Origin of the sequence: Halopseudomonas bauzanensis (assembly GCF_900114735.1) — a bacterium.
Classification (GTDB): Bacteria; Pseudomonadota; Gammaproteobacteria; order Pseudomonadales; family Pseudomonadaceae; genus Halopseudomonas; species Halopseudomonas bauzanensis.
Genome location: NZ_FOUA01000002.1, coordinates 1 through 55,905, shown reverse-complemented (window position 1 = coordinate 55,905; position 55,905 = coordinate 1). Strand labels below are relative to the sequence as shown.

The following is a 55,905-nucleotide window of genomic DNA, read 5'->3' as shown; positions in this document are numbered from 1 at the left end:
TTGCCGGCCTGCACCAGGCTTTCCAGATCCTGATGGGTAGCGGCGATGATCCGCACATCCACCTTGATCGGCGTATGCCCACCGACCCGGTAGAACTCGCCGTCGGCCAGCACCCGCAGCAGGCGGGTCTGGGTTTCGGCGGGCATGTCGCCGATCTCGTCGAGAAACAGGGTGCCGCCATCGGCCTGCTCGAAGCGTCCGCGGCGCTGCATGGCGGCGCCGGTGAAAGCGCCTTTTTCGTGACCGAACAGCTCCGATTCCATCAGATCATGGGGGATCGCCGCCATGTTCAGAGCAATGAAGGGATTGCGTGCCCGCGGACTGTGGCGGTGCAGCGCATGGGCCACCAGCTCCTTGCCGGTACCGGATTCACCATTGATCAGCACGGTGATATTGGAGTGGGACAACCGGCCGATGGCGCGGAACACCTCCTGCATGGCGGGCGCCTCGCCGATGATTTCCGGCGTGTGGCTGATCTGGTCGCCAGCGCTGTGATCATCCTCATGGCTATGAGCCAGGGCGCGTCGCACCAGCGATACCGCCTCATCCACATCGAAGGGCTTGGGCAGATACTCGAAGGCGCCGCCCTGGTAGGACGCCACGGCGCTGTCCAGGTCGGAATGGGCGGTCATGATGATGACCGGCAGTTTCGGATAACGCTCGCGGATGCTCGACAGCAGCTCCAGGCCGCTGGTGCCGGGCATGCGGATATCACTGATCAGCACATCGGGGCGCTGCTGGCGCTGCAGGCGGGCCAAGGCGCTGTCGGCACTGTCGAAGCACACCGGTTGCATCCCGTCCTGTTGCAGAGCCTTTTCCAATACCCAGCGGATGGAGCGGTCATCGTCGACGATCCAGACGTCAGCAGTTCGAGTCATTCTTCCTCTCCCGGAGTGAATTCAAGCGGCAGAAACAGGGTAAAAACGGTGCAACCCGGCACGCTTTCGCATTCGATCAGGCCGTGGTGCCGGGTGACGATATTCTGGGTGATCGACAGGCCAAGGCCGGTGCCGTCGGCGCGCCCGCTGACCATCGGGTAGAAGATGCTGTCGACGATGCCCGGGGCGATGCCGGGGCCGTTATCGAAAATCTCCAGCCGGCATACCAGGCGATGGCGCCGGGGGCCGATGGTGAACTGGCGCAGGGTACGGGTGCGCAGGGTGATTTGACCATGCTGGGTGGCCGGTTCGGCGAGCAGCGCCTGCATGGCGTTGCGCACGATGTTCAGCACCGCCTGGATCAGCTGTTCGCGGTCACCCATCAGGTCCGGGATGCTCGGATCGTAATCACGCAGCAGTTGCAAGTCGCCCTGGGTTTCGGCTTCCACCAGGCTGCAGACCCGCTCGGTGATTTCATGGATGTTGATGCGTGACAGCTGCGGCGGGCGGTAGGGGCCGAGCATGCGATCAACCAGGTTACGCAGGCGATCGGCCTCCTGGATGATCACGTCGGTGTAGTCCTGCAGCTCCGGCTGCGGCAGTTCCCGGGCCAGCAGTTGCGCCGCACCGCGGATGCCACCCAGCGGATTCTTGATCTCATGGGCCAGCCCGCGTACCAGTATCCGGGTCACTTCCTGCTTGGACAGTTGCGCCTCCTCCCGGGTGATGCGCAGTAGCCGGTCACGGGGCAGCAATTCCAGCAATACCCAGTTGCGCTCCTCTGCGCTGACCGGCGTGACCGAATAATCGGCAATCAGCGCCTGGCCATTGCTCAGGTTCAACTGGGCTTCGCGTTTGGTGAAGGGGCTCCCGGTGGCCAGCGTATTGCGCAGGGGCTGGAGGGACTCCACCGAATCGCTGAACAGACTGTCGAGGCGCTGGCCAGTGACTCGCTGACCGCTGACCTCAAGCAGCATTTCCGCTGCGGGGTTCATATAGTTGACCTGCAGGTCGGCATCCAGCAGCAGTACCGCGGTGGTCAGGTTATCCAGAATCTGGCGCAGAAAGAGATTAGGTAGCATGGGGCATTATCCACGACGCTGTGGGCGGCTGTTCCGCCAGCTGTTGCAAGAAGCGAACCAGATCAGCGCGTGCTGCCCGGCGCGTGCGCAGAGCTTGGGCATATACTTGGGCAGCGGTCCGCTGTATGCCGGGCACGGCAGAGAAAGAGCAACTGGAAGCGTGCCAGGGCAGTGTCCGGTCGGCGAATCACTATGGCACGAAAAAGGGGCATGCGCACCATAATGGTGCGCAAAGGTAGCTTAACCGCCGGTACCCGGCTTGGGCACATTGGGCGCTCTGGGTGCAGCGGGCGCCCGGGGTGCCTGATTGGCGCCGCCGCGACCCGGTTGGTTGAGCGAGGTGCGTTGCAGGTGCACGGTGATCGGCGCGCTGCGCTGCAGCTCTTCACCCCGGGCATTGACCACGACCACGGCAACCTGGTGGCTGCCCCGGTCGACATTACGCACCGTCAACTGATGCATCGCCGCACCGTTGCCCGGCACGGCGCTGTCGCTCAGCACCCCGTCCAGGGATACCCGCAGCAGATGGCTGCCACTGAGCGGCGGGTCGGTCTGCACTACCAGGGTGAGATCACCTTCGTTGCTGCGGATATTGCTGTCATGGGCGGGGCTGGTGATGTTCAGCTCCCGATAGAAGCTCGCGTTGCCGCTGTCGGTCGGCGGGTCGCTGGACCTGGGTTGCGCAGCGGCCGGCGCCGGCGCGATGACATTGGTCGGCCCCAGTTCAACGGTGCTGGCACCAGGACGGGGCTGATCGGAGAAGATGCGGTTTCCGTCCGCATCGGTCCAGGAATAGATCTGCGCGCCCGCCGGGCCGGCGAGCAGCAGGGCACACAGGGTGGCGGCCAGGGGTAACCGGAACATACTGTTTCACTCCATTGATGACTGCCTAAGACTTGCACTCAATCGGCGCGCTGGCAAGTGGCGAAGGCAGCAGTGAGACGCCGTTCGGGTATTGCGGATAACCGGTGGTCGGTAGGGTGGACGACAAAAGAAAACGCCCCCGGAATCGGGGGCGTTGCCAGGTGCGCAGGTCAGGCGCCGATCAGCGCGCCTTGGCGACCTGCCGCCAGTGGTGCAGCAACGGCTCGGTATAGCCGCTGGGCTGCTCCAGACCCTTGAACACCAGGTCCAGGGCCGCCTGGTAGGCCGGCGAGTTGGTGAAGTCAGTGGCCATGGGGCTGTACTCCGGGTCACCGGCGTTCTGCTGGTCCACTACCTTGGCCATGCGCTCGAAGGTCTCGATCACCTGCTCCTTGCTGACCACGCCGTGATGCAGCCAGTTAGCCATGTGCTGGCTGGAGATGCGCAGGGTGGCACGGTCTTCCATGAGGCCGATATTGTTGATATCCGGCACCTTGGAGCAACCGACGCCCTGGTTCACCCAGCGCACCACGTAGCCGAGGATACCCTGGGCATTATTGTCCAGCTCCTGCTGCTTCTCTTCATCGCTCCAGTTGGCCTGTTCCGCCAGCGGCGCGGTCAGCAGACCGTTGAGCAGGGCTTCCTGCTCATTCTGCAGGGAGATTTTCTCCAGCTCCTGCTGTACAGCCTGCACATCGACCTGATGATAGTGCAGTGCGTGCAGCACGGCGGCGGTCGGCGAGGGTACCCAGGCGGTATTGGCACCGGCCTTGGGATGGCCGACTTTCTGCTCCAGCATGGCTGCCATCAGGTCCGGCATGGCCCACATGCCCTTGCCGATCTGCGCCTTGCCGCGCAGGCCGCAGGTCAGGCCGACCAGCACGTTGTTGCGCTCGTAAGCCTGGATCCACGCGGTAGGCTTCATGTCACCCTTGCGCAATACCGGGCCGCCCTGCATTACGGTGTGCATCTCGTCGCCGGTGCGGTCGAGGAAGCCGGTGTTGATGAAGGCTACCCGGGCGCTGGCTGCGGCGATGCACGCCTTGAGGTTGACCGAGGTGCGGCGCTCCTCGTCCATGATGCCCATCTTGATGGTGTTCTGCGGCAGGCCGAGCAGTTGCTCGACGCGACCGAACAGTTCATTGGCGAACGCCACTTCATCCGGGCCGTGCATCTTGGGTTTGACGATATAGATGCTGCCGGTGCGCGAGTTGCCCTTGCGCTGCAGATCGTGGATGGCGATCAGGCTGGTGCAGACGGCGTCCATGATGCCCTCGGGGATTTCGCTGCCGTCTTTCAGCAGGATCGCCGGGTTGGTCATCAGGTGACCGACGTTGCGGATGAACAGCAGCGAACGGCCATGCAGGGTCAGCTCGCCACCGTCGGCGGTGGTGTACTGGCGGTCGGGGTTCAGCCGGCGGACCATGGCGCGGCCGCCCTTTTCCATCTGCTCTTCGAGGTCGCCACGCAGCAGACCCAGCCAGTTACCGTAGGCCAGGACCTTGTCTTCAGCATCAACGGCGGCGATGGAGTCTTCGCAATCCATGATGGTGGATACTGCGGCTTCCATCAGTACGTCTTTCACGCCAGCAGCGTCGGTCTTGCCGATGGCGTGCTCGCGGTCGATCTGGATCTCGAAGTGCAGACCGTTGTGGACGAACAGCAGCGCATCCGGGTTGGCCGGGTTGCCCTGGTAGCCGGCGAACAGCGCCGGGTTCTGCAGGCCGGTGGTCTGGCCTGACAGCAAGGTGACCTGCAGCTGGCCGTCCTGCACGCGGTAGGCTTCGGCCTGGGTATGGTCGCCTTGTTGCAGCGGGATGCTCTGGTTGAGGAAGTCACGGGCAAAGGCGATGACCTTGTCGCCGCGCACCGGGTTGTAGCCCGGACCGCGCTCGGCGCCATCGTCTTCGGCGATCGCATCGGTGCCGTACAGGGCGTCGTACAGGCTGCCCCAGCGGGCGTTGGCGGCGTTCAGCGCGTAACGGCCATTCATAACCGGTACTACCAGCTGCGGACCGGCCTGCTGGGTGATCTCGATATCGGTGTTGGCGGTGGTGATGCGGAAGTCCGCCGGTACCGGCTTGAGATAGCCGATGGAGGTCAGGAATTCGCGGTACGCCGCCATGTCCCGGATCGGGCCGGGGTTGGCGCTGTGCCATTGGTCCAGCTCGGTCTGCAGGCGGTCACGTTCGGCCAGCAGGGCGCGATTCTTCGGCGCCAGGTCGTGGACCAGCTCGCTGAAACCGGCCCAGAACGCGGCAGCGTCGACGCCGGTGCCAGGCAATGCCTGTTGCTCGATAAACTGATGCAGGGCCGTGTCGATCTGCAGGCCCTGGATGTCCTTGCGTTGAGTCATGTCAGGATCCTCCTCGGATTACAGTGCGGCGATGCCGGCCTTGGCGACCTGGGCATCCTGATCCGGTTTGACACCGGAAACGCCGATGGCGGCAACAACCTGACCTTCGACCTTCAGCGGCACGCCACCTTCGAGCAGGCCGGACACTTCCGGAGCGGACAGGAAGGCAGTACGGCCGCCATTGATCATGGCTTCGAATTCACTGGTGTCGCGGCGACCCAGAGCAGCGCTGCGGGCTTTCTGCGGTGCGATGTAGGAAGCGATTGGCGCGCAGCCATCCATCCGGCGCATGGCCAGGATATGGCCGCCGTCATCGACCACGGCGACGGTGACCTTCCATTCATTCTGGTCCGCTTCAGCGAAGGCCGCGTCGATCATACGGTTGGCTTCTTCGAGGGTCAGTACGGGTTTGCTCAGCATCTTGTTATCTCCTGGGAGGTCAGTTGATTGCGTCTTCGACGACTTCGATCCAATGGCGCACGGGGGTTCGGTTGGCCGAGCCCAGATGGGTCTGGCAGCCGATATTGGCAGTGACGATAGTATCGGGTTTGCCGGCTTCCAGCGCGTTCAGTTTATTGTCGCGCAGCTGCTTGGCCAGTACCGGCTGGGTAATAGAGTAGCTGCCGGCCGAGCCGCAGCACAGATGCGCATCGGCTACCGGCGTCAGGCTGAAACCCAGCTTGCGCAGGATCGGTTCCACGCGCCCGCCCAATTTCTGGGCATGCTGCAAAGTACAGGGGCAGTGGAAGGCCAGGGTCTGCGTGGCCTTGACCTGCAGCGGTTGCAGATCTTCCTTCTCCAGCACTTCGACCAGATCCAGCGCCAGGGCGCTGATCTTGCGCGCCTTTTCGGCATAGGCCGGATCATCGCGCAGCAGGTGGGCGTATTCCTTGACGAAGGCACCACAGCCGCTGGCGGTCTGGATGATCGCCTCGGCGCCATTCTCGACGGCTGGCCACCACGCGTCGATGTTCCGCCGCGCGCGGTCGAGCCCGGCTTGCTGGGCATCCAGATGGTAGTCCACCGCGCCACAGCAGCCGGCCTCGCTGATCGGCTTGATGGAAATACCCAGCCGGTCCAGCACGCGTGCCGTGGCGGCGTTGGTGTTGGGCGACAGGCCCTGCTGGGCGCAGCCTTCGAGGATCAGCACGTGACGGGCATGGCGCGGGGCCGGGCGCGGCTTGCCTGGAGCCAGTTTGGCCGGAATCTTGTCCTTGACCGCCGCTGGCATGAAGGTGCGGACTGCCTGGCCGGCCTTGAGCAGCGGGTTGAAGATCACCGGGTTGGGCACCACATGGCGCAGCGCCGAGCGCAGCATGCGCTGTTGCAGCGGACGTTCGATCTCGCTGGCCATGGCTTCGCGGCCGATATCCAGCAGGTTGTGATACTTCACCCCCGACGGGCAGGTGGTTTCGCAGTTGCGGCAGCTCAGGCACTGGTCCAGGTGCAGCTGGGTTTCCCGGGTAGTGGCTTCGCCTTCGAGAAATGCCTTGATCAGGTAGATACGCCCGCGGGGACCGTCGCGCTCGTCGCCGAGCAACTGATAGGTCGGGCAGGTCGCATTGCAGAAGCCGCAATGCACGCAGGAGCGCAGAATGCTTTCTGCCTCTTCGGCGCGCGGCAGCTTGCGCGCCTTTTCAGTGAGATTGGTTTGCATGATGTTACCTCTTCAGTCTCAGAGCCCGGGATACATCCGGCCGGGGTTGAACAGGCCCTGAGGATCGAGCTGCTTCTTCAGTTGGCGGTGATAGCGTTGCAGCAGCGGTGTCAGGGGCTGGAACGGGCTATCTGTGACGCCGGCGCGGTAACAGGTGGCATGACCGCCGTGACGGCTGGCCAGTGCCTGGAGTTCCTCGGCAGCGGCGTCGGACTTCAACCAGCGCTGGGCACCGGCCCAGTCGAGCAGGCTGGCGCCGGGCAGCTCCAGTTCCGCCGTCAGCGGTGGCAGCGACAGGCGCCACAGCGGCCGTGGGTCCTGGAAGAAGTCCAGTTGCTGTTCATTGAGCTGGGTCCAGAAACCGGCATCCAGTTCCTCGCCACCGATACGGTCGGCGGCTGAGCGCACCGAACCCACGCCGCCTTCCAGGCGCAGATGCAGATGACCGTCCAGGTAGCTGGCAGCAGTGATCGGAATCGGCTGCTGGCCCCATTCGGCGAGCTTCAGCAGCGCCCTCTCGACGGGCAGCTCCAGACGCAGGTGATGGCTGCTGACCGGCTTGGGTAGCACCTTCATGGACACCTCGGTAATGACCCCGAGCTGACCGAAACTGGCGGCCATCAGGCGGGACAGGTCATAACCCGCCACGTTCTTCATGACTTCACCACCAAAACGCAGCAGCTTGCCATGACCGGTGATGACGCGGGTGCCGAGCACCAGGTCGCGTACTGCGCCAGACCAGGGGCGGCGCGGGCCGGACAGGCCGGCAGCGATCATGCCACCCACCGTCGCCTGGCCGTTGAAGGTCGGCGGCTCGCAGGTCAATGTCTGGCCTTGATCATCCAGCGCGGCAAGCAGCTCGACCAGCGGAGTGCCACTGCGTACGGTCACCACCAATTCGGTGGGATCGTAGTTGACGATGCCGCTGTGGCCCCGGGTATCCAGCACCTGGCCATCGACCGGGCGGCCGAGAAAGGCTTTGCTGTTGGCGCCCTGGATCGCCAGCGGGGTGTTGCTGTGCAGAGCATCGAGCACCTGCTGCTGCAGCTGCTGTTCACTGGCCGACGCGGCGCGTTCGCCAGGGCGATGGGCATGTTCGTGTTGGGCCGACATCAGAAACGCTCCAGTTCAGGGAAGGGCAACTCGCCATTATGGATATGCATGGCACCGAATTCGGCGCAGCGGTTCAGTGTTGGGATGTTCTTGCCCGGGTTGAGCAGGCCATCGGGATCGAACGCGGCCTTCACCGCATGGAAGGTCAGTAGCTCGTCATCGTTGAACTGCGAGCACATCTGGTTGATCTTCTCCCGGCCGACGCCATGCTCCCCGGTGATCGAGCCTCCCACGGCGACGCAGAGTTCGAGGATCTTGCCGCCGACCGCTTCGGCGCGCTCCAGCTCGCCTTCCTGGTTGGCATCGAACAGGATCAGCGGGTGCATGTTGCCGTCACCGGCATGGAACACGTTGGCCACGCGCAGGCCGTACTCGGCGGACAGGTCGGCAATGCCCTGCAGCACCTTGGGCAGTTCGCGGCGCGGAATGGTACCGTCCATGCAGTAGTAGTCCGGCGAAATGCGACCCACCGCCGGGAAGGCATTCTTGCGCCCGGCCCAGAACAGCGCGCGTTCGGCGTCATCCTTGGCCTGGCTGATAGCGGTCGCGCCGCTGTTCTCCAGCACCTGGCGCACCCGCTCGCATTCATCGGCAACATCGGCTTCGACGCCATCAAGCTCGCACAGCAGAATGGCTTCAGCCTCCACCGGATAGCCGGCGTGGATGAAATCCTCGGCCGCGCGGATGGCCAGGTTGTCCATCATCTCCAGCCCGCCGGGGATGATGCCGGCGGAAATGATGTCACCCACAGCCTTGCCGGCCTTGCCCACGTCATCGAAGCTGGCCATCAATACCTTGGCGACCTGGGGCCGCGGCAGCAGCTTGACGGTGACCTCGACGACGATGCCGAGCATGCCTTCGGAGCCGGTAAACAGTGCCATCAGGTCAAAGCCGGGGCTGTCCAGTGCGTCGGAACCGAGCGTCATGCGCTCGCCCTCAACAGTGACAATCTCCACTTTCAGCAGGTTGTGTACGGTCAGCCCGTATTTCAGGCAATGTACACCGCCGGCATTCTCGGCCACATTGCCGCCGATCGAACAAGCAATCTGCGACGACGGATCGGGGGCGTAGTACAGCTGATAGGGCGCGGCGGCTTCGGAGATCGCCAGATTGCGCACGCCGGGCTGAACCCGCGCGAAACGGCCCTCGGGATTGACCTCGAGAATGTTCTTCAGGCGCGCGAGCACCAGCAGCACACCGCCTTCCAGCGGCAGGGCGCCACCTGACAGGCCGGTACCGGCACCACGGGCCACGACCGGGACCTGGCGCTGATGACAGATCTTCATGAAGGTCTCGATCTGCTCAACGGTCTCGGGCATCACCACCAGCAGGGGCATGACGCGGTAGGCCGACAGCCCATCGCATTCGTAGGGCTGCAGGTCTTCACGTTCGTGCAGCAGTTCCAGATCAGGCAGTGTCTGGCGCAGCTCGTTGATCAATCCCGCCTTGTCTACGGGAGGCAGAGGACCGTCGAGCTTTTCATCATAGAGAAGGTTCACGGATATCACCTGTTTGTTATCGATGGTCTTGGGACCCACTTCTGGCTTCGAATACTGCTGCTTTGGGCGGCCGACGTCCAGCCTAAAACCAGCTGGTCGGACCAGTTTGTTGCGTTCATATTGCTGATTTTGTTTGCCATGGCGCGTGAGATACAGGCAATCACAAAAATATAGTGGATTTGTAAACGCGCCATCCTTACTCTGGTATGACCAGTTTTGCCAAGAAGGGTGAGGTCATGGTTGAAAATGCTTCGGAGCGTCGCCAGGTGGGCGATGTGGTTGCTGACCGTATCGAGAAGCTGATCGCGGACGGTGTGCTGAAAATGGGCCAGATGCTGCCATCCGAGCGGCAGCAGTGCGAGAAGCTGGGCATTTCCCGCAGCGCCCTGCGTGAAGGGCTGAAGGTACTGCGCGGCAGGGGGCTGATCAAGACCTCCCAGGGACGCGGCTCTTACGTTGCCAGCCTGATGGGCAATCGGGATGAGACGCCGATGATGCACCTGTTCAACAATCACCCACGGACGCTGTTCGATCTGCTTGAGGTGCGCGCCCTGCTCGAAGGCGAGTCGGCGCGGCTGGCGGCGCTGCGCGGCACCGATGCCGATTTTGTATTGATCCAGCGGCGCTATGATGAAATGGTCGCCGCCCATACCGGCGGCCCGGCGCGGGACCCGGAAACCCTGGCGCACCTGGACCACGCCTTTCACCTGGCGATCTGCGACGCCTCGCATAACCCGGTGCTGGTGCATACCCTGCAGTCGCTGACCAAGTTGTTGCTGGGCTCGGTGTTCGCCTCGGTGCAGAACCTCTACCACCGGCCGACGCACAAGCGGCAGTTGGATCGCCAGCATGCCCGGCTCTACCACGCGGTGATGGAGCGCTTGCCGACCCAGGCCAAGCGCGCGGCGATGGATCATATTCACAGTATTCGAGACAACCTGCGGGATATCGAAAACGAAGGCCAGCGACTGGAGCGGGCAACCTTGCGCCTGGAGGGCTGGCAATAAAAAAGGGCGGTGCACATCAGTGCGCCGCCCTTTTATCCGCACTGGGGAATCAGCTACCTGTGGTGGTGATTCCCGCTGCGTTCAGCGGATCGCTGATACCTAGCACGTAGATCGCCAGCATCATCAGCAGGCCGGCAAAGGTGACGTAATAGATAGTTGGCAGCAAGGTCTTGCGCAGGGTAACGCCCTCACGTCCGAGCAGGCCGACGGTGGCCGATGCCGCTACCACGTTGTGGATGGCAATCATGTTACCCGCAGCCGCACCCACCGATTGCCCCGCAACGATCATGGCGCCGGAGATGCCCAGCAGCTCAGCGGTATTGAACTGGAACTGCGAGAGCATCAGGTTGGAGGCGGTGTTGGAACCGGCGATGAACGCACCCAGCGCACCTACCGTCGGGGCGAACAGCGGGTAGACATCACCCACCGCGTTGGCGACGGCATTGGCCATGGCCACCGGCATGGAGGGCAGGTCGGACAGGTTGACTCCCGAGTTGATCAGGATACGCACCATGGGAATGGTGAAGATCAACACGAAGCCGGCGCCAATGATGGTGTTGGTAGACTCGCCCAGCGAGCGCTTGAACTCGGTGAACGACATCCGATGCACCAGGGCGGTGACCAGCACCACGAACACCAGGATGCCACCAGGCAGATACAGCGGCTCCAGGCTGGCGGACAGACCCGCTTCACCCATGATATCGGTGAACTTGAAGCTCAGGCTGTTGAGCAGGCCCTTGAGGGTGTCGTTGGTGCGCGACAGCACCAGCGTCGCCGCCAGCAGCACATAGGGCAGCCAGGCCATCCAGATGGCGATCGGTCGCTTGCCGGCCACATCATCCAGCTTCATTTCGACACTGCCCATCCAGTCAGCGGGCCAGTCCTTCGGATCGGCGAAGTCCCAGGTTTCCTTGGGCATCAGGAAGCCGGCCTTGGCAGCGGGCACCACAATCGCCAGACCGACGAGGCCGCCGATGATGGAGGGGAACTCCGGTCCGAGAAACACCCCGGCCAGCGCGTAGGGAACGGAGAAAGACACCGCGGCAAAGAGGGCGAAGGGAGCAACCGCCAGACCTTCTTTCCAGGAGCGGTTTGCGCCGAAGAAGCGGGTCAGGATCATGACCATGATCAGCGGCATCAGCAGGCCGAGCAGGGCATGCGTGATGGCGACCTTGGAAACGATCAACTGGAAGAAGGTCGGCCAGTCAGAGCCGACAGTAGCCAGGCTGGCACCGATACCGGCTTGATCCAGGCCCGCGCCGACACCAACAATCATCGGCGTGCCCACCGCACCGAAGGACACCGGCGAGGATTGCACGATCATACCGACTACCACCGCAGCAACGGCCGGGAAGCCCAGCGCCACCATCAGTGGTGCGGCGACCGCAGCCGGAGTACCAAAGCCGGAGGCGCCTTCAATGAAGCAGCCGAACAGCCAGGTGACGATGATCGCCTGCACGCGACGGTCCGGGCTGATGCCCGAGAAGCCCTTGCGGATGGCGAGGATGCCGCCCGAATGCTTCAGTGTGTTGAGCAGTAGAATCGCACCGAAGATGATCCAGAGGATGGAAGCCGTCAGAACCAATCCCTGAAGACTGGAAGCGACGACCCGTACCCACGTCATATCCCAGGCGAGCAGGGCAATGGCGACGGTAACGATGAAGACGACAGGCATTGCATATTTCGCCGGCCAACGGAACCCGACCAGCAGGACCCCCGCGAGAACCAGAGGAAAGAATGCAAGCAGAGACAAAAGAGTTTGGCTCATCTGGAATTTCCTTTGTTTTTTTTATGAGGAATGCGCAGCAACTGCAGCATAGCTCGGTCGGATGGGATATTGCTATCACCGATCGGACAGGTCCAGATGTTATCTCAATGGTCAGACCAGTAATTTATTCCCCAGGAGAGGGCGGGCGGGAGACCCCTTGTGGGCCATGAGTTGACGAGTTGGTCATGCTTTTTCGAGGGTCACAGTCAAACTGGTCCTACCAGATGGCGTGAATGGCCGGGCAGCTGCTGACTGGCTGGTCAGAGCGTCTGGCGCAGCAAAAACGCCGGGCCAGAAAGCAGAAAACCCCGGCAAGCCGGGGTTCGTCACTGCGAGAGCGGATCAGACGCTGTAGTACAGCTCGTATTCCAGCGGGTGAACGAAGGTACGCACCTTGAGCTCTTCGGCTGATTTCAGCTCCAGGAAGGTATCGATGAACTCGTCGGTGAACACGCTGCCCTTGGTCAGGAACTCGCGGTCAGCGTCCAGCGCCTCCAGTGCTTCCTTCAGGCTACCGCACACCTGCGGAATCTGGCTGGCTTCCTCCGGGGGCAGGTCGTACAGGTTCTTGTCCGCAGCATCGCCGGGGTGAATCTTGTTCTGAATGCCATCCAGGCCAGCCATCAGCAGCGCGGCGAAGGCCAGGTAGGGGTTGGCAGCCGGATCCGGGAAGCGGGCTTCGATGCGTCGGGCCTTGGGGCTGGATACATGCGGGATGCGGATCGAGGCGCTGCGGTTACGGGCCGAATAGGCGAGCATGACCGGTGCTTCGAAACCCGGGACCAGACGCTTGTAGGAGTTGGTCGACGGGTTGGTGAAGGCGTTCAGGGCCTTGCCGTGCTTGATGATGCCACCAATGAAGTACAGCGCCGTCTCGGACAGACCGGCATAGCCTTCGCCGGAGAAGGTGTTCTTGCCATCCTTGCTGATCGAGATGTGCACGTGCATACCGGAGCCGTTGTCACCGTACAGCGGCTTGGGCATGAAGGTAGCGGTCTTGCCGTAGGCATCGGCGACATTGTGCACCACGTATTTCAGGTTCTGCACTTCATCGGCCTTGGCCACCAGCGTATTGAACTGCACGCCGATCTCGTTCTGGCCAGCGGTAGCCACTTCGTGGTGGTGAACTTCCACTACCTGGCCCATCTCCTCCAGCGCGTTGCACATGGCGGTACGGATCTCATGGTCATGATCCAACGGCGGCACCGGGAAGTAGCCACCCTTGACGCCGGGGCGGTGACCTTTGTTGCCGGTCTCGAAGGAGGCGTCGGTGTTCCACGAGCCCTGCTCGGAATAGATCTTGAACATGGAACCGGAGATATCGGACTTGTACTTCACCTCGTCAAAGATGAAGAACTCCGGCTCAGGGCCGAAGAAGGCGGTGTCGCCGATGCCGGTGGACTTCAGGTATTCCTCGGCCAGGCGGGCGATACTGCGCGGGTCGCGCTCATAACGCTGCATGGTAGCCGGTTCGATGATGTCGCAGACGATGATCAGCGTCGGCTCTTCGGTGAACGGGTCCAGCACCGCGGTGCTGTCGTCGGGCATCAGAATCATGTCGGACGCTTCAATGCCTTTCCAGCCGGCGATCGAGGAGCCGTCAAACATCTTGCCATCCTCGAAGAAATCTTCGTTGGCGTCGCGGGCCGGCATGGTGACATGCTGCTGTTTGCCCTTGGTATCGGTGAAGCGCAGATCAACCCACTTCACATCAAATTCGTTGATCAGTTGGATCGCTTTCGACATGCTGTTCTCCAGTAGGAATCTCGTTCCAGGTGTCGGCCTGGCCCTTTCATACGTAGTGATGCGGAAATTGAGTTATCCCGCCCGGTTCGTTTGTCCAGGTAATGGCAGCAAAAGCTGTGCCAGCATTGCCAGGCAGCGCAAACCCCGGCTGCAGCGTGATCTGGGGATCAGTGCAGGTCTTGCCGGGCATTATCGCGCACTTGATCGGTGCGGGGAACAGTTGCGATGCACCATATTGGCGCGTCGGTCGGTAAACCGGGCGAATGCCGGGCAGCACGGGTATAATGCGCCCCTTTTCGCTGCGCCGACCCAGAATTGTTCCTATGAAACTGATTATCAAATTCTTCGCCGAGATCACCATCAAATCGCCGCAGGTGCGCAAGCGCTTCGTCTCCCAGCTGCGCAAGAACCTCAAGGTGTTGCTCAAGCCGATCGACCCCGAGCTGCGCATTGCTGGTAACTGGGACAGTCTGGAGATCATTACCGGCGACGATCCGGCGCTGCAGGCGCAGGTAATCGAGCGGCTGCAGAATACGCCCGGCATCAACCACATCCATGAAGTGCACGAGCACGAGTTGGGTAGCCTGGATGAGCTGGCCGAGCTATGCGTGGCGTGCTTTGCCGGGCAGTTGCGAGGCAAGACTTTCGCGGTACGTTGCAAGCGGATCGGCAAGCACCCGTTCTCGTCCACTGACGTGAACCGGCTGCTGGGCTCGCGGCTGATGGAGGCGAGCGGGGCGGCGGGTGTTTCGCTGAAGGACCCGGACGTAGAGATCCAGCTGGAAATCCGCCAGCAGCGGGTATTCCTGATCCAGACCCGGCATGAAGGTATCGGCGGCTTCCCGCTGGGCACCATGGAGCCGGTGCTGAGCCTGATGTCCGGCGGCTTCGACTCCACCGTGGCCAGCTACCAGATGCTGCAGCGCGGCATCCTGCCCCATTTCGTGTTCTTCAACCTCGGTGGCCGTGCCCATGAACTGGGCGTGCGCCAGGTCGCGCACTATTTATGGGAGAAGTACGCGGCCAGTCATCGCCTGCGCTTCATCAGTGTGCCATTCGAGGGCGTGGTCGCGGAAATCCTGCAGAACGTGGACAACAGCCAGATGGGCGTGGTGCTCAAGCGCATGATGCTGCGCGCCGCCAGCCGTATCGCCCAGCGCCGCGGCTTCCAGGCGCTGGTCACCGGTGAGGCCATCGCCCAGGTATCCAGCCAGACGCTGCCCAACCTGGCCGCCATCGACGAGGCCTGCGACACGCTGGTGCTGCGCCCGTTGATTACCACCAGCAAGACCGAGATCATCCGCACCGCCCGGCGCATCGGCACCGAGGCGTTCTCCGCGAGCATGCCGGAATACTGCGGGGTGATTTCGGTCAGCCCGGACATCCACACCAATATGCGCAAGGTCACCGCCGCCGAAGCCGGTTTCAATTTCAGCATCCTGGATGAGGCCATCGAACAGATGACATCGACCGACTGCTGCGATCTGGAGCTGGAGCTGGAAGGCTCCGAAGTGGAGACGGTTGAACAGGCGCTGACCGGCCAGGTAGTACTGGATGTGCGTCACCCGGATGAGCAGGAAGCCAACCCGCTGGTGCTCGAAGGAGTGGAAGTGCAGGCCGTGCCCTTCTATCAATTGAACAGTCGCTTTGCCGAGCTGGACCCGGGCCGGGCCTATCTGCTGTATTGTGAAAAAGGCGTGATGAGCCAGCTGCACGCCCAGTATTTGCTGGACCGCGGGCATGATAATGTCCGCGTATTGCGGCTGCCACGGCGCTAAATCTACCGGCGGTCCGACAACTTCGTACAAAAAACAGACACTGTCATCTCAGTGTCTGTATAATGCGTGACTCTTTTTTTCAGACAGGCTCGCCTGTCGCCTCGCAATCCAGGATACCCCCGTGATCGAGAATCTTCGTAATATCGCCATTATTGCCCACGTTGACCACGGCAAGACCACGCTTGTTGACAAGCTGTTGCGCCTGTCCGGTACCTTGGATCGCAAGGAGCTCGAAAACGAGCGCGTCATGGACAGCAACGACCAGGAAAAGGAACGTGGTATCACCATCCTGGCCAAGAACACCGCGCTGAAGTGGAAAGACTACGACATCAACATCGTCGACACCCCCGGCCACGCCGACTTCGGTGGTGAAGTCGAGCGCGTGATGAGCATGGTTGACTGCGTACTGCTGGTGGTTGACTCCATCGACGGCCCCATGCCGCAGACCCGCTTCGTGACCCAGAAAGCCTTCCAGGCCGGCCTGAACCCGATCGTGGTCGTCAACAAGATCGACCGTCCCGGCGCGCGTCCGGATTGGGTGGTGGACCAGATCTTCGACCTGTTCGACAACCTCGGCGCCAGCGAAGAGCAGCTGGACTTCCCGATCGTCTACGCCAGCGCCCTGAACGGCCTGTCCGGTCTCGATCACGAGAACCTGGAAGACAACATGGACCCGCTGTTCCAGGCCATCGTTGACCACGTGCCGGCTCCCAATGTTGATCTGGACGGTCCGTTCCAGATGCAGATCTCCCAGCTGGACTACAACAGCTTCCTCGGCGTGATCGGCGTTGGCCGTATCGCTCGCGGCAAGGTCAAGACCAACACCCCGGTCATCGCCATCGGCGCCGACGGCAAGAAGCGTCAGGGCCGTATCCTCAAGATCATGGGTCACTCCGGTCTGCAGCGTGTGGAAGTGGAAGAGGCCCAGGCCGGCGACATCGTCTGCGTCAGCGGTATGGACGAGTTGTACATCTCCGACACCCTGTGCGACATGAACAACGTCGAAGCCTTGCCTGCCCTGACCGTGGACGAGCCCACCGTTTCCATGACCTTCCAGGTCAACGACTCGCCGTTCGCCGGTAAGGAAGGCAAGTTCGTCACCAGCCGCAACATCAAGGAGCGTCTGGAAAAGGAACTGCTGCACAACGTTGCCCTGCGCGTTGAAGAAGGCGACTCCGCGGACAAGTTCAAGGTCTCCGGTCGTGGCGAACTGCACCTGTCGGTACTGATCGAAACCATGCGCCGCGAAGGCTTCGAGCTGGCCATCGGCCGTCCGGAAGTGGTTATCCGCGAGATCGACGGCGAGAAGCAGGAGCCCTACGAGAACGTCATCATCGACATCGAAGAGCAGCACCAGGGTGCGCTGATGGAACAGATGGGCCTGCGCAAGGGCGATCTGACCGACATGGCTCCGGACGGCAAGGGCCGCATCCGCCTGGAATACGTTATCCCGGCCCGCGGCCTGATCGGCTTCCGTAACAACTTCCTGACCATGACTTCCGGTACCGGTATCCTGGCCTCCACCTTCAGCCACTACGGCCCGATCAAAGGTGGCGACGTAGGTCACCGCCAGAACGGCGTACTGGTCTCCATGGCCACCGGCAAGGCACTGACCTACTCGCTGGAAACCCTGCAGAGCCGCGGCAAGCTGTTCCTCGAGCCCGGCCAGGAAATCTACGAAGGCCAGCTGGCTGGTATCCACAGCCGCGACAATGACCTGGTGATCAACCCCACCAAGGGCAAGAAGCTCGACAACATGCGCGCCTCCGGCAAGGATGAAGTCATCGCCCTGGTACCGCCGATCCGCTTTACCCTGGAGCAGGCGCTGGAGTTCATCGATGACGACGAACTGGTCGAGGTAACACCCAAGTCGATCCGTCTGCGCAAGAAGATCCTCGACGAGAACCAACGCAAGCGCGCCAGCAAGAGCTGATCCGCTAGCCAGCAGTTCAAAAGCCCCCGACGGTTAACGCCTCGGGGGCTTTTTTATGCTCCCAAATCATTCCTCACATGCCGCGTGTCCCAACCCTTAGGGCTGCGTTGCTGCCCGCAAGGCGCAGTGCTCTGTGCACACTTACGGTAGCCTTGCGCCATTATCTGGGCTATGTTCAAAGCCAAACGACAGGAACGCAGCCACATCGGCCCAGCAAGCACGGGCTGGCTGCATCCTAAAAACGATACGGAACACGCCGGCATTGGTCGTCCATAACTGCGGGCGGTAGCGTGCCTTCTATTTATGCGGGGGTAGTAATGGAAGCAGGAAATGTAGCGGTCAAGCGAATACGGGCTGTAGCAGATGGGCCTTTATAACCCCTTGATTTTTATTGGGTATAACAAGTGCTGCTATATAGTCGGCCCGGAGTTATACCGCAGTCACCGTTATGTATTAGTGCCGCGTGCGGTCTAATCATTGTTAGAAGCTCAAGTTACCCTAGGAGAGATGGTATGGCTAAAGTTCAGTACGAGTGTTCAAAATGTGGAGAATCAGCATCATTTGAAACAGAGGGTGCCAGAATGTTTTTTCTTGACGACAATACGCCTAGACCGCCGACATATGTGGTCGACTGTCCACACTGCCAAGCAACGAATACAGTGACAGTAAAAAAATGAGCGAAGAGCCACTAAAAGGGATCGCAAGGCAGCCTACTGAAGATGAAATGTTTTATAGGCAGTGGGGTTACGAAACAGTAAAAGCGAATATATCGACTGCCAATGATGTATTACGGCTTCTAATAACGGTTAATGTCGCTTTGCTGGGCGGCGGCGCGGCATTTCTGCATGAATCGACCATTGCTGAAGGTGTCCGAATAGTATTGTTGGTTTCATTTTTCATCGCACTTACCATAGCCCTGATTGGCGTATATCCCAAAGAGTCAAAGATTGATGCGAGGATTCCGAGTGATGTGAAACAGCATAAGGATGCGGTCTTGCAGCGAAAGCGCTTGTTTTTAAAGCTCGGTTCAGGGTTTACATTGGCAGGATTGCTGGCTTCCATCTTCGCTGTAACAGGACTGAGAGTATGCTTCTAACAATTTGCTGCACTCGGAAAAATTACTCGCTGCGCTCCTCATTTTCCGGTGAGCAAGACGTTAGACCTCATTGGAGGACCATGAGAACCGTCATAAAACAACTACGAGATGGAGACGCCTCTAGGAGGCTGTCGATTCTTTCTGACATTGCAACCCTCACTAGCGTCGTCCTCGTCTCGCTCCTGGTTCCGGCGCTCTCTTTGGCGTCGAGAACAGGGCTTAGCTTCTTCGCTATTGCGGCGATTTCTATTGTTATTCTGCTTGCAGTGGCAGGATCGGCTGTTGCACTCGCTGTGTTCTTGTCCGTTGATTCTTGGTTATCTGCGCGTAGGGCCCATAGGACCCTGTTCAGAGTTGCCTTGTGGTGCATTGCCTTGTCGGTCGTTTTTGTGGCTGCGGCTTTTATTCACGACCTCATAACCAACACGCACTGGACATAAGGTCTAACAAATCATTCAAGCCGATGCCGCTTTGCGGCACGGCTTAACTCAAACGTTAGGCGAAAGAACAAACTGAGAACATATGGAAATATTCCGACCAAGATTAACCGACCACCACGGCATACATAAGTCTCAGGCAGACTTAGATTTTGCTATTCAGTTTTTTGACGAAGATATTCCTCTGTATGTCGACCCATTTCTCCTTTGGAAGTCGCCGTCCATGCAGGATCAGTCACTACATACAGCGATTACAAACTCGTTCAACCACCTGAACTACCTGATCAAAAAAGGGCGGGAAACTGAAGCTATTGAAACGCTTGTCAATCTCTCAGAATGCTCTGAAGTTGGTCTTGGGGTGTCCAAAACACGAAAGGGCCTAAAAATAGGCACTAACCAAGCAAATGAAATTCTTAATCTATTCAGAGATATTCCAGAATACAGTCAATTTGGATTCACTCATTTCGAACTAATTCAGCTTTATATTTCGGGAATATCAAAAGATAGAGTAAGTGATATTTCTTGCAATTACATAAAATCCTTCTTGATTGATTATACAATTGAACAGTGTGAAACCAACAGAATACCTACTGAAGGAGTTATTCTTGACTCTGTATATAATTACAAAAGAAATGCGTTCGATCCAAATCAAAAATTGTTCCTACCTGTGAACCCTAAAACTAGAGAGCCATTGATATTTACTCCTAAACGCTGGCTTAGATTCAGCCCTTGGATAAACTTCGAAGACTACTTTAAATCCCATTGCCCCAGGGATGAGATATTTAACCCAGACGAACCCGAAGAAAGAGTAAAAATTTTAAACTTCAATAGAGAGAACTATGGAGTTATTGAGGAGTATGTAAAATACAAAGATAGAACCTCACAAGACTGCCAGAATGATCCATTGTTCAGTCAAATTCCCGTCTTGTCGGCCAAGAGAAAATTGAGCGAACTGTTAAAGCTCAATACGGGAAAGGAGGTCGGTGCTGACATGAAATATGAGGAATTAGCCGCAGACCTTTTGGCAACATTATTCTACCCTCATTTAGATTTTGCTCAGACACAAAGTAGAACCGAATCAGGACGACATATTCGGGACTTGATATTTTATAACAATAGAGATGTTGATTTTCTTGATGAGATTTTTACAGAGTATGAAAACAGACAGCTTGTTATAGAGATGAAAAATGTAAAGCAAATAGAGCGCGATCATATAAATCAACTTAATCGATACCTTCAATCTAACATTGGCAGGTTTGGAATATTTTTAACTAGAAACCCTTTACCTAAAGCAATGTTCATAAATACTATTGATTTGTGGTCATCACAAAGAAAATGCATAATTGCAATTACCGACGATGATTTGAAGTTAATGGTTGATGTATATGAAAGCAAGCAGCGTGCTCCGATTGAAGTCTTGAAGAAGAAATACATTGAGTTTAGGCGCTCTTGCCCATCTTAAAGGAAGCGTAATGAATAGAAGTAACGTCGACACGTTTGAGAAGCTATCAGGACAATTGCTTAGCATCTATGAGGAAATATCGCTTCTTTCAAAGAAGAGCCCAAATGATGCAGTTAACAAATTTAAGTTAAAGTTTGTTAACAAGCTATTATCTCAAAGCAACGATTATCTTGCGGATAAGTATAAGCCTTTCGATGATTTCGACAACTTTGATGAAGATGATGTCCCGCAGAATAGCGACGTAGTTTTTATACTTTCTCAATACTTGCAATGCTTTGAGAAGCAGAGAGCCGATAATGTTGTAATTAGAAATGGCGCTTGGTATTGGCGTGTTGAGGGCAACGAAAACGACAAGGTGGATGATGATGGTATGGTATTGATACGTACAGTTAAACCCAAGAAGCTTAAGGATTAACAATGAGCAAAGGCAAAGGCAAACTCTATACAACCAACGAGAAGGCTCAAACGCACGACACCATGACGCCTTTACTTGAGGCTATGTATTCAGAGTTCAAAGAACTGTCTAAGAAGAAACCTGACTCCGCTGTCAGCAAGAGTAAAATTAAGATTGTAAATCGCCTACTAGAAAAAGTGAGAATTGTCCTTTCTGATGAAGAGTCCATGGAATTTTTAGATCTACTAGATGAGGATGACGTGCCTCAGGCAAGTGATGTCACATTGATCCTTTCACAATATGTCGCAGCCATGAGCGCTTTTCACGGAAAACACTATGGCTGGGACGGGTCAAGCCATACCTGGTTTATAAAATGAGTGAGAGCTCGCCTAACAAACGCGTCAATTAGGACGCTCGCAAGCTCGCGCCTATTACGCAGGCGTTATGCTCCGGTCGTGACGTAGATGTAGATGTAGATGTAGATGTAGAGTTAACCTATAAAAAGTACAAGAAGGAAACTTATAATGACGAAAAAAACAGTGCCGGTTAAGCCGCATCGGAGATCTACTCCATCATCCCCAGCTAAACCATCACCGAAGCCTGGGCCAAAGACAGTACCCGTTAAACCGCACAAGCGATCACCCCCATAATGATACGCAAACTGCCTGTGAGTTAGAGGCTATAACAAGGCACTTTGTCGCCGCTATCGCGGCTGGCACGGCCTACACTGCGTTCCGGCCGCCCCAAAGCTTAGCGTTAAGTGATGACTATGATGAGACTCTTGGGTGTTGGGCTGGGACGTGAAGAGCTCAGTGTTGGGCTTCAAGTCGCTCAGTACAGGTGCAAACCATCTTGATGATGAGGCGCGACAGTGGCGGCGGCTCGATATGCAGCCGCTCGGCTGCATATCGAGTTAAGTTTTAGGCAACCGCAAGACCTGTCGGAGCTGGAGCAGCTTCATACATCACCTCTCTACTATCTCATTCGTGATGCAATGTAGCCGTCGTTTCAGTGCGCGTACAGGTAGCTGGTACGTATGCCGGCCAACCTGCCGGAGGAGACATCCGGTTTACACGCGTATGGGCTCAATCGCCAAGGGGACAATGGCAAGTCGTGGCTGCGCACGCTGGTACAATTGCCTAACCAAAGCGGAAAAGGGATCAGGTACATTTTCTCCAGCCCCGCACGTTCCCGACTCGGAGAGAGTCGAGTTCCGGGAACGTAGCTGGCGCAATGTTCTCTTAACGCTCCTCAAACAGAATACGACTGACCGTACCATGCACCACCCGTGAGTGGCGGTAGTCCGTATTCTGCATCATCCCCAATACGATCCGGTTATTGCTCGGATCGACCCACATCCAGGGGCCTTGGATGCCCCACCACCAGTAGGTGCCGACCGGCAGGTGTCCGGCCTTGGCACTGTCCTCGACGATGGCCACGTTCAGTCCGAAACGGTTGCCCGGTGCCCAGTTGGGACCGTCAACTTCTGGCGGCAGCTGGTCGCGGGCCATTTCGTTTATTGATTCGGCTGAGAGGAGTCGCACGCCGTCCAGTTCGCCGCCGTTGAGCAGCATGCGGGCGAAGCGCAGGTAGTCGTCCATGCTGGAGATCAGGCCGCTGCCGCCCTGGGTCAGCTTGGGTTTGGTCAGGTACTGGGTGTTGTCCTGCGGCTCCAGACCGTTGTCGCCGGGCTTGTAGGATACCGCCAGCTGGGGTGCCTGTTCGGCGTTGACGTGATAGCCGGTGTCTTTCATGCCGAGGGGCTGGAAGATGTTCTCGGCGAGGAACTGCTCATACGGCTGGCCGCTGACGACTTCGACTACCCGTGCCTGGATATCCACCGAGAGGCTGTAGTTCCAGGCGGTACCGGGCTGATTGAGTAGTGGTAGCTTGGCCAGTTTGTCGACCATTTCTCCCAGGGTCTGCTCGGTGTTGAACAGGTCCGCCTTCAGATACAGAGTATCGACCTGGGACTGACTGAACACGCCATAGCTGAAGCCGGCGGTCTGGTTCATCAGCTCGCGCAGGGTCGGTGCGTGGGTGGGGGCGGCGGTTTGCGGTATGCCGTCCGGGCCGTCGGCGACGGCGACCTTGAGGTCGGCAAATTCCGGCAGGTATTTGGCCAGGGGATCATCCAGTGATAATTTTCCCTGTTCCTGCAGCATCAACATGGCGACGCTGGTGACCGGCTTGGTCAGCGAGAAGACCTTGTACAGGGTGTCTTCGGCCAGCGGTACTTCGCCGGCGATATCCTGATATCCATGCTGGCTGCGGTGCAGCAGCTTGCCGTCCTGCTCCACCAGTACGGCGATGCCGGCAAGACGGCCCTGATCGACTTCGGCCTGCAGGGCTTTTTCGAGCATCTGGAAGCGTTCGGCTGCGATGGGCGGCGCTACGGTTTCAGCATGCAGGACGCTGGTGAACAGCAGGCAGGCGAGGGCAAGCCAGGAGGGGTACAAACTACGGGAACAGGGCTTCGGCATGGCAGTATTTCTTGTTGTTTAAGATGTGGCACACAATAGCATCCTGCCCCAGCGGGAAAAAGGGAGGTAATTCCATGTACACAGGCCACTGCCAATGCGGCGACGTTCGCTTTCAGATTGCGGGTGAGCTTGAGCCGATTCAGATCTGCCATTGCTCCCAGTGCAGGCGAGCGCAAGGTACGCCCTTCGCGACCAACATTCCGGTGCAGGAAAGTGCCTTCACCCTGCTCAGCGGTGCGGAGCTGCTCAAGTCCTTCGAGTCATCCCCCGGTAAGCATCGGGTGTTCTGCAGTCATTGCGGCTCACCGCTGTACAGCACCAAGGATGGTATGCCCGGTGTGCTGCGCATCCGTGCCGGCTTGCTGAACGAGCCGCTGGCTACATCGCCTGGTGCGCATATCTATGTGGGTTCAAAAACCAACTGGTGGTCGATTAATGATGAGGTGCCTCAATACGAGGCCGGGATACCTCCGCGCCGGGCTAGATGATGGGGAGCGAGCAGGCGCGATCTGGACGGCATAACGCCCCCTGCCTCGCACTGCTGTCACGTTGCCGGGACGGTGCTACGCTCTAGTCAGCGAAACGGGAGCGGAGGCAGGCGTGAATTACTGGCATTGGCTCTATGAGCGAGTAAAACGCCAGCTATGGTGGCGGGCGGTGGCCTTTGGTATCGCGGGGATGCTCACGGCGGTGCTAGCGCTGGTCGCGGAGCGGGTCTTCCCTTGGGAGATGCCGTTCAACCTGAGCTCGGATGCGGTGGATAGTCTGCTCAATATCATCGCTTCGAGCATGCTGGCGGTCACGACATTCTCGCTGGGGGTGATGACCGCGGCCTTTGGCGCGGCAACCACCAACGTCACGCCGCGGGCGACCAAGTTGTTGATGGAAGACGAGTTGACCAACAACGTGCTGTCGACCTTCATTGGTGCCTTTCTGTTCAGCATCGTTGGCATCATTGTGCTCAAGACCGGCTCCTATGGTGAGCGCGGGCGGGCGGTGCTGTTCCTGTTCACCATCGTGGTCATCGGGCTGGTGGTGATCCAGTTGTTGCGCTGGATCAACCACCTGATCTCGCTGGGCCGGGTGGGCACGACCATCGACCGGGTCGAGCAGGTTGCCGGCGCGGCGCTGACCGAGCGCCTGGCGGTGCCCTATCTGGGCGCCAACCCCTGGCACGACGTTGGCGCGGTGCCGCCGGGCGCGATTCCGGTGTACGCCAGCGCCATCGGCTATATCCAGTTTATCGATATCCCGGTGTTGTCCCGCCTATGCGAAGAAGCGGACTGCGAAGCCTACTTGCCACTTAATCCGGGCGCGTTCGTGTTCGAGGATACGGTGGTGGTCTGGCTCCATTCGCAGCAGGATCTATCGGAGGTGAGTGGGCAGATTGCAGATCAGTTTGTGATCGACACCAACCGGAGTTTTGATCAGGACCCGCGCTTCGGGTTGGCGGTCATGTCGGAAATTGCCTCGCGGGCGCTATCGCCGGCCGTCAATGACCCGGGCACGGCCATCGATGTGATTGGTCGTCTGACGCGCCTGCTGTCCCAATGGGCGGGTGGGCGGGACGATGTGCCCGTCGACTATCCACGCCTGCATCTGTTGCCACTGGGCGATGACGATTTGCTTGAAGATGCGTTCATGCTGATAGCCCGCGATGGCGCCGGGATGATTGAGGTGCAGCTGCGGCTGCAGAAGTCGCTGGCGGCGTTGCAGCGGCGGGGCAGTGCGAGCTTTCGCCAGGCGGCCGCCAGACAGTCGGCCATCGCGTTGCAACGCAGTGAGGTGGCGCTGACCTGTGTGGCAGATCAACAGCGGCTGCGTGAAGCGCTGGAATGACCAGTTCGGTTTGCTGAGGTTGAAGGCGAAGCTCAGAACGACCGCAGCATCCGCCCCAGCAGTTCCATCGCCCGCTCGCTGTCCGGCCCCCAGGCGTGGCCGTGGTTCAGCCGTGCGCAGTGGCGAAAGCTCTGGCTGGCGGAGAAGATCGGGCCGGGTGCCAGGCTGATGCCCTGGGCCAGGGCTAATCTGAATAACTGCAGCGAATCGACCTGCTCGGGAAACTCGAACCAGAGGAAATAGCCACCGTCGGGCTGGGTGACGCGGGTGCCCTTGGGGAAGTGGCGGGCGGCGGAGGCGAGCATCGCCTCCTGTTGGCGTTGCAGGGCATGGCGCAATTTGCGCAGGTGGCGATCGTAGCCGCCATGCTGCAGGTAGTCGGCGATGGCGGTCTGGGCCGGTACCGAGGGCGAGATGGTGGTCATCAGCTTGAGCCGGGCGATGCGCTCGGTGAAACGCCCGCCGGCTACCCAGCCCACCCGGTAGCCGGGTGCCAGGGTCTTGGAGAAAGACCCGCAGTGAATCACCAGGCCTTCGCTGTCCAGCCCCTTGATTGGCATGGGCGGACGTTCGCCGTAATGCAGTTCGGCATAGACATCGTCTTCGATCAGCGGCACCTGATGCTCCTGCAGCAGGTTATACAACTGCTGTTTGCGGCTGTTATCCAGGCTGGCGCCGAGCGGATTCTGAAAGCTGCTCATGAACCAGCAGGCCTTGATCGGCAGGCTGCCCATACGTTCGCGCAGTACCGCCAGATCGATGCCGTCCCGTGGGTGCACGGGAATCTCTACGGCCTTCAATTGCAACCGTTCGAGTACTTGCAGGCAGGCATAGAAGGTCGGTGACTCGATCGCCACTAGGTCGCCGGCCTGGGTCACGCTCTGCAGCCCAAGGTTGAGGGCTTCCAGTGCACCGTTGGTGACCACCAGTTCTTCTATTGGCAACCTGACCCCGCTGACCATGTAGCGCAGGGCGATCTGGCGCATCAGGTCGGCATTGCCTGCGGTCATGTCGGCGATGATGTCGTGGGGCGACAGGTTGCGCAGGCTGCTGGTCATGGAGCGGGCCAGACGGGCCATCGGGAACAGGTCGGGACTGGGAAAGGCCGAGCCGAAGGGAACCGTATGCGGGTTCTTCAGTGAGCCGAGTACCGAAAATACCAGCTCGCTGACGCCCACCTCGGTGGTCGGCGGTACTGCCGGAGTGAGCTGCGGCTCAGGCAGGGGCAGCCCGGCCAGGCTGCGGACAAAATAGCCGGAGCGGGCGCGGGCCTGGATCAGCCCGCGGTCCTCCAGCAGGTAATAGGCCTGGAATACCGTGGACGGGCTCACGCCATAACTCTGGCTGGCCTGGCGCACCGAAGGAATCCGCTCGCCCGGCGCCAGAATGCCCGTGCGAATCAATTCGGCAATGGTATCGGCCAGGCGCTCGTAGCGTTTCATCGAAGGGTTCCATGCAGTCAGTAGCTGGCCGGTGCCAGAAAGGTTGATTCGGCCACAACCGGTGCGCTGTTGTCATCCTCTGCAGCGAGGACGAAGCGGATGCGCTGGCGTGCCGCGGGAGATTGTTCGCCGGTCCAGACCACACTGAGCGGCAGATCGTGGATATCTTCGGCCGCCAGCTGCACGCTGGTCGGGGTCGCCAATTGCAGACCCTGCGGTGCATCGAGGGTTATCTGATAGCGGCCGGGTTGTTGGCTCTTGTTGATCACCTTGAGACTGTAGCTGTTCTCCAGCTGGCCGGCGCTGTTCTCGCGAAACAGATTGCCGCGGTCGCGGCTAACGTCCAGCGACATCATAGGCCGGTCCAGCAACGCCACCACGAACAGCCCGATCATCAGCGTCAGCATGCTGCCGTAGCCAAGCAGCCGTGGTCGCAGCCAGTGGGTGGTGCCGCCTTGCTGAGCACGTTCGGAGGTGTAGCTGATCAGGCCGCGTGCATAACCCATGCGGTCCATGACGCTGTCGCAGGCATCGATGCAGGCGGCGCAGGCGATGCATTCGAACTGCAGGCCATCACGGATATCGATGCCGGTCGGGCAGACCTGCACGCACAGGGTGCAGTCGATGCAATCCCCCAGGCCCTGCTCGGCCGGCGTGCTGTCCCGGCGCCGCGGTCCGCGTTGCTCGCCCCGTTCGGTGTCATAGGCGATGACCAGGGTGTCTCGGTCGAACATCGCGCTCTGGAACCGCCCGTAGGGGCACATGTCGCGGCAGACCTTCTCGCGCAGCCAGCCGGCGTTGATATAGGTGGCGGCAGTGAAGAAGAACAACCAGAACGCCGCCTGGGCGCCCAGCTCGAAGGTGAGCAGATCCACCGCCAGCTCGCGGATCGGCGTGAAATAGCCGACGAAGGTGAGCGCCGTGACCAGGCTCACGCCCAGCCAGATGGCGTGCTTGGCGCCGCGTCGCAGCAGTTTGCTCAGTGACCAGGGCGCTGCATCGAGACGCACGCGCTGATGGCGATCGCCTTCGGTGACTTTCTCCGCCCACATGAAGACCCAGGTCCATACGCTCTGCGGGCAGGTATAGCCGCACCAGATGCGTCCGGCGACCACCGTGATGAAGAACAGGCCGAAGGCGGCAATGATCAGGATCGCCGACAGCAGGATCAGGTCCTGGGGCCAGAAGGTCGCGCCGAAGATATGGAACTTGCGGCTGGCCAGATCCCACAGCACGGCCTGGCGCTGGTGCCAGTTCAGCCAGGCCGTGCCGAAGAACAGCAGGAACAGCAGGCCGGCGCCGAGCAGGCGTAGCCGCCGGTAGTGTCCTTCGAAGCTGCGTGTATGAATCGGTCCGCCGAGCTGGGCGGGTGTGTTGCGTGCAATGGTGGCGTCGATGATCTCGACGGGAATACGTTCACCCATGGTCTACCCCATCAGTCATGAATCAGGCTGGTGACATGATCGTGATTGGGTCTGATATGAAACAGGCTCAGGTTTTCGATAAAAAACCGTATCAGCAGCAAAGCCGCGTCGTTAGGGGGTGACGCATTGTCGCAGGCCGCTCTGTTATGACGAGGCGGGGATTAATGGCGCGATCAGACGTTCATGGCAGGGCGCTGATACGGTTTTCGGCACGGCAACTGAGCCTGTTCATTTGTTAATTGATGTTGCATAGTGCGCGGTCGAATCCAATTTGCCATGGGGCTGTCGCTGCATGTATTTCCAGCAAAACAAGTGCGTACGGGGCGGGTCTGGTCCCCGTGAAAGGGGGCGGGCATGAATCTGGGTGCTCTGCTGTGGTTGATGGCGCTGCAGGTGGCGGGTGCGGTGATCAGTCATTTTCTGGTGCCGGCGCTGCCGGGGCCGATTATCGGCATGGTGTTGCTGGTGCTGGGTCTGGCCTTCCTCGGCGAGGTGCCGGAGTCGCTGCAGCGGACCGCGTCAGCACTGCTTGGCTATCTGCCGCTGCTGCTGGTGGTGCCGGCGTCGGGCATCATGCTCAGTCATGACCGTCTGCTGGCGGACTGGTTGCCCATCGCGCTGGCGCTGGTCGGTTCGCTGCTGGTAGCCGTGCCGTTCTGTGGCTGGCTGTTGCAGTGGCTGATCCGCCGTCAGGAGAGCCGCCAATGATTGCTCTGCTGGTAACCATCCCGGTGTTTGCGCCGATGTTGACCATAGCGGCCTATCAGGTGGCGCTCTGGGTGCAGCGACGCACTGGTTCGCTGCTGCTGCAGCCGGTAATCGTGACGCTGATGCTGGTGATCGCGATGCTCCTGCTGCTGGATATCGATTACCTCATCTACCGCGAAGCCGCGGAGCCGATCGCCCTGTTGCTCGGCCCGGCGACCGTGGCGCTGGCGGTGCCGCTGTACCAGCAGCGCCAGCGCATCCGCATGTTGCTGTGGCCGATCCTGATCACCCTGCTGGTCGGTGGTGTGCTGATTGTGGTGCTGACCCTGCTGCTTGGCTGGTTGTTGGGCGCGCCCTTCGTCACGCTGATGTCGCTGGCGCCCAAGTCGGTGACCATGCCGATCGCCATGCTGTTATCCGAGCAGGCCGGGGGTGATGCGGCGATGACCGCAGCGCTGGTGATGCTGACCGGGGTGATCGGCACCGTGATGGCGCCGCCGTTGCTGCGTCTGGCACGGGTTGACTCGCCCGCCGCGCGGGGGCTGACCCTGGGCATGAATGCCCATGCCATCGGCACGGCGCATGCGCTGCGCGAAGGTGGCGAATGTGCTGCCTTTGCGGCGTTGGGGATGAGTCTGCTTGGGTTGGCGACGGCGTTGCTGCTGCCCTGGTTCGTGGGCTGAATGAAATACGGGGCCTGCATTGCGCAGGTCCCGCATTATCAGGACTTCAGATCAGGATTCGCCCATGCCTGGCACCGGCTCGGGTGCCGAGTGAGCCCGCACCTTCTCTTCGATACGCCGTCCTACCTCCGCATCGATGTTGCGCCAGTACTCGAAGGCGCGCTCCAGCACCGGGCTGCGCACACCGCCGAGCAGGCTGCCGGCTACCTGGTCGACCAGTTTGGTGCGTTCCTCATCGTTGAACACTTCACGCACCAGCGTGCCCGGCTGGCCGAAGTCATCATCCTCGGAGTGTAGTTCGTAGGCGCTGCGCACCATATCGCCGTCCGCTTCCCAGCCATCCTCCATCTTGCCGGTACTGTCCGCCCAGCTGCGATCGCTGCTGTTGGGTGCGTACACCGGTGCGTTGCCGCTGTGCTCATAGGTCATCTGACCATCGAACATGTAGGTGTTGACCGGCACCTTGGGGCGGTTCACTGGCAACTGATGGAAGTTGGTGCCGATGCGGTTGCGCTGCGCGTCGTTGTAGGCGAAGGCGCGGCCCAACAGCATCTTGTCCGGAGACAGGCCGATACCCGGGACCGTATTGCCAGGCGAGAAGGCCGCCTGCTCGATCTCGGCAAAGAAATTCACCGGGTTGCGGGTCAGGGTCATCTTGCCGACCTTGATCAGCGGGTAATCCTTGTGCGACCAGATCTTGGTCAGATCGAAGGGGTTGAAGCGGTAGGTGGCGGCGTCGGCATAGGGCATGACCTGCACTGACATGATCCAGCTGGGGTACTCGCCGCGGGCGATGGCCTCGAACAGATCGCGGCGGTGATAGTCCGCATCGATCCCCGCCATATCGGCAGCTTCGGCGTTATTGAAGAACTCCATGCCCTGCTCGGTATGGAAGTGGTATTTGACCCAGAAGCGCTCACCGGCGGCATTGACCCACATGAAGGTGTGGGAGCCGTAGCCGTTCATGTGGCGCCAGGTGCGCGGCAGGCCGCGCGGCCCCATCAGGTAGGTTACCTGATGCGCCGATTCGGGGTTGTTGGTCCAGAAGTCCCACTGCATGTGGTTGTCGCGCAGGCCGGAGTCGGGCAGGCGTTTCTGGCTGCGGATGAAATGGGGGAATTTCATCGGGTCACGCACGAAGAAGATCGGCGTGTTGTTACCGACCAGGTCGTAGTTGCCTTCGTCGGTATAGAACTTCAACGAAAAGCCGCGCACGTCGCGCCAGGTATCCGGGCTGCCCATCTCACCGGCAACGGTGGAGAAGCGCGCCAGCATCTCGGTCTGGCTACCTTTCTGGAACAGCGCCGCCTTGGTGTAGGCGGACACATCTTCGGTGGTTTCGAACACACCGAAGGCGCCGGCGCCCTTGGCATGGGGTTGGCGCTCAGGCACTTTCTCACGGTTGAAATGGGCCATCTGCTCCAGAAAGTGCACATCATGGAGCATGATCGGGCCATTGGCGCCAATGGTCAGAGAATTGCGATCGCTGGGTGCCGGTGCGCCGGTACTCATGGTCGAGCCGGTTGGCGTTTTGCTGTTTGAATCACTCACGGGGCGTCCTCCTTATCAGGCATCTGGCGAAGCTCTCTCGCATGGCTTCAGCTCTTAATGTAGACCATACGGGGGAATAGGCAGCCTTGCCAGTTGCCGGCTCGAGAATCAGTCGTTCCAGCGCCCCGGCGCGTAGGAAAACACCGGCAGTGCCAGCGACCAGCGAATTGCCGCCAGCCGCACTGCCAGGCCGAAGCTGAAGGAGGCCAGCAGGTTCACATCATGATTGATGCCCCAGTGACGCAGCACCAGATAGAGAATCGCCACCGCCAGTGAAACGCTGGCATACAGCTCCTTGCGCAGCACCATGGGTGTGCGATTGCACAGCAGGTCGCGCAGAATGCCGCCGAAAATACCGGTGGTGATGCCGGCCATGATCACGACCGGGGTGGGGTAATCGAGCCGCAGGGCGACGTTGCAGCCGATCACGGTGAAGGCGATCAGCCCCATGGCATCAAGGATCAGGAACAGGCTGTGCAGCCGGTGCATGAAACGGGCGATCAGCACGGTCAGCAGGCCAGCGGAGATGGTCAGGTAGATGTACTCCGGATGCTGGGTCCAGGTGACCGGATAGTTGCCCAGCAGCATGTCGCGGACCGTGCCGCCGCCCAGGGCAGTGATAAAGGCTATGAAGGCGACGCCGAACATGTCCATGTTGCGGCGGCCGGCAGCCAGGGCGCCGGACATGGCTTCGGCAGTGATGGCGATCAGATAGATGTAGAGAAGCACACAGAACTCCTGCAAGCTGTGACGCCTCTCCCCCTGTCCTTTTACCTGAGAGTTTACGCAGTCATGGACTGCTTGCCCCTTCGGTGGGTTGCCTTGGCAACCTCTCTCCAGCTGGCTGTGCGGTCACCCGCTGCGCTGGGCAGTATCGGGTGTCCTGTGATTCGCAGTAATGGGTACCTGAGCGATTATGGGAGTTTGCGCCTTCGGCGGAGGCCTGGGGCCCCTCTCTCCTGCGACCGGCGATTATACAGCAAGCGCCTGGCTTTGCTATTGCTGACTGCTTCATTGTGTCGCCCGGCGCCGGGCCGGCAGATTGGTTACACTGGGACTGTTTTCCCCAGCAGCAAGCGGAGGGACCAATGCACCAGCAGATTCTCGATTTCTGGTTTGATCAGCTCAAGCCGGCGATGTGGTGGAAGAAAGATGCGCAGCTGGATCAATTGATCGAGCAACGCTTTGGCGAGCTGCATCGGCAGGCCGCCAGGGGTGAGCTATGGGAATGGCGCGCCACGCCCGAGGGGCGGCTGGCCGAGATCATTCTGCTTGACCAGTTCTCGCGCAACATCCACCGTGACCAACCCGATTCTTTCGCCCATGACGGGATGGCGCTGGTGCTGGCCCAGGAGGCTATTGCCGCCGGCGCCGATCTGGCCCTGCCGGTGATACAGCGCAGCTTCCTGTATATGCCATTCATGCACAGTGAGTCGCTGATGGTCCATGAGCGGGCGGTCGTGCTGTTTGACACACCCGGTATGGAATCCAGTCTGGACTTCGAACTGCAGCACCGGGATATCCTGCGGCGCTTCGGCCGCTATCCGCATCGTAACCGCGTGTTGGGGCGAGCCTCCACCGAGGAAGAATTGCAATTTCTGACCCAGCCGGGTTCCTCATTCTGAGCCCGGGATACCTTACTGTCGTATCGATTCATATTCGAGGAGTCTGACCATGCATACCAACATCCTGCCATCGGCCGTGCTTGCCGCTGCCCTGACCACGCTGGCCGGTTGCAGCACCTCGGCGCCGGATACCACCGTGCCCCGGATCGGTGGTGGTGAGCCTTTTACCGCCGAGCTGAATTGCGGGCGTCTGCCGATTTCCGCCAAGGGCGATGATGACCTGCTGCTGACGGTCGGCGATGAGCAGTTCGCCCTGAGCCGGGCGATCAGCGCCTCCGGTGCGCGTTATGTGGCCGCGGGTGAGCCGGAGACCAGCCTGTGGTTCAAGGGCCAGCAAGCCTGGCTGGTGTTGCGTGGTGACGACTACCCACTGTGCGCGCCGAGCGACAGCATCATCGAGCCCTACCGCGCCGCCGGCAACGAACCCTTCTGGTCGGTGACGTTGGAGGGTGGCCAATTGACCCTGAACCGGCTCAACGAAGGTGAATCACCGGCCCAGCCCTATATGGCGGGCGAGACCGCCGGCGAGGTGGTGACCAGCGGCAACCCACCGATCCGGTTGCAGGCCAGCGATCAGCTGTGCCGTGACACCATGAGCGGAATGCCCTATCCGCAGCAGGTCAGCGTGCAGGTGGACGGCGTTACCCTGAACGGCTGCGGTGGTGATCCGGGCCGGCTGCTGCAGGGCGGAGAGTGGGTAGTGGAGGATATCAATGGCGGTGGCATTATCGACCGCTCCCGTGTGACCCTGAATTTCTGGCGTAACGGCCAGGTGAATGGCCGTGCCTCCTGCAACAGCTTCATGGGAGAATACCAGCTGACCGGTGAAAGCCTGACCATCAATCAGCCGGCCACCACCCGCATGGCCTGCGCGCCTTCGCTGATGGAACAGGAGCAACGGGTGCTGCGCAATCTGCAGAGCCTGCAGGGCTTTGATTTCGACGATACCGGTGCCTTGCTGCTGCGCTCGGCTGAGGGTTCGCTCAAGGCCCGTCTGGAACACTGATAATAATCAAGGAGATCTACATGCTGGCGTTGATATTGGGTTTGGTGCTGTTTCTCGGGATACATTCGACTCGCCTGTTTGCTGCTGACTGGCGGGTCGCACAGATCGACCGGCGCGGCTTGCTGGCCTGGAAGGGATTCTATGCTGTTATTTCGCTGGTGGGGCTGCTGCTGATCATCTGGGGCTACGGGCAGGCACGGTTGTCGCCGACCTGGCTGTGGCTGTCGCCCATGTGGACCCGCCATCTTGCTGCGCTACTGACGGTTCCGGCCTTCATCCTGCTGGCGGCCACCTATATTCCCGGAACTCATATCAAGGCCCGGGTCGGCCATCCCATGCTGCTGGGCGTCAAGTTCTGGGCCATCGCCCACCTGATCGCCAATGGCACGCTGGCCGACCTGCTGCTGTTTGGTGGTTTCCTCGCCTGGGCGGTAGCGCTGTATGTGGTCTTGCGCCGGCGTGATCGTCTGGCCGGCGTGAGCTATCCGGCGGTCGGCTTCAGTCGGGACCTGATTGCCATTGTGGTCGGATTGGTCGCCTGGGTGGTCTTTGCCATGTGGTTGCACGGCGCGCTGATCGGTGTCCGCCCCTTCGGCGGCTGAGCCTTACCTGATGCGGCCTGGCCGCCAACCCGGGAGTACGAACCATGCAACTGCTGTATCCGGAGATAAAGCCCTTCGCCCGTCATGATCTGGCGGTCGAAGCGCCCCATGTGCTTTATGTCGACGAGAGTGGTCAGGAAGACGGGCTGCCGGTGGTGTTCATTCATGGTGGGCCGGGTGGTGGCTGCGACAACCTGAGCCGACGCTTCTTCGATCCGTCGATCTACCGCATCATCACCTTCGATCAGCGTGGTGCCGGCCGTTCCACGCCCCACGCCAGCTTGGAAAACAACACCACCGCCGCGCTGATCGAGGATATGGAGGCGCTGCGCATCCACCTGGGGATCGACAAGTGGGTGCTGTTTGGCGGTTCCTGGGGTTCGACCCTCGCCCTGGCCTATGCCCAGGCGCATCCTGACCGGGTGCTGGGCATGATTCTGCGCGGGATCTTCCTGTGCCGCGACGAGGATATCCACTGGTTCTATCAGGAAGGCGCCAGCCGCATCTTTCCCGATTACTGGGAGAACTACCAGGCGTTGATCCCGGAGGCGGAGCGCGATGACATGGTAGCCGCCTACTACCGACGCCTGACCGGGGACGATGAAATCTGCCAGATGCATGCCGCCCGGGCCTGGTCCGGCTGGGAAGGTTGCTGCGCCACCCTGCGGCCCAGTGCCCAGCTGGTCGACCGCTTTACCGAGTCGCGGCGCGCGCTGGCCATGGCGCGGATTGAGTGCCACTACTTCATCAACCAGTCTTTCCTTGAACCGGATCAGCTACTGCGCAATATGCCGAAGATTGCACATATCCCCGGCATCATCGTCCATGGTCGCTACGACATGGTCTGTCCGCTGGATAATGCCCACGCGCTGCATCAGCGTTGGCCCGGCAGCGAATTGCAGATCATCCGCGATGCGGGTCACGCGGCTTCCGAGCCGGGTATTGCCGATGCCCTGGTGCGCGCTACCCAGAGCATGGCCCGGCAACTGCTGAAGCTGGCGCCGGAGGCGGAATAGCATGAAGGGGCTGTTGCAGCGGGTCAGCCAGGCCCGGGTGGAGGTGGCGGGCGAGATTGTCGGCGCCATCGATCAGGGCTTGCTGGTGCTGGTTGGCATCGAGCCGCAGGATGATCGGGCCAGTGCCGACCGGCTGTTGCACAAGTTGCTCAACTATCGCGTGTTCAGTGATGCCGAGGGGCGCATGAATTGCTCGGTGCAGGACGTACAGGGCGGATTGTTGCTGGTATCCCAGTTCACCCTGGCGGCCGATACGCGCAAGGGGCTGCGCCCGGGATTCTCCACCGCGGCGCCACCGCAGCAGGCTGCCGAATTGTTCGATTACCTGCTGCAGCGGGCGGGCGAACAATGGTCACAGGTGGCTACCGGGCGGTTCGGTGCGGACATGCAGGTGCATCTGGTCAATGATGGGCCAGTGACCCTGCTGCTGGAAACCTGACCTCAGCTTGGCTGGAACCGCACCCACAGCATGATCAGCAGGGTCGCGGCCACGCCCCAGGCGAGCATCGCCAACAGCAGGATGGCAGGCAGCGGCAGCTTGCCGGCACCCCAGGCGATCACCGCAAGATAGATGGCGTAGGGCAACAGCGACCATAAGCCGAAGATGGCTGTGGTACGCAGGTCCGCCGCCGGGCGGGCGCTGCCGATAATGTAGTGGGCGATCACCGCAAAGGTGGGAAACAGCGGCACCAGTCCGGCGATATAGAAACTCTTGGAGCGCGCCAACAGCGCAATGAGCAGAACCGCCAGTGCGCCGAGCAGCGCCTTGAATGCAAGTGAAATCATGAAGTCCATACCGGGCCGATGCGCTGCTCACGCTATGCCCGGCAGGTTATCAAGTCAAGGCCGCTCCCACATCGACTTGCGATCACTGAGCTCGGCTCAGCGCTTCCTCCACGAATTCCAGCCGATCCTGACCGAAGAACATTTCGTCCCCGGCAAAGAAGGTCGGCGCACCGAAAACGCCCCGTTCGATGGCCTCCTCGGTGATCTGCCGCAGCTGGTCTTTCACCACCGGATCATTGATCTTCTGCTGTAGTTCAGCCATATCAAAACCGTGGCGACTCAGCACGGCAGCGACCACCTCGGGGTTGCCCATATCCTGTTGATCGACCCAGATGGCCTGAAACACCGCATTGACGTACGGGACGAAGCGATCGGTACCCAGGTAGGCGGCCGCGCCGCGCATCAGCTGCATGGTGTTGATCGGGAAGAACGGATTCTGCTGGAACGGCACAGCATAGCGCCGCGCGTAACGTTGAAAATCCTCGCGGGTATAACGCCCCTTCGCCGGCACGGTCGCTGGGGAGCTATTGCCGGTGGCCTTGAACACGCCGCCCAGCAGCATCGGCTTGTATGCCAGTTCGGCATCGTGGCGCTGCGCCAGACCGGTGATCTGGGTCCAGGCCAGGTAACTGGCAGGGCTGCCTACATCAAAATAGAATTCGACTTTCTTGTTCATGTGCATTGTCCTGTGGTGGTGGGGGTCAGAAGGTTTCCATCCAGGGCCGCAGATCCAGTTCATGGGTCCAGCAGTCCCGTGGCTGGCAATGCAGTTGCCAGTACTGTTCGGCGATGTGCTCCGGGTCGAGAATGCCGCCCTGGTCTTTCAACGCGTAGCGCTCGGGGAAGTTGTCGCGGATAAACGCGGTGTCGATGGCTCCGTCGATGATCGGGTGGGCGACATGAATGCCCTGCGGCCCGAGTTCGCGCGCCATGCTCTGGGCCAGGGCGCGCAGCGCGAACTTGGCGCCGGCGAAGGCACTGAAACCATTGCCGCCCCGCAGCGAGGCGGTGGCACCGGTGAAAATGATGGTTCCGCGAGCCCGGGGCAACATCGCCTTGGCTGCTTCGCGGCCGGTGAGGAAGCCCGACAGCGCCGCCATTTCCCAGACCTTGCGGTACACCCGTTCGGTGGTTTCGGTAATCGAGAATCGTACGTTGGCACCGATATTGAACACCACCACCTCGATGGGACCTATGTCCCGTTCGATATCGCTGAACAGCGCGACCATCTGTTCTTCACTGCGGGCATCGCAACCAAAGGCATGGGCGGCGCCGCCGGCCGCTGCGATATCGCTGACCAGCGGCTCAAGTTTATCGGCCTGGCGGCGGGTGACGCACAGGGTGAAACCTTCACGGGCGAAGCGCCGGGCAATGGCCCCGCCGGTGGCATCGCCGGCGCCGATGACAACGGCAACGGGTGGTCTGGACATGGGGTACTCCTTATCGGTTCTTTTTTGGAACTGATTAGATAGTCAGTTTCTTTTTGGAACTTGTCAAGCTATCCTGTGGCCCTGTACGAACGAGGAGTCGAGTATGCGTTGGGAAGAGTTGGACCAGCAGCCCTGTTCATTGTCCCGCACCCTGGCGGTGGTCGGTGACCGCTGGACCTTGCTGGTGCTGCGCGATTGCTTTCTCGGCGTTCGCCGTTTCGATGAGTTTGAAAAGCGCCTTGGGGTCACCCGTCACGTATTGGCTGATCGCCTGAAGAAGCTGGTCGAGTACGGAGTCTTGGCCAAGGTGCCCTATCAGCAGCGACCGCTGCGCGAAGAGTACCGGTTGACCGAGCGCGGGCTGGAGCTGCATTCGGTGATGCTGGCGCTGGTCAGCTGGGGTGACCGGCACATGGCCGACGAGCGGGGCGCACCGATCCGCCATATCCACAAGGGCTGCGGCCAGGTCATGCGACCGGTGACGGTCTGTTCCGAATGTGGTGAACCGGTAGCGGCGCGGGATGTGCAGATCGAGGTGGGAGATGGCTGGCAGGATGCGACTGGCGAGCTCATTCCCCCGAGGTTGGCGCGCCAGGCGGGGAATCAGGATCGCTGATCCAAGCGCTGCTTTTCTCCCATCTGGTCAGATGATCAGAACAGCCGGGCAAGCAGTGCGGTCACGGCGGTTTCTACCCGCAGGATGCGTTCACCCAACTGTACCGGCTGCAAGCCGGCGGCGCAGAGCTTGTCCACTTCGTAGGGGATCCAGCCGCCTTCCGGGCCGATGGCCAAGGTGACGGGGCCAGCCAACGCCCTTGGGCAGGCGGGGAAGTCGCCGGGGTGGGCTACCAGTCCCGTGGTCCCGGCTACCAACGCCGGGAGCTGGTCTTCGACAAAAGGCTTGAAGCGTTTCTCGATGCGCACGCTGGGCAGCACCGTATCGCGCGCCTGCTCCAGGCCCAGCAACAGATTCTCTCGAATCACCTCAGGCTGCAGGAAGGGCGTCTGCCAGAAGCTCTTTTCCACCCGATAGCTGTTCAGCAGGATGATCTCGGCCACGCCGAGTGTGGCGCAGTGCTGCAGGATGCGGCGGAACATCTTGGGGCGCGGCATGGCCAGCAATAGAGTCAGGGGCAGCTTGGCGGGCGGTGGCTGGGTCAGGTTGATCTGCAGCTCGGCCTGCTGCTGGTCCAGCGCTAGCACGGTGCCTTTGCCCATCAGGCCGTTTACTTCCCCGACCCGCAAGCTGTCGCCGACGGCTACCTGCTGGATCTCCAGCATATGCTGCAGGCGCCGGCCGCTCAGCCGCACCTGCTGCGGAGCAATGAAATCCTGCTCCTCAAGCAGCAACAGGTTCATGCGGAGGGGGTGTCGTCTTCGGTTTCGGCCTCGGTCGTGCGGGTCACCGGTTTGAGCAGCCCGGCGAACAGGATTCCGACCTCATAGAGCAACCACATGGGGCCGGCCAGCAGCGTCTGGGAGATGATGTCCGGCGGGGTCAGCACCATGCCGATGACGAAACAGCCGACCACCACATAGGGCCGAATCTGCTTGAGCTTGGCGACGTCAACCGCGCCGGACAACACCAGCAGGACCGTGGCCACCGGAATCTCGAAGGACAGACCGAACGCCAGGAACAGCGTCATGACGAAGTCGAGGTAGCTGTTGATGTCGGTCATTACCGTCACCCCTTCGGGGGCGGCGCTGGTGAAGAAGCCGAACACCAGGGGGAACACCACGAAGTAGGCGAACGCCATGCCGGCATAGAACAGGATGATGCTCGATGCCAGCAGCGGCAGGGCGATGCGCTTCTCATGCTTGTACAGACCGGGCGCGATGAACCCCCAGATCTGGTGCAGGACAAAGGGCATGGCCAGGAATAACGCGCTGATCAGCGCCAGCTTGAACGGCGTCAGGAAGGGCGAGGCCACATCCGTGGCGATCATGCTGGTGCCTTCGGGCAGGTAGGCCCGCAGCGGCTCGGAGATGAAGGTATAGAGGTCGTTGGCGAAGTAGAACAGGCCGGCGAAGATCAACATCCAGATCAACACGATGCGCAGCAGGCGCGAACGCAGTTCGGTCAGGTGCGCGACCAGCGGCATCTCGCCGAGGTTGGTCTGGATCGGGGACTTTTTACTCATTTGGGTGCAGTCGGATCATCGTCAGTGGGGCGGGCAGCCGTAACGGCCACCGATGGAGTGGGCTCGGCCGGTGCCGGAGTATCGACCTCGGGCGGCTCGGGCCTGGTCTCGTCAGCTGTCGCAGTGATGTTGCGTTTGACGTTGGATTCACCCGGCTTCTTCTTCGCCAGATCGGCCATGATCTTTTCGTTATGCAGGGTCTGGCGTATTTCGTCAGCCCCCAGCTCGCGCTCTACCTGGCTGCGTACATCCGCCAGGCTGCGCTTGATCCGCCCCAGGTACAGGCCGGCCATGCGCACCGCACCGGGCAGGCGCTCGGGGCCGAGCACCAGCAGGGCGACGATCGCCACCACCAGCATTTCCAGAAAACCGATATCGAACATGGACCGTCAGTCCTTGTGGGGTGTGGATTCCGTTTTCTTCTCGGCCTGGACATCCAGCGTTTCGCCCTGCTTGTCTTCCACGGCGGGCTTGTCGTCATCATTCATCGACTTGCGAAAGCCCTTGATGGCCTCGCCGACGTCCGAGCCGATGCCTTTCAATCGCTTGGTGCCGAATAACAGGATGACGATCAGCAGGACGATCGCCAGTTGCCAGACACTGATTCCACCAAAACCCATCTCAACCTCCAGGGCAAAGCCCTATTCGTGTGTGCGCGCTGCTTTTTCGGCCAGGCCGGACAAGTCAAAACGCCGTTCCAGTTCTTGCAGTACATCATCCGGGCCAAGGCCCAGATGACTGAGCATGACCAGGCTATGAAACCACAGATCGGCGGTTTCATAAATCAGCTCGCTTTTGTCCGCACTGTGCTGACAATCCTTGGCCGCCAGCAGGGTTTCGGTGCATTCCTCGCCAACCTTTTCCAGGATCTTGTTCAGACCCTTGGCATGCAGGCTGGCGACATAGGAGCTGTCCGCTGCTGCTTGTTTGCGCTGCTCCAGCACCTCGGCCAGACGCGCCAGAGTGTCATTCATGCTTGTGCTCATAGATATGTTCCGGGTTTTTGATGACAGGATCACTATCCTGCCAGTGACCATCCCTGAAAACCTTGTAGAAGCAGCTTTCCCGACCGGTGTGGCAGGCAATGCCGCCGCGTTGCTCGACCTGCATGATGATCACGTCGTTGTCGCAATCCAGGCGCAGCTCATGCAGCACCTGTATATGGCCCGACTCTTCACCCTTGCGCCACAGCTTGCGCCGGGAGCGGGACCAGTAGACGGCGCGGCCTTCCGCTGCGGTGAGTTGCAGCGCTTCGCGGTTCATCCAGGCGACCATGAGTACGCGGCCGCTGGCGGCGTCCTGGGCGATGGCGGGGATCAGGCCGTCGGCGTCCCATTTGATGCAATCCAGCCAGTCGGTATCGGTTCGGGTATCGGTCATATCGGTTGGTCGTCAGAGTCGTTTCGGGTTGCTGCCGTCGCGCCGCAATACCAGCCAGCCCCCGGCGGCCAGTAACAGCCAGTACATCGGCTGGGCCTCGGCCCACAGGTTCATGTCCGTGCCCAGGCCGTTGGCGCCCAGTGCCACCAGCACCACACCGATCACCCGCAGGGCGAGAGCATCGCTGTGACGGCCGGCGGGGGCATGGTGATCCCGTTGGGCGATATTGTCCAGCGCCCGGTGGGTGGTTTCCAGCAGCGGCGGGATGCGCTCCAGGTGCTGCCGCAGGTTCTGCAGCTGATGCCGCGGACCAGCGCGCTCACGCATCCAGCGCTCAAGATAGGGTTTGCCGGTGCTCCACAGATCCAGATCGGGGTACAGCTGGCGCCCCAGCCCCTCGATATTAAGCAGGGTTTTCTGCAGTAGCACCAATTGCGGTTGCACTTCCATGTTGAAGCGCCGGGCGGTCTGGAACAGGCGCAGCAGCAACTGGCCGAAGGAGATGTCCTTCAATGGACGCTCGAAGATCGGTTCACAGACGCTGCGGATGGCGGCCTCGAATTCGTTGATCCGGGTTTCCGGTGGCACCCAGCCGGAGTCGATGTGCAGCTGCGCCACGCGGCGATAGTCGCGCTTGAAGAAGGCCATCAGGTTGCGCGCCAGATAGGTCTGGTCCTCCGGCGTCAGGCTACCGACGATGCCGAAGTCGATAGCGATGTACTGCGGTTCCTGCGGCTGATGGCGGGAGACGAAGATATTGCCCGGGTGCATGTCCGCGTGGAAGAAGCTGTCACGGAACACCTGGGAGAAGAACACTTCGACGCCGCGCTCGGCCAGTTTCTTCATGTCCGTGCCCTGGGCGCGCAGGGCGTCGATATCGGTCACCGGGATGCCGCTGATGCGCTCCATGACCAGCACCTTGTGGCGGCACCAGTCCCAATAGATGGTCGGCACATAGAGTACCGGCGAGCCGAGGAAGTTACGCCGTAGCAGCGAGGCGTTGGCGGCCTCGCGATACAGGTCCAGCTCGTCGAAGATGGTCTGCTCGTAATCGCGTACCACTTCCACCGGACGCAGCCGCCGCCCCTCGCGGGAAACGCGCTCCAGGGTGCGCGCCGCCAGGTACAGCCATTGGATATCCTGATGGATGACTTCTTCGATCCCCGGGCGCACGACCTTGACGACCACATCGCTGCCGTCATGCAGCAGGGCGGTATGTACCTGGGCGACGGAAGCCGAGGCCAGTGGCGTATCGGAAAACTCGGCGAATACCGCTTCGATCGGCATGCCCAGCTGTTCTTCGATACGCTGGCGTGCCTCATCGGAGGGGAAGGGCGGTACCTTGTCCTGCAGGAAGGCCAGTTCGATGGCGATGTCGTCGGGCAGCAGATCGCGGCGGGTCGACAGGATCTGGCCGAACTTGATGAACACCGGGCCCAGGCTTTCCAGGGCCAGGCGCAGGCGTAGGCCGCGGCTCAGGTCCCGGGGTGCCGGATACAGCTTCCATGGCCCGAACAGCATCAGCCGGCCATACCAGGGTAGCGGCAGTGGCTGGATCAACTGATCCAGACGGTAGCGGGTAAACACCAGCAGAATGCGAAACAGGCGCAGAAAAGCGGTCAGGTTCATGCGTCGTCAGGTCCCGTTTCAGGCAGCTCAAGGCGGCGTATGCGCGCGTCCAGCCGGTCCAGCTGCAGGCGCAATTCATGGATCGACGCAGCGGCGGCGTCGGCTTCAGCGCGGCCGACCAGTTGCCGGCCCTCTTCAGTGAGGTATTCACCGACCGCGCGTTGCAGGCTCTGCCGGGTGGTGCCGAGCCAGTTCCGACTACCACGCGCCAGATTGCCGAGGGCATGCGCGGCAACGGGTCCCAGCCAGCGGGCCAGGGCGGCCTCTCCATCGATCTGCAGGTCGTTGAAAATGTTCTGCAGCTGCACCAGCACCTGGGTATCCCCGGTCAGTTCCAGCTCCGGTGACAACAACAGTTGCTGGCGGTTGCTGCTCAGCGCCAGGCGGGCCAGCAGGCTCGCCGGTGCGCTGAGGGTGCAGTCGACGTCGTACTCATAATGCTGCGCCAGGCGAACTCCGCCGTGCCCCGGCAACAGGTACAGCTGCAGGTCGGGCTGGCGTACGCACAACAGGATGGCGCGCCCCTCCAGGGTCGCCAGTCGCTGGGCGGTCAGCGGGTCCTGATCGATGGCCAGTGCAAGACTGCGCTCGACACCGGCCAGCAGGGCGGTGCTCAACAGCATCAGGGTTTGATGCCCCGGTGCAGGGCCACGATGCCACCGGTCATGTTGTGGTAGGTCACCCGGGCGAAACCAGCGGTTTCCATCATGCCCTTGAGGGTTTCCTGATCCGGATGCATACGGATCGATTCGGCCAGATAGCGATAGCTTTCCGGATCGCCGGTCACCATGCGGCCGATCAGCGGTAGCATGGTGAAGGAGTATTGATCATAGGCCTTGGACAGCAGCTCGTTCTCCGGTTTGGAGAACTCCAGCACCAGCAGGCGCCCGCCGGGCTTGAGCACACGCAGCATGGAAGCGATGGCGTCTTCCTTGTGGGTGACGTTGCGCAGGCCGAAGGCGATGGTGATGCAGTCGAAATGGTTATCCGGGAAGGGCAGCTTCTCGGCATCGGCCTGCACGAAACGCACATTGCCGGCTACGCCCTTGTCCAGCAGGCGGTCGCGGCCGACGCGCAGCATGGAGGCGTTGATATCAGCCAGCACCACTTCGCCGGTCGGGCCGACCAGGCTGGAGAACTTGCGTGTCAGGTCGCCAGTGCCGCCAGCGATATCCAGCACCCGGTTGCCGGGACGCACGCCGGACAGCTCGATGGTGAAGCGTTTCCAGATCCGGTGGACGCCACCTGACATGAGGTCGTTCATCAGGTCGTATTTGGCGGCGACCGAATGGAAGACCTCGGCCACCTTGGCGGCCTTTTCCGATTCGCGAACGGTCTGGTAGCCGAAGTGGGTAGTGCGGTCTGTGCTGGACTTGTCTGTCATGGGAGCATCTGCCTTGGCAAATTGATGGGCCATTCTACCTGTATTTGCGGGCCCGGAGGGGCATTTAATGTCGCATGCAGGCGCACGATGCGGCATGCTATGCGTCTTTTTTCAACCATACTGGAAGGGACAGAGATGGCAACCGTAGAAATCACCCGCGAGCACGCATTGGGCAAGGAAGCAGCGAAGGAACGCGCCCAGAAAATGGCCGATAAGCTGGCTGCCAAGCTGGATGCCAAATGCACCTGGCAGGACGATGAACTGACGTTCCAGCGCAGCGGTGTGGATGGCAGCATCCTGGTTGGCGAAGACAGCGTCCGGGTAGCCGTCAAGCTGGGGATGATGCTCACCCCGATGGCCGGCATGGTGAAGGGTGAGATCGAGAAGGCGCTGAACAAATATCTCGCTTGACGCAGCGCAATAGCGCTCGGCGTGACCTCTGCTAAGCTGGATAATCTCATCGGCAGCGGCTCACAAGGAGTCTATTCATGGCGGACAAGAAGAAGCGGGAAGGCAAGGATAATGATTGGGTGGAAGGTCTGGAGGGGTATTCCCGGCAGATCTGGCTGGCGGGCCTGGGTGCTTACACCCGTATGGGCAAGGAAGGCGCCAAGCTGTTCGAATCCCTGATTCGAGACGGTGAGCAGGCAGAGAAATCGGCCAAAGCCGAAACCGGCAAAAGCGCCAGCAAAGGCACCCGCAGCAAGAAGGACCCGCTGGATGGCGCGCGGGCCAAGGTGGACAAGGCGCGGAGCAAGCTGACGGACAAGTTCGGTGGCCTTGAGGAGATGTTTGACAAGCGCGTGGCGGGCGCGGTCGAGCGGCTGGGTCTGGCGCGTCAGGAAGAGCTGCGGGCGCTGGAGCAACGTGTTGCCGAACTGACCCGTGCGGTGGGGCAGCGCAGTACCAAGCCGGCCGCTGCCGCCAAGCCGACCCGTACTGCCCGCAAGCCGGCGACGGCTGCCGCGGCAACTGCCAGTTCCACCGTGATCGCCGATTCGGTGACTCAGGCAGCAGCCGAGGCGGCGACGCCAGCCAAGGCTACGCCCAGGCGGGCCAGGTCGGCTGCAGCCAAGCCTGCTGCGAGCAAGCCGGCCAGCACCAAGGCGGGAGCCACCGCACCGGTGAAGCCTGCCACCCGCCGCCGTGCTACCGCGCCAAAGGCCGCCACCCGCGGCAAATCCGCGCCGGCACCGGCCACTGATGCCGAACCGGGCAAACCGACGGAGCAGTGATGCCAGGTCCGCCGCCCTGATGACCCTGGGCGGCGGGCCTTTATCTGCTCACGGCCTTACAGCATCACCTTCACCACCGACACCTCCGGATCACGGCTGGCGCCGGCAGCTTGCAGTTGCTCGAGATACTCCTGCCACAGTGCGTCCTGGTGCTCGCCCAGTTTCAGCAGATAGTCCCAACTATACAGTCCGCTGTCATGGCCATCGTCGAACACCAGTTTCAGTGCGTAATTGCCGGCCATCTCTACGGCGGTCAGGGCAACATTCTGCTTGCCGGTCTGCAACACTGGCCGGCCATGACCCTGTACCTCCGCCGAGGGTGAGTGCACCCGCAGAAACTCCGCCGGCAGGCTGAACTGCCGGCCATCGGCATACTCCAGCTCCAACGTGCGGGACGCCTTGCGCAGCTTGATCTTGCTCGGTATCGGACTGGTCATGGCGGGCTCCCCGACGGTATCGTGTTACAGGATATAGCGGGACAGGTCTTCATTGACCGCCAGCTCGCCCAGGTGCTCGTTCACATAAGCGGCGTCGATCACCAGCTTCTCGCCGTTCTGCTTGGCAGCCAGATCGGCGGCGCCGAACGAAACTTCCTCCAGCAGACGCTCCAGCACGGTGTGCAGGCGACGGGCGCCGATGTTCTCGGTCTTCTCGTTGACCTGCCAGGCAATTTCCGCCAGTCGGGCCACGGCGTCTGCAGCGAATTCGATTTCCAGCCCTTCGGTCTGCAGCAGCGCCCGGTACTGTTCGGTGAGCGAGGCATCCGGCTCGGTGAGGATGCGCTCGAAGTCCGCCGGTGACAGCGACTGGAGCTCGACACGAATCGGCAGACGGCCCTGCAGCTCGGGAATCAGGTCCGACGGCTTGGACAGGTGGAAGGCGCCCGAGGCGATAAACAGGATGTGGTCGGTGCGCACCATGCCGAACTTGGTATTGACCGTACAGCCTTCGATCAACGGCAGCAGGTCACGTTGCACGCCCTCGCGGGAGACATCCGCACCGCCGCCGCTGTTGGCGCGTTTGCTGACCTTGTCGATTTCGTCGAGGAAGACGATGCCGTTCTGCTCGACTGCATCAATGGCGCGGCTCTTCAGGTCATCTTCATTGACCAGGCGTGCGGCTTCCTCATCGCGGATCAGCTTGAAAGCTTCCCTGACCTTGAGCTTGCGGCTCTTGCGCTTGTTCTTGCCGAAGCTGGAGAACATGTTCTGCAGCTGGCTGGTCATTTCCTCCATGCCGGGCGGCGCCATGATTTCCACGCCTACCGGGGCGTCGGCCACCTCGATGTCGATTTCCTTGTCGTCCAGCTGGCCTTCGCGCAGGCGCTTGCGGAACAGCTGGCGGGTGCTGCTGTCTTCGCGCACCGGCTCATCGCTGGTGCCCTGGCGTGCCGGCGGCAGCAATGCGTCGAGAATACGTTCCTCGGCGGCATCCTCGGCGCGGTGGCCGACCTTGGTAATTTCCTGCTCGCGCAGCATCTTCAGCGCGGCGTCCACCAGGTCACGGATGATGGATTCCACATCCCGGCCGACATAGCCGACTTCGGTGAACTTGGTTGCTTCGACCTTGATGAAGGGCGCCTGGGCCAGGCGTGCCAGACGGCGGGCGATCTCGGTCTTGCCGACGCCGGTGGGGCCGATCATCAGGATGTTCTTCGGGGTGACCTCATGGCGCAGCGCATCAGGCAACTGCTGACGACGCCAGCGGTTGCGCAGGGCGATGGCGACCGCGCGCTTGGCTTCCTGCTGGCCAATGATATGACGGTCCAGCTCGTGGACTATTTCGCGGGGTGTCATGGACATGTGCAGATTCCCGGGCGCCTCAGGTATTGGCGTCCAGCTCCTCAATAGTGTGATGCTGATTGGTATAGATGCAGATTTCGCCGGCAATGTTCAGGCTGGATTCGACGATCTCACGGGCCGATAACTCGGTGTTGCGCAGCAGGGCGCGGGCCGCTGACTGAGCGTAGGGACCGCCGGAGCCGATGGCGATAATGCCTTCTTCGGGCTCGAGCACGTCGCCGTTACCGGTAATGATCAGCGAGGCATCCTTGTTGGCCACGGCCAGTAATGCTTCGAGGCGGCGCAGGGTGCGGTCGGTGCGCCATTCCTTGGCCATTTCCACGGCGGCGCGGACCAGTTGACCCTGGTGTTTTTCTAGGTGGCCCTCGAAATGCTCGAACAGGGTGAAGGCATCGGCCGTGCCGCCGGCAAATCCGGCGATCACCTGGTCGTTGTACAGGCGGCGGACCTTGCGGGCATTGCCCTTCATTACGGTGTTGCCCAGGGATACCTGGCCATCACCACCGATTACCACTTTGCCGTGGCGGCGTACTGAAACGATTGTAGTCACGCGCAGCTCCTGTTGGCTGGTCAGATAGCGCAGCACGCCGGGCGTGCTGCCTTTGCCGTTATCTGGGGGCTGCTGGCGTTGAATTCAAGACGTTGGGACGGCCGGATGATAGCCGGGGAGGGATGCCGGCAGTGCGAGCTGCCGGCGGCTGGGTCTCAGCGGTTGGTGGTGCGCTGCTGCCGGAGCAGGTTGCTGAAGCCATTGCCGGCCAGGGTCTGTTCGGCCTGGGCCAATTTGCCCTGATCGCCGAAGGGGCCGACTTGCACCCGGTGCCAGGTTTCGCCGTTGGCCAGCTTGGCGTCTTCCAGTCGCACATCCAGCCCCATGAGCAGGATCTGGGCGCGAACCCGGTCTGCCTCGCTGCGCTGGCGGAATGAGCCGGCCTGCAGATAGTACTGGGTGCTGGAGGTCGGTTTGGCAGCTACTTCCGGTTCGGCTTTCGCCGCTGGTGGTGGCGGCGGAGCGGGCGGGGCCTTGGGCACCACCACTTCTGACTCGGGCAGCAGGGTGTAGAAGTCGTAGCTGGGGCCGGCCGGCTTGCTGGGGGCCGGCGCTACCGCAGGCTGGGGCGAGGCGGTATTGCGTTTTACCGTCTCGCGGCCAGGCTCCAGCTGAAACAGAAAGGCGACGAACAGGCCCAGAACCACCCCGCATACGGCAATCAGCCAGGTAGGCACTCGTCGGCTGGGTTTGGACCGGGCGCGACTGGCGCCGCGACGGGGTGTCTTGCGTGCTTTGGCCATGCGACTTACATGCGCTCCAGAGTAGTGATGCCGAGCAGGTTAAGGCCTTGGCGCAAGGTGCGTCCAGTCAGTGCAGCCAAACGCAGACGGCTGTCACGCTGGGCCTGGTCCTCGGCGGCCAGGATCGGGCAGTTTTCGTAGAAGCTGGAAAAGCGGCCGGCCAGCTCGTACAGATAATGGCACAGCGAATGCGGCGTGCCTTCGCGGGCCACGTATTGCAGCAGGCTGCCGAACTGCGCGAGGTGGGCAGCCAGATCGATCTCGGGCTCGTCCTGCAATACCAGCGGCGCGAGCTCGTCCAGCTGCGACATGTCGCGGTCGATCTTGCGGAACACGCTGGCGACCCGGGTATAGGCATACATCAGATAGGGCGCGGTGTTGCCTTCGAAGCTGAGCATCTGTTCGAAGTTGAAGTTGTAATCGCTGCTGCGGTGCTTGGACAGGTCCGCGTACTTGACCGCGCCGATACCCACGGCACGGGCGATCTGCTGCAGCTCGGCGCTGTCGAGCTCGGGGTTCTTCTGTTTGACCAGTTGGTAGGCCCGTTCCTCGGCCTCGTCCAGCAGGTCGATCAGCTTCACGGTGCCGCCATCGCGGGTCTTGAACGGCTTGCCGTCGGCGCCGTTCATGGTGCCGAAGCCCATATGTTCCAGCTGCATGTCAGGCGAGACGAAGCCGGCCTTGCGGGCTACGGCGAACACCTGCTGGAAGTGCAGCGCCTGGCGCTGATCGACGAAATACAGGACGCGGTCAGCGCCCAGCACCTGCTGACGGTAGCGCATGGCGGCCAGGTCGGTGGTCGCGTACAGGTAGCCACCACCGGCCTTCTGCACGATGACCGGCAGCGGCTTGTCCTCGCTGTTGCGGAACTCATCAAGGAAGACGCAACGCGCGCCTTCGCTCTCGGTCAGCAGGCCGGTCTGCTGCAGACTGTCGACCACGTCGGCAAGCTGGTCGTTGTAGGCACTCTCACCGCGCACATCAGCGGGCGTCAGGCTGACTCCCAGGCGATCGTACACCGCCTGGCAATGGCCCAGGGAAATGCTGTTGAAGCGGTTCCACAGTTCCAGGCATTGGGCGTCGCCCGCCTGCAGTTGTACGACCCGTTCGCGGGCACGGTCGGCAAAGGTCTCGCTTTCATCAAAGCGCTTCTTGGCCTGGCGGTAGAAGTTCTCCAGATCACCCAGCTCGGCTTCGGCGGTAACCGGGTTCTCTTCCAGGTAGGCCAGCAGCATGCCGAACTGGGTGCCCCAATCGCCGACATGGTTCTGGCGGATGACGTCGTGACCGAGGAATTCGAGCACTCGCGCCATGGCGTCGCCGATGATGGTCGAGCGCAGGTGCCCGACGTGCATTTCCTTGGCCAGGTTGGGGGAGGAGTAGTCCACTACCACGCGCTGGGCTGGCTCGGCCTGGGGCACGTTCAACTGCGGATCGTCCAGCGCCTGCTGCAGCTGCGCAGCGAGCCAGTCGCGGGCCTGGAAGAAGTTGATGAAGCCGGGGCCGGCGATACTGACCTGAGCCACTGCATCGCTGTGCGGCAGCGCGGCAACCAGCTGTTCGGCCAGGTCCCGGGGCTTCATGCGGGCGGGCTTTGCCAGCATCATCGCCAGGTTGCTGGCAAAGTCGCCGTGGCTCTTGTCCCGGGCGGTTTCCACCTGAATATTGGGGGAAATGTCGCTGGGCAGTACACCTTGGCTCTGCAGGGTGCTGACGGCGTTGGCGAGCAACTGGCTGATCAGGTTTTTCATAGGTAATGGAGTATCCGGCAACGGCCTGTGGAAAACCCGGCATTATCCGACTTAACGGGCTGCTTGCCAAATCCCTCTGTCTGGCAGTGCGCTTAGGGCTTAGAACATATCCAGCGGATCGACATCAATTGACCAGCGCACGCGGCGGGCCAGGGGGTGCTGCTCCAGTGCCGCCAGCCAATGGTGCAGCAATTGATGCAGGATCGAGCGTTGCCCGGCCTGGACCAGCAACTGAGCGCGATAACGGCCGGCGCGACGCTCCATGGGCGAGGGCACTGGGCCGAGCAGCTCGACATCAGCGATGTCCAGGCTGGCAATCAGCTGCTCCGCCAGTGTGCAGGCTTCATCGAGAAACTGGTTGGTCTGCGCTGAAGAGTTGGATTCGGCGCGCAATAGGGCCATGAAGCTGTAGGGCGGCAGCTGCGCAGCGGCACGGCCTGCCAGTTCCCGCTCGGCGAAGCGGTCATAATCATGCTCGGTCAGATCCAGCAGCAACTGGTGTTCGGCCATGTGGGTCTGGATCAGCACCTGGCCGGGTTTGTTCGCCCGGCCAGCGCGGCCAGCTACCTGGATGATCAACTGCGCCATGCGCTCGGGGCCGCGAAAGTCAGCGGAAAACAGGCCGCCGTCGGCATCGAGGATGGCCACCAGGGTCACGTCGGGAAAGTGATGCCCCTTGGCAAGCATCTGGGTGCCCACCAGCACGCAGGGAGCGCCACTCTGGATGCGTGCCAGCATGCTCTGCATGGCCTGTTTGCGCGCCATGGTGTCGCGGTCGATGCGCAGGATCGGAAAGTCCGGAAAGCACTCGGTCAGGTGTTCCTCGGTGCGCTCGGTGCCGGCGCCGATAGGGCGCAGGTCCTGGCTCTGACATTTGGGGCAGCAGCGATCGACCGCGCGCTGACTGCCGCAATGGTGGCAGTGCAGCTGTGCGGGTGACTGGTGCAAAGTCATGCGCGCATCACAGCGGCGGCACTCGGCCATCCAGCCGCAGTCATGGCACATCAAGGTCGGAGCGAAGCCGCGGCGGTTGATGAAGACCAGCACCTGGTTGCCCCGCCGCAAATGTTCACCCATCAATTGGATCAGTGGGCGCGACATGCCACCTTCCAGTGGTCGGCTGCGGATATCCAGGCATTGAATGGTCGGTGGGCTGGCATTGCCCGCGCGCTGGGTCAGGCGCAGCCGCTGATAGCGCCCGCGCTGGACGTTATGCAGGCTTTCGAAGGATGGCGTGGCGGAGCCGAGAATCAGCCCGACCTGCTCCAGGTGGGCGCGATAGACAGCCAGGTCCCGAGCGTTATAGCGCAGGCCTTCCTGCTGTTTATAGGAGAGATCGTGCTCTTCATCGACGATGATCAGGCCAGGCCGCGCCAGGGGAGTGAAGATGGCCGAGCGGGTGCCGATGACGATGCCGGCTTCGCCGTCGCGAGCGGCAATCCAGGCATCGAGGCGCTCGCGATCATTCAGTCCCGAATGCAGTATGACTACCGGTACGCTGAAACGGCGGCGAAAGCGCTCCAGGGTCTGGGGTGTCAGCCCGATCTCGGGGATCAGTACCAGCGCCTGACGCTGCTGTTGCAGGCAATGCTGGATGGCCTGTAGGTAGACTTCAGTCTTGCCGCTGCCAGTGACGCCTTCCAGCAGCCAGGCATGGAACCCATCGCCCGCGGTAATCGCATCCAGCGCGGCCTGTTGTTCGCCATTGGGCGACAGCGGTGTTTCCTTTAATAGCGGCTGGGGTTCGCTGGTGTGGTGCGGCGATTGATGGATGCGCTGGGCCAGGCCCTTGCGTTCCAGCGATTCAAGGGCGTCGCGGGTCAGCCCCCACTGGCTGATGAGTGCGTGCGACAGGCCATGGGGATGTCTGCTGAGGGTCTGCACCGCCTCCTTCTGCTTCGGCGCCCGGCTGATTGCGGGGTGCTCGGGGTAGGCGCCGGGGAGCAGTTGCCAGAGCATGTCCTGACGAGCCATTGCCGGCTCACCGCGCCGCAGCAGCACCGGCAGGGCGCTGCTCAAGGTGTCGCCGAGGCCATGTTGGTAGTAGCTTGCAGTCCAGCTGCAGAGCTTCCACAGGCTGTCGGGCAGTAGCGGGCTGTGATCGATCAGTTCGCTGGCGCGCTTGAGCTTGCCCACCGGCACGCTCGACTGATCGCTGATGGCTGCGATCACGCCCACCATCTGGCGGTTGCCGAAGGGTACGCTGACGCGCAACCCCACCTGCAGATCGTCCAAACGCAGGCCCGCCGGCGCCCGGTAATCGAACAGGCGGCGCAGGGGAGAGGGAAGGGCAATCTGGAGAATCGGTCCTGACACTGTGACATCCCGTTCTGACAAGCCGTGATGGTAGCATTGCCTGCCGCGATATTCAGCGCCTCCCCGCCGCGGCATGCGTAATGCTTGCGCGGCAGCGGAATTCTGTTATCATCGCCGGCCTGTTTTCCGGTCCATTCGATTGTTCGATGCCGGATGCGTCATTACAGTGCGGTGCCTGATCAGGTTGGTCCGGTGGCGGCACACAAAACCGAGGAATCATCCATGAAAGCTGATTTGCACCCTGCGTACGAAGAAATCGAAGCCACCTGTGGTTGCGGCAATGTCATCAAGACCCGCTCCACTCTGGGCAAGAGCATCTATCTGGACGTCTGCTCCGCATGCCACCCGTTCTACACCGGCAAGCAGAAGGTTCTGGATACCGGCGGCCGTATCGAGCGCTTCAATCAGCGTTTCGGTGCTGTTTCCAGCAAGAAGTAAGATCGACGGGCCATTCAGTGGTCATGTCCGATTCGAAAAAGGCGCTCCGTTGGGGCGCCTTTTTTATTGCCTGGCTGGCAGCCATGCCAGCGCTGGCTGGTACCTGTGGTGGTTCGCCGGATATTGGCGAGCCGGTGGTCAATCGGTATGTCATCGATGGGGATACGCTGGAGTTGGTTGATGGTCGGCGCGTGCGCCTGATCGGCATCAATGCGCCGGAGATCGGTCGTCGCGGCAAGGCCTCCGAGCCGTATGCACAGCGGGCTCGGACTGAGCTCGAGCAGCTCGTTGAGAAGGCTGGGTTGCGGTTGCTGGTAGGTGAGGATGCGCAGGATGATTACGGTCGTACGCTGGGTCATCTGTTCGATATTCAAGGTGCCAATATAGAGGCGCAGTTGCTGCGTAGCGGGATGGGCTTCGCCATAGGTATTCCGCCCAACCTGGCATTGCTCGATTGCCATTTGCGGCAGGAATCCCTTGCCCGGGAGGCTGAGCTGGGAGTGTGGCGACAAGCGCCGATCATCCAGGCTGCCGAGGTGCGTCAGGGAGGTTTTCAATTGGTTCGGGGGCGCGTGCTGTCGATCGAGCGGGCTGGACGTTATTTCTGGCTTGAGCTTGATGGATCGTTGGTGTTGCGTATTGCGGCGGACCAGCAGGGCTTCGGTCAGCTCGACAGCTGGCGGGGACGTTCGCTGGAGGTGCGGGGGTGGGTCGTTGATCGGGGAACGCGGCGCCGTGACCATAAGCGCTTTATGTTGCCGCTGCGCGAGCCGAAAATGGCAAATTTCGATTGATTGGCGGTAATGCCGGAAGAAGCGCGCAAGATCGCTGCAGGTAGTGGTGATGTTGGAATGATCTTGTGAGCGTTAGGGCTTTTCTGTATTCTCGATTGTCCGCAACATAATAAAGCTACTTCACCGGAAACGTAATCATGTCTGATCTGAGAACTGATGCGCTCGAATATCACGCCAGCCCGCGTCCGGGCAAATTGAGCGTCGAGCTGACCAAGCCTACTGCCACTGCGCGTGATCTGGCGCTGGCTTATAGTCCGGGTGTTGCTGAGCCCGTGCGTGAAATCGCCAAGGACCTGGATAACGCCTACAAGTACACTGGTAAGGGCAACCTGGTTGCGGTTATTTCCGATGGTACGGCTATTCTCGGTCTGGGCAATCTCGGCCCGCTGGCTTCCAAACCGGTCATGGAAGGCAAAGGGGTGCTGTTCAAGCGTTTTGCTGGTGTCGACGTTTTCGATATCGAAGTCGAATCCGAAAGCCCGCAGGCGTTCATTGATACCGTCAAGCGTATCTCCTGCACCTTCGGTGGAATCAACCTGGAAGACATCAAGGCGCCCGAGTGCTTCGAAATCGAGCGCGCGCTGATCGAGCAGTGCGATATCCCTGTTTTCCATGATGACCAGCACGGTACCGCCATCGTGACCGCCGCGGCGATGATCAATGCGCTGGAGCTGGCCGACAAGAAGCTGGAAGATGCCAAGATCGTCTGTCTGGGTGCTGGTGCGGCCGCTGTTGCCTGCATGAAGCTGCTGGTCAGCCTGGGCGCAACCATCGAAAACATCTCCATGCTCGATCGCAAGGGTGTTATCCATGCCGGTCGTGATGACCTGAATGAGCACAAGGCTATCTTCGCTTCGGAAACCGACAAGCGCACATTGGCCGATGCAATGAAGGGTGCTGATGTCTTCGTTGGCCTGTCCGGTCCCAATTTGCTGCAGCCAGCCGAACTCAAGCTGATGGCGGAAAACCCCGTCGTATTCGCCTGCTCCAACCCGGATCCCGAGATCAGTCCTGAGCTGGCCCATGCGGCGCGCCCGGATGTGATCATGGCTACTGGCCGGTCCGACTATCCGAACCAGGTCAACAACGTGCTCTGCTTCCCCTTCATCTTCCGTGGTGCCCTGGATGTGCGAGCTTCCCGCATCAATGACGAAATGAAGATGGCAGCAGTGCACGCCATTCGCGAATTGGCCAAGGAGCCAGTGCCGGCGTATATCACTGAAGCCTACGGCGGATTGGAGATGGAGTTTGGTCGTGAGTACATCATTCCCAAGCCCATGGATGTGCGTCTGATTGAAAAGGTCCCGGCTGCGGTGGCCAAGGCTGCTATCGACAGCGGCGTTGCGCGTCTGCCCTATCCGGCGCACTACCCGCTGAAGTCGGTCGAAGACTGTTTCTGATCGGCTCATGAAGCCCTGCCTTGTGCAGGGCTTTTTGTTGGGTGAAATATTGCTGCAACAAAAGGCTTGACGGCATTTGTCAGCAGCCTATAATGCGCCCCTCGCAAGTCGCTGAGCTTTTCCAAAAGCCCAGGCCAATCAATAAGTTAGCGATAACTTGAGGGTTGACAGGCAAGCGAAACGGCGTAGAATGCGCCGCTCACTGAAGAGGCCGGCAACATCGCTTTTTCAGGGTGAGAAAGGATTTTCAGGAAGGCGTTGACACGGGGTATGACTCCTGTAGAATGCGCCTCCCTGGCCCGGAACAGCAGCAGTGTTCCAGGCCGATGTGTCAAGCGGTGCAGCGCTGCAAAGCCTCACAAAAAAAAGCTTGACAGATCATAAGGTTGGCGTAGAATGCGCGGCCTTGGTTAAGCGGAAACGCGGACCGAATCGCTCTTTAACAAATTGGAATCAAGTAATTCGTGTGGGTGCTTGTGGATGTCGTGATGATCGCAAGATTATCAGCCTACAAGTAACTCGTGAATTCATGAGTTTAGTAAGCTGAGCCAAGTTTAGGGTTTTCTCAAAACCCATGCAGTTTTTAACTGAAGAGTTTGATCATGGCTCAGATTGAACGCTGGCGGCAGGCCTAACACATGCAAGTCGAGCGGAAGAAGGGAGCTTGCTCCCGGATT

Annotated in this window: 55 protein-coding genes, 1 rRNA gene, 1 pseudogene and 2 riboswitches (1 of these 59 only partly in view); of the genes and pseudogenes, 24 read left to right on the top strand and 33 right to left on the bottom strand. The window is 60.7% G+C overall.

The genetic code is table 11. The features are described 5' to 3' along the window. From ntrC to glcD, 8 genes are all read right to left on the bottom strand, one after another. Positions 1-878, bottom strand: the 5' portion of a protein-coding gene (ntrC, locus tag BM267_RS06640; protein ID WP_074779184.1) for a nitrogen regulation protein NR(I). It extends 553 nt beyond the left edge of the window; the window shows 878 of its 1,431 coding nt (coding positions 1-878); it begins with the start codon at positions 876-878; the stop codon falls past the left edge of the window. After that, the gene (gene glnL / locus BM267_RS06635; RefSeq protein WP_074779186.1) at positions 875-1,960 is read right to left on the bottom strand and encodes a nitrogen regulation protein NR(II); all 1,086 of its coding nucleotides are present in this window, start codon (positions 1,958-1,960) and stop codon (positions 875-877) included. The genes ntrC and glnL overlap by 4 nt, the downstream gene beginning before the upstream one ends. A 240-nt stretch (positions 1,961-2,200) precedes the next feature. Then, entirely contained in the window at positions 2,201-2,824 is a 624-nt protein-coding gene (locus BM267_RS06630; protein ID WP_074779188.1) for a DUF4124 domain-containing protein, read from the bottom strand. Positions 2,825-3,005: 181 nt separating this feature from the next. After that, the gene (locus tag BM267_RS06625; protein ID WP_074779190.1) at positions 3,006-5,180 is read right to left on the bottom strand and encodes a malate synthase G; all 2,175 of its coding nucleotides are present in this window, start codon (positions 5,178-5,180) and stop codon (positions 3,006-3,008) included. An 18-nt stretch (positions 5,181-5,198) separates the two neighbouring features. Further along, positions 5,199-5,600: a GlcG/HbpS family heme-binding protein gene (locus BM267_RS06620; RefSeq protein WP_036991353.1), complete on the bottom strand. Its 402-nt coding sequence runs from the start codon at positions 5,598-5,600 to the stop codon at positions 5,199-5,201. A gap of 19 nt (positions 5,601-5,619) precedes the next feature. Then, on the bottom strand, positions 5,620-6,837 hold the full coding sequence (gene glcF, locus BM267_RS06615) for a glycolate oxidase subunit GlcF (RefSeq protein ID WP_074779193.1): 1,218 nt from the start codon (positions 6,835-6,837) through the stop codon (positions 5,620-5,622). A gap of 18 nt (positions 6,838-6,855) precedes the next feature. Beyond that, positions 6,856-7,950 carry a glycolate oxidase subunit GlcE gene (gene glcE / locus BM267_RS06610; RefSeq protein ID WP_074779195.1) on the bottom strand — a complete coding sequence of 365 codons (1,095 nt, stop codon included), beginning with the start codon at positions 7,948-7,950 and terminating at the stop codon, positions 6,856-6,858. After that, on the bottom strand, positions 7,950-9,449 hold the full coding sequence (glcD, locus tag BM267_RS06605) for a glycolate oxidase subunit GlcD (RefSeq protein ID WP_036992007.1): 1,500 nt from the start codon (positions 9,447-9,449) through the stop codon (positions 7,950-7,952). The genes glcE and glcD overlap by 1 nt, the downstream gene beginning before the upstream one ends. Before the next feature lie 236 nt (positions 9,450-9,685). Here glcD and glcC point away from each other — a divergent pair, with 236 nt between their 5' ends. Continuing rightward, positions 9,686-10,456, top strand: a complete 771-nt coding sequence (gene glcC, locus BM267_RS06600; protein WP_036992005.1) for a transcriptional regulator GlcC — start codon at positions 9,686-9,688, stop codon at positions 10,454-10,456. 49 nt (positions 10,457-10,505) lie between these two features. Here glcC and BM267_RS06595 read toward each other — a convergent pair whose 3' ends face one another. Continuing rightward, positions 10,506-12,224 carry an L-lactate permease gene (locus BM267_RS06595; RefSeq protein WP_074779197.1) on the bottom strand — a complete coding sequence of 573 codons (1,719 nt, stop codon included), beginning with the start codon at positions 12,222-12,224 and terminating at the stop codon, positions 10,506-10,508. 342 nt (positions 12,225-12,566) lie between these two features. Then, complete coding sequence (gene glnA / locus BM267_RS06590) at positions 12,567-13,970, bottom strand: glutamate--ammonia ligase (protein ID WP_036991347.1); 1,404 nt, start codon at positions 13,968-13,970, stop codon at positions 12,567-12,569. 323 nt (positions 13,971-14,293) lie between these two features. On the opposite strand from glnA, the gene thiI reads away from it, so the two are divergent. From thiI to BM267_RS16970, 7 genes and pseudogenes are all read left to right on the top strand, one after another. Beyond that, positions 14,294-15,748, top strand: coding sequence for a tRNA uracil 4-sulfurtransferase ThiI (thiI, locus tag BM267_RS06585; protein WP_074779199.1), 1,455 nt, complete (start codon positions 14,294-14,296; stop codon positions 15,746-15,748). A 121-nt stretch (positions 15,749-15,869) separates the two neighbouring features. Next, complete coding sequence (gene typA / locus BM267_RS06580; RefSeq protein ID WP_036991344.1) at positions 15,870-17,681, top strand: translational GTPase TypA; 1,812 nt, start codon at positions 15,870-15,872, stop codon at positions 17,679-17,681. A 673-nt stretch (positions 17,682-18,354) separates the two neighbouring features. Continuing rightward, positions 18,355-18,777, top strand: coding sequence for a hypothetical protein (locus tag BM267_RS06575; RefSeq protein ID WP_143063041.1), 423 nt, complete (start codon positions 18,355-18,357; stop codon positions 18,775-18,777). 522 nt (positions 18,778-19,299) lie between these two features. Next, positions 19,300-20,676 carry a hypothetical protein gene (locus tag BM267_RS06565; RefSeq protein WP_074779205.1) on the top strand — a complete coding sequence of 459 codons (1,377 nt, stop codon included), beginning with the start codon at positions 19,300-19,302 and terminating at the stop codon, positions 20,674-20,676. A 10-nt stretch (positions 20,677-20,686) separates the two neighbouring features. Continuing rightward, a complete protein-coding gene (locus tag BM267_RS06560; protein WP_074779207.1) occupies positions 20,687-21,091 on the top strand; it encodes a hypothetical protein in 405 nt (134 codons plus the stop codon). 2 nt (positions 21,092-21,093) lie between these two features. Beyond that, on the top strand, positions 21,094-21,447 hold the full coding sequence (locus BM267_RS06555; protein WP_074779209.1) for a hypothetical protein: 354 nt from the start codon (positions 21,094-21,096) through the stop codon (positions 21,445-21,447). A 628-nt stretch (positions 21,448-22,075) separates the two neighbouring features. Continuing rightward, positions 22,076-22,213, top strand: a pseudogene (locus BM267_RS16970) (nuclear transport factor 2 family protein); the annotation flags it as partial. 98 nt (positions 22,214-22,311) lie between these two features. Here the strand turns inward: BM267_RS16970 and BM267_RS06545 are convergent. Then, a complete protein-coding gene (locus tag BM267_RS06545; protein ID WP_074779212.1) occupies positions 22,312-23,553 on the bottom strand; it encodes a serine hydrolase domain-containing protein in 1,242 nt (413 codons plus the stop codon). A 74-nt stretch (positions 23,554-23,627) separates the two neighbouring features. Here BM267_RS06545 and BM267_RS06540 point away from each other — a divergent pair, with 74 nt between their 5' ends. Both BM267_RS06540 and BM267_RS06535 read left to right on the top strand, forming a co-directional pair. Continuing rightward, complete coding sequence (locus BM267_RS06540; protein ID WP_074779214.1) at positions 23,628-24,041, top strand: GFA family protein; 414 nt, start codon at positions 23,628-23,630, stop codon at positions 24,039-24,041. A 112-nt stretch (positions 24,042-24,153) separates the two neighbouring features. Then, the gene (locus BM267_RS06535) at positions 24,154-25,392 is read left to right on the top strand and encodes a DUF2254 domain-containing protein (protein ID WP_074779216.1); all 1,239 of its coding nucleotides are present in this window, start codon (positions 24,154-24,156) and stop codon (positions 25,390-25,392) included. A gap of 32 nt (positions 25,393-25,424) precedes the next feature. Here BM267_RS06535 and mapR read toward each other — a convergent pair whose 3' ends face one another. Then, on the bottom strand, positions 25,425-26,834 hold the full coding sequence (gene mapR, locus BM267_RS06530) for a GntR family transcriptional regulator MpaR (protein WP_074779218.1): 1,410 nt from the start codon (positions 26,832-26,834) through the stop codon (positions 25,425-25,427). Between the two features lie 17 nt (positions 26,835-26,851). Next, positions 26,852-28,258 (bottom strand): cytochrome c oxidase accessory protein CcoG, encoded by a 1,407-nt coding sequence (gene ccoG, locus BM267_RS06525; RefSeq protein WP_074779220.1) that lies wholly within the window; start codon positions 28,256-28,258, stop codon positions 26,852-26,854. Positions 28,259-28,612: 354 nt separating this feature from the next. Here ccoG and BM267_RS06520 point away from each other — a divergent pair, with 354 nt between their 5' ends. After that, positions 28,613-28,966 carry a CidA/LrgA family protein gene (locus tag BM267_RS06520; protein ID WP_036991330.1) on the top strand — a complete coding sequence of 118 codons (354 nt, stop codon included), beginning with the start codon at positions 28,613-28,615 and terminating at the stop codon, positions 28,964-28,966. Next, positions 28,963-29,649 (top strand): LrgB family protein, encoded by a 687-nt coding sequence (locus BM267_RS06515; protein WP_036991328.1) that lies wholly within the window; start codon positions 28,963-28,965, stop codon positions 29,647-29,649. The genes BM267_RS06520 and BM267_RS06515 overlap by 4 nt, the downstream gene beginning before the upstream one ends. Positions 29,650-29,700: 51 nt before the next feature. Here the strand turns inward: BM267_RS06515 and BM267_RS06510 are convergent, their stop codons facing one another. Beyond that, on the bottom strand, positions 29,701-31,161 hold the full coding sequence (locus tag BM267_RS06510; RefSeq protein WP_218144718.1) for a catalase: 1,461 nt from the start codon (positions 31,159-31,161) through the stop codon (positions 29,701-29,703). Positions 31,162-31,308: 147 nt separating this feature from the next. Then, complete coding sequence (locus BM267_RS06505) at positions 31,309-31,929, bottom strand: trimeric intracellular cation channel family protein (RefSeq protein WP_036992001.1); 621 nt, start codon at positions 31,927-31,929, stop codon at positions 31,309-31,311. A 23-nt stretch (positions 31,930-31,952) separates the two neighbouring features. Then, positions 31,953-32,050: riboswitch (glycine riboswitch) on the bottom strand. A gap of 33 nt (positions 32,051-32,083) precedes the next feature. Next, positions 32,084-32,172, bottom strand: a riboswitch (glycine riboswitch). 116 nt (positions 32,173-32,288) lie between these two features. Here BM267_RS06505 and BM267_RS06500 point away from each other — a divergent pair. Genes BM267_RS06500 through dtd form a run of 5 tightly spaced genes read left to right on the top strand, consistent with a single transcriptional unit; the run spans position 32,289 to position 35,888 of the window. Beyond that, positions 32,289-32,825, top strand: coding sequence for a DUF924 family protein (locus BM267_RS06500; protein ID WP_074779224.1), 537 nt, complete (start codon positions 32,289-32,291; stop codon positions 32,823-32,825). A gap of 49 nt (positions 32,826-32,874) precedes the next feature. Further along, positions 32,875-33,831, top strand: coding sequence for an META domain-containing protein (locus BM267_RS06495; protein ID WP_083392453.1), 957 nt, complete (start codon positions 32,875-32,877; stop codon positions 33,829-33,831). A 20-nt stretch (positions 33,832-33,851) separates the two neighbouring features. Beyond that, positions 33,852-34,433, top strand: a complete 582-nt coding sequence (locus BM267_RS06490; protein WP_074779226.1) for an NnrU family protein — start codon at positions 33,852-33,854, stop codon at positions 34,431-34,433. A gap of 44 nt (positions 34,434-34,477) precedes the next feature. After that, a complete protein-coding gene (pip, locus tag BM267_RS06485) occupies positions 34,478-35,449 on the top strand; it encodes a prolyl aminopeptidase (protein WP_074779228.1) in 972 nt (323 codons plus the stop codon). 1 nt (position 35,450) lies between these two features. Continuing rightward, the gene (gene dtd, locus BM267_RS06480) at positions 35,451-35,888 is read left to right on the top strand and encodes a D-aminoacyl-tRNA deacylase (protein WP_036991320.1); all 438 of its coding nucleotides are present in this window, start codon (positions 35,451-35,453) and stop codon (positions 35,886-35,888) included. A gap of 2 nt (positions 35,889-35,890) precedes the next feature. Here the strand turns inward: dtd and BM267_RS06475 are convergent, their stop codons facing one another. The 3 genes from BM267_RS06475 to BM267_RS06465 form a co-directional block, all read right to left on the bottom strand. Further along, the gene (locus BM267_RS06475) at positions 35,891-36,232 is read right to left on the bottom strand and encodes a GlpM family protein (RefSeq protein WP_211242600.1); all 342 of its coding nucleotides are present in this window, start codon (positions 36,230-36,232) and stop codon (positions 35,891-35,893) included. Between the two features lie 85 nt (positions 36,233-36,317). Then, positions 36,318-36,911: a 2-hydroxychromene-2-carboxylate isomerase gene (locus tag BM267_RS06470; RefSeq protein ID WP_074779230.1), complete on the bottom strand. Its 594-nt coding sequence runs from the start codon at positions 36,909-36,911 to the stop codon at positions 36,318-36,320. A 25-nt stretch (positions 36,912-36,936) separates the two neighbouring features. Then, complete coding sequence (locus BM267_RS06465) at positions 36,937-37,665, bottom strand: SDR family oxidoreductase (protein WP_074779232.1); 729 nt, start codon at positions 37,663-37,665, stop codon at positions 36,937-36,939. A gap of 103 nt (positions 37,666-37,768) precedes the next feature. Between BM267_RS06465 and BM267_RS06460 the strand changes: the two genes are divergently transcribed. Continuing rightward, positions 37,769-38,281 (top strand): winged helix-turn-helix transcriptional regulator, encoded by a 513-nt coding sequence (locus BM267_RS06460; RefSeq protein WP_074779234.1) that lies wholly within the window; start codon positions 37,769-37,771, stop codon positions 38,279-38,281. 35 nt (positions 38,282-38,316) lie between these two features. On the opposite strand, the gene BM267_RS06455 is transcribed toward BM267_RS06460, so the two are convergent. The 9 genes from BM267_RS06455 to ubiE are packed head-to-tail and all read right to left on the bottom strand — an operon-like array spanning position 38,317 to position 44,199. Beyond that, entirely contained in the window at positions 38,317-39,024 is a 708-nt protein-coding gene (locus BM267_RS06455) for a 16S rRNA (uracil(1498)-N(3))-methyltransferase (RefSeq protein WP_074779236.1), read from the bottom strand. Beyond that, positions 39,021-39,806 carry a twin-arginine translocase subunit TatC gene (gene tatC / locus BM267_RS06450; protein WP_036991312.1) on the bottom strand — a complete coding sequence of 262 codons (786 nt, stop codon included), beginning with the start codon at positions 39,804-39,806 and terminating at the stop codon, positions 39,021-39,023. The genes BM267_RS06455 and tatC overlap by 4 nt, the downstream gene beginning before the upstream one ends. Beyond that, on the bottom strand, positions 39,803-40,189 hold the full coding sequence (gene tatB / locus BM267_RS06445) for a Sec-independent protein translocase protein TatB (RefSeq protein ID WP_074779238.1): 387 nt from the start codon (positions 40,187-40,189) through the stop codon (positions 39,803-39,805). Before tatB ends, tatC begins: the two co-directional genes overlap by 4 nt. Before the next feature lie 6 nt (positions 40,190-40,195). Beyond that, positions 40,196-40,426, bottom strand: a complete 231-nt coding sequence (tatA, locus tag BM267_RS06440) for a twin-arginine translocase TatA/TatE family subunit (RefSeq protein WP_036991309.1) — start codon at positions 40,424-40,426, stop codon at positions 40,196-40,198. 21 nt (positions 40,427-40,447) lie between these two features. After that, entirely contained in the window at positions 40,448-40,780 is a 333-nt protein-coding gene (locus BM267_RS06435) for a phosphoribosyl-ATP diphosphatase (protein ID WP_074779241.1), read from the bottom strand. Continuing rightward, positions 40,773-41,186 carry a phosphoribosyl-AMP cyclohydrolase gene (hisI, locus tag BM267_RS06430; protein ID WP_036991304.1) on the bottom strand — a complete coding sequence of 138 codons (414 nt, stop codon included), beginning with the start codon at positions 41,184-41,186 and terminating at the stop codon, positions 40,773-40,775. The genes BM267_RS06435 and hisI overlap by 8 nt, the downstream gene beginning before the upstream one ends. 12 nt (positions 41,187-41,198) lie before the next feature. Further along, positions 41,199-42,815: a ubiquinone biosynthesis regulatory protein kinase UbiB gene (ubiB, locus tag BM267_RS06425; RefSeq protein WP_074779243.1), complete on the bottom strand. Its 1,617-nt coding sequence runs from the start codon at positions 42,813-42,815 to the stop codon at positions 41,199-41,201. Beyond that, positions 42,812-43,438, bottom strand: coding sequence for a ubiquinone biosynthesis accessory factor UbiJ (locus BM267_RS06420; RefSeq protein ID WP_083392454.1), 627 nt, complete (start codon positions 43,436-43,438; stop codon positions 42,812-42,814). Before BM267_RS06420 ends, ubiB begins: the two co-directional genes overlap by 4 nt. Next, entirely contained in the window at positions 43,438-44,199 is a 762-nt protein-coding gene (ubiE, locus tag BM267_RS06415; RefSeq protein WP_036991993.1) for a bifunctional demethylmenaquinone methyltransferase/2-methoxy-6-polyprenyl-1,4-benzoquinol methylase UbiE, read from the bottom strand. Before ubiE ends, BM267_RS06420 begins: the two co-directional genes overlap by 1 nt. Before the next feature lie 135 nt (positions 44,200-44,334). Between ubiE and BM267_RS06410 the strand changes: the two genes are divergently transcribed. Together BM267_RS06410 and BM267_RS06405 are read left to right on the top strand one after the other, a co-directional pair. Then, positions 44,335-44,610 (top strand): polyhydroxyalkanoic acid system family protein, encoded by a 276-nt coding sequence (locus BM267_RS06410; RefSeq protein ID WP_036991298.1) that lies wholly within the window; start codon positions 44,335-44,337, stop codon positions 44,608-44,610. Between the two features lie 77 nt (positions 44,611-44,687). Continuing rightward, positions 44,688-45,434: a phasin family protein gene (locus tag BM267_RS06405; protein ID WP_074779246.1), complete on the top strand. Its 747-nt coding sequence runs from the start codon at positions 44,688-44,690 to the stop codon at positions 45,432-45,434. 56 nt (positions 45,435-45,490) lie between these two features. Here BM267_RS06405 and BM267_RS06400 read toward each other — a convergent pair whose 3' ends face one another. From BM267_RS06400 to BM267_RS06375, 6 genes are all read right to left on the bottom strand, one after another. Beyond that, on the bottom strand, positions 45,491-45,871 hold the full coding sequence (locus BM267_RS06400; protein ID WP_074779249.1) for a gamma-butyrobetaine hydroxylase family protein: 381 nt from the start codon (positions 45,869-45,871) through the stop codon (positions 45,491-45,493). 24 nt (positions 45,872-45,895) lie between these two features. Then, positions 45,896-47,236, bottom strand: coding sequence for an ATP-dependent protease ATPase subunit HslU (hslU, locus tag BM267_RS06395; RefSeq protein WP_074779251.1), 1,341 nt, complete (start codon positions 47,234-47,236; stop codon positions 45,896-45,898). 19 nt (positions 47,237-47,255) lie between these two features. Beyond that, positions 47,256-47,786: an ATP-dependent protease subunit HslV gene (gene hslV / locus BM267_RS06390; protein ID WP_036991992.1), complete on the bottom strand. Its 531-nt coding sequence runs from the start codon at positions 47,784-47,786 to the stop codon at positions 47,256-47,258. A 155-nt stretch (positions 47,787-47,941) separates the two neighbouring features. Further along, entirely contained in the window at positions 47,942-48,529 is a 588-nt protein-coding gene (locus tag BM267_RS06385) for an SPOR domain-containing protein (RefSeq protein ID WP_074779253.1), read from the bottom strand. A 5-nt stretch (positions 48,530-48,534) separates the two neighbouring features. After that, a complete protein-coding gene (argS, locus tag BM267_RS06380; RefSeq protein ID WP_074779255.1) occupies positions 48,535-50,280 on the bottom strand; it encodes an arginine--tRNA ligase in 1,746 nt (581 codons plus the stop codon). A gap of 99 nt (positions 50,281-50,379) precedes the next feature. After that, complete coding sequence (locus BM267_RS06375) at positions 50,380-52,596, bottom strand: primosomal protein N' (protein WP_074779257.1); 2,217 nt, start codon at positions 52,594-52,596, stop codon at positions 50,380-50,382. A 222-nt stretch (positions 52,597-52,818) separates the two neighbouring features. On the opposite strand from BM267_RS06375, the gene rpmE reads away from it, so the two are divergent. The 4 genes from rpmE to BM267_RS06355 all read left to right on the top strand — a co-directional run. Then, entirely contained in the window at positions 52,819-53,034 is a 216-nt protein-coding gene (rpmE, locus tag BM267_RS06370; RefSeq protein ID WP_036991287.1) for a 50S ribosomal protein L31, read from the top strand. 23 nt (positions 53,035-53,057) lie between these two features. Next, positions 53,058-53,828, top strand: coding sequence for a thermonuclease family protein (locus BM267_RS06365; RefSeq protein WP_074779258.1), 771 nt, complete (start codon positions 53,058-53,060; stop codon positions 53,826-53,828). A 137-nt stretch (positions 53,829-53,965) separates the two neighbouring features. Further along, the gene (locus tag BM267_RS06360) at positions 53,966-55,228 is read left to right on the top strand and encodes a malic enzyme-like NAD(P)-binding protein (protein WP_036991285.1); all 1,263 of its coding nucleotides are present in this window, start codon (positions 53,966-53,968) and stop codon (positions 55,226-55,228) included. 584 nt (positions 55,229-55,812) lie between these two features. Beyond that, positions 55,813-55,905, top strand: a 16S ribosomal RNA gene (locus BM267_RS06355); the annotation flags it as partial.

Coding starts and splice junctions, on each gene's coding strand:
- glnL (WP_074779186.1), bottom strand. CDS start 1,960: ATGCTACCTAATCTCTTTCTGCGCCAGATTCTGGATAACCTGACCACC.
- BM267_RS06630 (WP_074779188.1), bottom strand. CDS start 2,824: ATGTTCCGGTTACCCCTGGCCGCCACCCTGTGTGCCCTGCTGCTCGCC.
- BM267_RS06625 (WP_074779190.1), bottom strand. CDS start 5,180: ATGACTCAACGCAAGGACATCCAGGGCCTGCAGATCGACACGGCCCTG.
- BM267_RS06620 (WP_036991353.1), bottom strand. CDS start 5,600: ATGCTGAGCAAACCCGTACTGACCCTCGAAGAAGCCAACCGTATGATC.
- glcF (WP_074779193.1), bottom strand. CDS start 6,837: ATGCAAACCAATCTCACTGAAAAGGCGCGCAAGCTGCCGCGCGCCGAA.
- glcE (WP_074779195.1), bottom strand. CDS start 7,950: ATGTCGGCCCAACACGAACATGCCCATCGCCCTGGCGAACGCGCCGCG.
- glcC (WP_036992005.1), top strand. CDS start 9,686: ATGGTTGAAAATGCTTCGGAGCGTCGCCAGGTGGGCGATGTGGTTGCT.
- BM267_RS06595 (WP_074779197.1), bottom strand. CDS start 12,224: ATGAGCCAAACTCTTTTGTCTCTGCTTGCATTCTTTCCTCTGGTTCTC.
- glnA (WP_036991347.1), bottom strand. CDS start 13,970: ATGTCGAAAGCGATCCAACTGATCAACGAATTTGATGTGAAGTGGGTT.
- thiI (WP_074779199.1), top strand. CDS start 14,294: ATGAAACTGATTATCAAATTCTTCGCCGAGATCACCATCAAATCGCCG.
- BM267_RS06575 (WP_143063041.1), top strand. CDS start 18,355: ATGAGCGAAGAGCCACTAAAAGGGATCGCAAGGCAGCCTACTGAAGAT.
- BM267_RS06565 (WP_074779205.1), top strand. CDS start 19,300: ATGGAAATATTCCGACCAAGATTAACCGACCACCACGGCATACATAAG.
- BM267_RS06560 (WP_074779207.1), top strand. CDS start 20,687: ATGAATAGAAGTAACGTCGACACGTTTGAGAAGCTATCAGGACAATTG.
- BM267_RS06555 (WP_074779209.1), top strand. CDS start 21,094: ATGAGCAAAGGCAAAGGCAAACTCTATACAACCAACGAGAAGGCTCAA.
- BM267_RS06545 (WP_074779212.1), bottom strand. CDS start 23,553: ATGCCGAAGCCCTGTTCCCGTAGTTTGTACCCCTCCTGGCTTGCCCTC.
- BM267_RS06540 (WP_074779214.1), top strand. CDS start 23,628: ATGTACACAGGCCACTGCCAATGCGGCGACGTTCGCTTTCAGATTGCG.
- mapR (WP_074779218.1), bottom strand. CDS start 26,834: ATGAAACGCTACGAGCGCCTGGCCGATACCATTGCCGAATTGATTCGC.
- ccoG (WP_074779220.1), bottom strand. CDS start 28,258: ATGGGTGAACGTATTCCCGTCGAGATCATCGACGCCACCATTGCACGC.
- BM267_RS06520 (WP_036991330.1), top strand. CDS start 28,613: ATGAATCTGGGTGCTCTGCTGTGGTTGATGGCGCTGCAGGTGGCGGGT.
- BM267_RS06515 (WP_036991328.1), top strand. CDS start 28,963: ATGATTGCTCTGCTGGTAACCATCCCGGTGTTTGCGCCGATGTTGACC.
- BM267_RS06510 (WP_218144718.1), bottom strand. CDS start 31,161: ATGAGTACCGGCGCACCGGCACCCAGCGATCGCAATTCTCTGACCATT.
- BM267_RS06500 (WP_074779224.1), top strand. CDS start 32,289: ATGCACCAGCAGATTCTCGATTTCTGGTTTGATCAGCTCAAGCCGGCG.
- BM267_RS06495 (WP_083392453.1), top strand. CDS start 32,875: ATGCATACCAACATCCTGCCATCGGCCGTGCTTGCCGCTGCCCTGACC.
- BM267_RS06490 (WP_074779226.1), top strand. CDS start 33,852: ATGCTGGCGTTGATATTGGGTTTGGTGCTGTTTCTCGGGATACATTCG.
- pip (WP_074779228.1), top strand. CDS start 34,478: ATGCAACTGCTGTATCCGGAGATAAAGCCCTTCGCCCGTCATGATCTG.
- dtd (WP_036991320.1), top strand. CDS start 35,451: ATGAAGGGGCTGTTGCAGCGGGTCAGCCAGGCCCGGGTGGAGGTGGCG.
- BM267_RS06470 (WP_074779230.1), bottom strand. CDS start 36,911: ATGAACAAGAAAGTCGAATTCTATTTTGATGTAGGCAGCCCTGCCAGT.
- BM267_RS06465 (WP_074779232.1), bottom strand. CDS start 37,665: ATGTCCAGACCACCCGTTGCCGTTGTCATCGGCGCCGGCGATGCCACC.
- BM267_RS06460 (WP_074779234.1), top strand. CDS start 37,769: ATGCGTTGGGAAGAGTTGGACCAGCAGCCCTGTTCATTGTCCCGCACC.
- BM267_RS06455 (WP_074779236.1), bottom strand. CDS start 39,024: ATGAACCTGTTGCTGCTTGAGGAGCAGGATTTCATTGCTCCGCAGCAG.
- tatC (WP_036991312.1), bottom strand. CDS start 39,806: ATGAGTAAAAAGTCCCCGATCCAGACCAACCTCGGCGAGATGCCGCTG.
- tatB (WP_074779238.1), bottom strand. CDS start 40,189: ATGTTCGATATCGGTTTTCTGGAAATGCTGGTGGTGGCGATCGTCGCC.
- tatA (WP_036991309.1), bottom strand. CDS start 40,426: ATGGGTTTTGGTGGAATCAGTGTCTGGCAACTGGCGATCGTCCTGCTG.
- BM267_RS06435 (WP_074779241.1), bottom strand. CDS start 40,780: ATGAATGACACTCTGGCGCGTCTGGCCGAGGTGCTGGAGCAGCGCAAA.
- hisI (WP_036991304.1), bottom strand. CDS start 41,186: ATGACCGATACCCGAACCGATACCGACTGGCTGGATTGCATCAAATGG.
- ubiB (WP_074779243.1), bottom strand. CDS start 42,815: ATGAACCTGACCGCTTTTCTGCGCCTGTTTCGCATTCTGCTGGTGTTT.
- BM267_RS06420 (WP_083392454.1), bottom strand. CDS start 43,438: ATGCTGTTGAGCACCGCCCTGCTGGCCGGTGTCGAGCGCAGTCTTGCA.
- ubiE (WP_036991993.1), bottom strand. CDS start 44,199: ATGACAGACAAGTCCAGCACAGACCGCACTACCCACTTCGGCTACCAG.
- BM267_RS06410 (WP_036991298.1), top strand. CDS start 44,335: ATGGCAACCGTAGAAATCACCCGCGAGCACGCATTGGGCAAGGAAGCA.
- BM267_RS06405 (WP_074779246.1), top strand. CDS start 44,688: ATGGCGGACAAGAAGAAGCGGGAAGGCAAGGATAATGATTGGGTGGAA.
- BM267_RS06400 (WP_074779249.1), bottom strand. CDS start 45,871: ATGACCAGTCCGATACCGAGCAAGATCAAGCTGCGCAAGGCGTCCCGC.
- hslU (WP_074779251.1), bottom strand. CDS start 47,236: ATGTCCATGACACCCCGCGAAATAGTCCACGAGCTGGACCGTCATATC.
- BM267_RS06385 (WP_074779253.1), bottom strand. CDS start 48,529: ATGGCCAAAGCACGCAAGACACCCCGTCGCGGCGCCAGTCGCGCCCGG.
- argS (WP_074779255.1), bottom strand. CDS start 50,280: ATGAAAAACCTGATCAGCCAGTTGCTCGCCAACGCCGTCAGCACCCTG.
- rpmE (WP_036991287.1), top strand. CDS start 52,819: ATGAAAGCTGATTTGCACCCTGCGTACGAAGAAATCGAAGCCACCTGT.
- BM267_RS06365 (WP_074779258.1), top strand. CDS start 53,058: ATGTCCGATTCGAAAAAGGCGCTCCGTTGGGGCGCCTTTTTTATTGCC.
- BM267_RS06360 (WP_036991285.1), top strand. CDS start 53,966: ATGTCTGATCTGAGAACTGATGCGCTCGAATATCACGCCAGCCCGCGT.